General features: G+C 66.8%; 31 protein-coding genes, 3 tRNA genes, 3 rRNA genes and 4 pseudogenes (1 of these 41 cut by a window edge). 28 read left to right on the forward strand and 13 right to left on the reverse strand.

Annotated features, from left to right (window positions below; genetic code table 11):
• The 3 genes in view from ACO057_RS19515 to ACO057_RS19525 are tightly spaced (at most 30 nt apart) and all read right to left on the reverse strand, a layout consistent with a single transcriptional unit that may run on beyond the window.
• On the reverse strand, positions 1-179 hold the 5' end (the start) of the coding sequence (locus ACO057_RS19515; protein ID WP_421994567.1) for an error-prone DNA polymerase. 3,076 nt of this gene lie to the left of the window's left edge; 179 of the gene's 3,255 nt are visible here — the first part of the coding sequence; its start codon is at positions 177-179; its stop codon lies off the left edge, out of view.
• Positions 176-1,540, reverse strand: coding sequence for a hypothetical protein (locus ACO057_RS19520; protein ID WP_421994569.1), 1,365 nt, complete (start codon positions 1,538-1,540; stop codon positions 176-178). Before ACO057_RS19520 ends, ACO057_RS19515 begins: the two co-directional genes overlap by 4 nt.
• A gap of 30 nt (positions 1,541-1,570) precedes the next feature.
• Positions 1,571-2,095, reverse strand: a complete 525-nt coding sequence (locus tag ACO057_RS19525) for an ImuA family protein (protein ID WP_421994571.1) — start codon at positions 2,093-2,095, stop codon at positions 1,571-1,573.
• A 444-nt stretch (positions 2,096-2,539) separates the two neighbouring features.
• Between ACO057_RS19525 and ACO057_RS19530 the strand changes: the two genes are divergently transcribed.
• On the forward strand, positions 2,540-3,274 hold the full coding sequence (locus ACO057_RS19530) for a trypsin-like peptidase domain-containing protein (protein ID WP_421994573.1): 735 nt from the start codon (positions 2,540-2,542) through the stop codon (positions 3,272-3,274).
• Between the two features lie 19 nt (positions 3,275-3,293).
• On the opposite strand, the gene ACO057_RS19535 is transcribed toward ACO057_RS19530, so the two are convergent.
• On the reverse strand, positions 3,294-3,521 hold the full coding sequence (locus tag ACO057_RS19535) for a DUF1127 domain-containing protein (RefSeq protein WP_421994575.1): 228 nt from the start codon (positions 3,519-3,521) through the stop codon (positions 3,294-3,296).
• A gap of 122 nt (positions 3,522-3,643) precedes the next feature.
• Here ACO057_RS19535 and ACO057_RS19540 point away from each other — a divergent pair, with 122 nt between their 5' ends.
• The 10 genes from ACO057_RS19540 (at position 3,644) to ACO057_RS19585 (ending at position 12,830) form a co-directional block, all read left to right on the forward strand.
• The gene (locus tag ACO057_RS19540) at positions 3,644-4,504 is read left to right on the forward strand and encodes a LysR substrate-binding domain-containing protein (RefSeq protein WP_421994577.1); all 861 of its coding nucleotides are present in this window, start codon (positions 3,644-3,646) and stop codon (positions 4,502-4,504) included.
• Between the two features lie 67 nt (positions 4,505-4,571).
• Positions 4,572-5,537, forward strand: coding sequence for a Bug family tripartite tricarboxylate transporter substrate binding protein (locus ACO057_RS19545; protein WP_421994579.1), 966 nt, complete (start codon positions 4,572-4,574; stop codon positions 5,535-5,537).
• A 73-nt stretch (positions 5,538-5,610) separates the two neighbouring features.
• Positions 5,611-6,576, forward strand: coding sequence for a Bug family tripartite tricarboxylate transporter substrate binding protein (locus ACO057_RS19550; protein WP_421994581.1), 966 nt, complete (start codon positions 5,611-5,613; stop codon positions 6,574-6,576).
• 516 nt (positions 6,577-7,092) lie between these two features.
• Positions 7,093-8,579, forward strand: a 16S ribosomal RNA gene (locus ACO057_RS19555).
• A gap of 337 nt (positions 8,580-8,916) precedes the next feature.
• Positions 8,917-8,993, forward strand: a tRNA-Ile gene (locus ACO057_RS19560).
• Between the two features lie 40 nt (positions 8,994-9,033).
• A tRNA-Ala gene (locus tag ACO057_RS19565) sits at positions 9,034-9,105 on the forward strand.
• 330 nt (positions 9,106-9,435) lie between these two features.
• A 23S ribosomal RNA gene (locus tag ACO057_RS19570) occupies positions 9,436-12,172 on the forward strand.
• 116 nt (positions 12,173-12,288) lie between these two features.
• Positions 12,289-12,403: ribosomal RNA gene (gene rrf, locus ACO057_RS19575) — 5S ribosomal RNA — on the forward strand.
• Together the 16S, 23S and 5S rRNA genes with 3 tRNA genes alongside form the textbook arrangement of a ribosomal RNA operon.
• A gap of 61 nt (positions 12,404-12,464) precedes the next feature.
• Positions 12,465-12,538, forward strand: a tRNA-Met gene (locus tag ACO057_RS19580).
• A gap of 103 nt (positions 12,539-12,641) precedes the next feature.
• Complete coding sequence (locus ACO057_RS19585; RefSeq protein ID WP_421994583.1) at positions 12,642-12,830, forward strand: hypothetical protein; 189 nt, start codon at positions 12,642-12,644, stop codon at positions 12,828-12,830.
• A 270-nt stretch (positions 12,831-13,100) separates the two neighbouring features.
• On the opposite strand, the pseudogene ACO057_RS19590 reads toward ACO057_RS19585, so the two are convergent.
• The 5 genes and pseudogenes from ACO057_RS19590 to ACO057_RS19610 form a co-directional block, all read right to left on the reverse strand.
• Positions 13,101-14,231: pseudogene (locus ACO057_RS19590) on the reverse strand (recombinase family protein); the annotation flags it as partial.
• Positions 14,232-14,233: 2 nt separating this feature from the next.
• Entirely contained in the window at positions 14,234-15,334 is a 1,101-nt protein-coding gene (locus tag ACO057_RS19595; RefSeq protein ID WP_421994585.1) for a hypothetical protein, read from the reverse strand.
• Positions 15,318-17,489: a tyrosine-type recombinase/integrase gene (locus ACO057_RS19600; protein ID WP_421994587.1), complete on the reverse strand. Its 2,172-nt coding sequence runs from the start codon at positions 17,487-17,489 to the stop codon at positions 15,318-15,320. Before ACO057_RS19600 ends, ACO057_RS19595 begins: the two co-directional genes overlap by 17 nt.
• A 305-nt stretch (positions 17,490-17,794) precedes the next feature.
• On the reverse strand, positions 17,795-18,064 hold the full coding sequence (locus tag ACO057_RS19605) for a ribbon-helix-helix domain-containing protein (RefSeq protein ID WP_421994589.1): 270 nt from the start codon (positions 18,062-18,064) through the stop codon (positions 17,795-17,797).
• Between the two features lie 231 nt (positions 18,065-18,295).
• The gene (locus ACO057_RS19610) at positions 18,296-18,592 is read right to left on the reverse strand and encodes a hypothetical protein (protein WP_421994591.1); all 297 of its coding nucleotides are present in this window, start codon (positions 18,590-18,592) and stop codon (positions 18,296-18,298) included.
• Between the two features lie 345 nt (positions 18,593-18,937).
• Here ACO057_RS19610 and ACO057_RS19615 point away from each other — a divergent pair, with 345 nt between their 5' ends.
• The 6 genes from ACO057_RS19615 (at position 18,938) to ACO057_RS19640 (ending at position 26,760) form a co-directional block, all read left to right on the forward strand.
• On the forward strand, positions 18,938-20,278 hold the full coding sequence (locus ACO057_RS19615) for a hypothetical protein (RefSeq protein ID WP_421994593.1): 1,341 nt from the start codon (positions 18,938-18,940) through the stop codon (positions 20,276-20,278).
• A 149-nt stretch (positions 20,279-20,427) separates the two neighbouring features.
• Positions 20,428-23,157, forward strand: coding sequence for an AAA family ATPase (locus tag ACO057_RS19620; protein WP_421994595.1), 2,730 nt, complete (start codon positions 20,428-20,430; stop codon positions 23,155-23,157).
• Between the two features lie 419 nt (positions 23,158-23,576).
• Positions 23,577-24,161: a DUF1819 family protein gene (locus ACO057_RS19625; RefSeq protein ID WP_421994597.1), complete on the forward strand. Its 585-nt coding sequence runs from the start codon at positions 23,577-23,579 to the stop codon at positions 24,159-24,161.
• Between the two features lies 1 nt (position 24,162).
• On the forward strand, positions 24,163-24,765 hold the full coding sequence (locus ACO057_RS19630) for a DUF1788 domain-containing protein (RefSeq protein WP_421994599.1): 603 nt from the start codon (positions 24,163-24,165) through the stop codon (positions 24,763-24,765).
• A 4-nt stretch (positions 24,766-24,769) separates the two neighbouring features.
• The gene (gene brxC, locus ACO057_RS19635; RefSeq protein ID WP_421994601.1) at positions 24,770-26,065 is read left to right on the forward strand and encodes a BREX system P-loop protein BrxC; all 1,296 of its coding nucleotides are present in this window, start codon (positions 24,770-24,772) and stop codon (positions 26,063-26,065) included.
• Entirely contained in the window at positions 26,038-26,760 is a 723-nt protein-coding gene (locus tag ACO057_RS19640; RefSeq protein ID WP_421994603.1) for a hypothetical protein, read from the forward strand. Before brxC ends, ACO057_RS19640 begins: the two co-directional genes overlap by 28 nt.
• Here ACO057_RS19640 and ACO057_RS19645 read toward each other — a convergent pair.
• Positions 26,685-27,446: pseudogene (locus ACO057_RS19645) on the reverse strand (FAD binding domain-containing protein); the annotation flags it as partial. The gene ACO057_RS19640 and the pseudogene ACO057_RS19645 sit on opposite strands and share 76 nt — an antisense overlap.
• Before the next feature lie 81 nt (positions 27,447-27,527).
• Between ACO057_RS19645 and ACO057_RS19650 the strand changes: the two are divergent.
• The 3 genes and pseudogenes from ACO057_RS19650 (at position 27,528) to ACO057_RS19660 (ending at position 29,173) form a co-directional block, all read left to right on the forward strand.
• Positions 27,528-28,160, forward strand: coding sequence for a recombinase family protein (locus tag ACO057_RS19650; RefSeq protein ID WP_421994605.1), 633 nt, complete (start codon positions 27,528-27,530; stop codon positions 28,158-28,160).
• 179 nt (positions 28,161-28,339) lie between these two features.
• Positions 28,340-28,567 (forward strand): annotated as a pseudogene (locus ACO057_RS19655) (transposase); the annotation flags it as partial.
• Positions 28,568-28,711: 144 nt separating this feature from the next.
• Positions 28,712-29,173: a VOC family protein gene (locus ACO057_RS19660; RefSeq protein ID WP_421994607.1), complete on the forward strand. Its 462-nt coding sequence runs from the start codon at positions 28,712-28,714 to the stop codon at positions 29,171-29,173.
• 296 nt (positions 29,174-29,469) lie between these two features.
• Here ACO057_RS19660 and ACO057_RS19665 read toward each other — a convergent pair whose 3' ends face one another.
• Positions 29,470-30,393: a LysR family transcriptional regulator gene (locus ACO057_RS19665; RefSeq protein ID WP_421994609.1), complete on the reverse strand. Its 924-nt coding sequence runs from the start codon at positions 30,391-30,393 to the stop codon at positions 29,470-29,472.
• A gap of 83 nt (positions 30,394-30,476) precedes the next feature.
• Here ACO057_RS19665 and ACO057_RS19670 point away from each other — a divergent pair, with 83 nt between their 5' ends.
• From ACO057_RS19670 to ACO057_RS19685, 4 genes and pseudogenes are all read left to right on the forward strand, one after another.
• Positions 30,477-31,340, forward strand: a complete 864-nt coding sequence (locus ACO057_RS19670) for an SDR family oxidoreductase (protein ID WP_421994611.1) — start codon at positions 30,477-30,479, stop codon at positions 31,338-31,340.
• A gap of 1 nt (position 31,341) precedes the next feature.
• Positions 31,342-32,817, forward strand: a complete 1,476-nt coding sequence (locus tag ACO057_RS19675; RefSeq protein ID WP_421994613.1) for an AMP-binding protein — start codon at positions 31,342-31,344, stop codon at positions 32,815-32,817.
• Between the two features lie 21 nt (positions 32,818-32,838).
• Positions 32,839-33,804, forward strand: a complete 966-nt coding sequence (locus ACO057_RS19680; protein ID WP_421994615.1) for a Bug family tripartite tricarboxylate transporter substrate binding protein — start codon at positions 32,839-32,841, stop codon at positions 33,802-33,804.
• Positions 33,805-33,934: 130 nt separating this feature from the next.
• Positions 33,935-34,000, forward strand: a pseudogene (locus ACO057_RS19685) (XRE family transcriptional regulator); the annotation flags it as partial.
• Positions 34,001-34,210: 210 nt separating this feature from the next.
• On the opposite strand, the gene ACO057_RS19690 reads toward ACO057_RS19685, so the two are convergent.
• The gene (locus tag ACO057_RS19690; RefSeq protein ID WP_421994617.1) at positions 34,211-34,381 is read right to left on the reverse strand and encodes an aminotransferase class III-fold pyridoxal phosphate-dependent enzyme; all 171 of its coding nucleotides are present in this window, start codon (positions 34,379-34,381) and stop codon (positions 34,211-34,213) included.
• A complete protein-coding gene (locus tag ACO057_RS19695) occupies positions 34,378-34,632 on the reverse strand; it encodes an aminotransferase class III-fold pyridoxal phosphate-dependent enzyme (RefSeq protein WP_421994619.1) in 255 nt (84 codons plus the stop codon). Before ACO057_RS19695 ends, ACO057_RS19690 begins: the two co-directional genes overlap by 4 nt.
• 367 nt (positions 34,633-34,999) lie before the next feature.
• On the opposite strand from ACO057_RS19695, the gene ACO057_RS19700 reads away from it, so the two are divergent.
• From ACO057_RS19700 to ACO057_RS19715, 4 genes are all read left to right on the forward strand, one after another.
• Positions 35,000-35,239 (forward strand): hypothetical protein, encoded by a 240-nt coding sequence (locus ACO057_RS19700; RefSeq protein WP_421994621.1) that lies wholly within the window; start codon positions 35,000-35,002, stop codon positions 35,237-35,239.
• A gap of 360 nt (positions 35,240-35,599) precedes the next feature.
• The gene (locus ACO057_RS19705) at positions 35,600-35,800 is read left to right on the forward strand and encodes a hypothetical protein (RefSeq protein ID WP_421994623.1); all 201 of its coding nucleotides are present in this window, start codon (positions 35,600-35,602) and stop codon (positions 35,798-35,800) included.
• A 252-nt stretch (positions 35,801-36,052) separates the two neighbouring features.
• Positions 36,053-41,143, forward strand: coding sequence for a hypothetical protein (locus tag ACO057_RS19710; protein ID WP_421994625.1), 5,091 nt, complete (start codon positions 36,053-36,055; stop codon positions 41,141-41,143).
• A gap of 11 nt (positions 41,144-41,154) precedes the next feature.
• The coding region (locus tag ACO057_RS19715; RefSeq protein ID WP_421994627.1) for an MG2 domain-containing protein at positions 41,155-44,527 on the forward strand (3,373 nt) is incomplete at its 3' end.

Here is a 44,527-nt window from a genome sequence, read left to right on the forward strand (position 1 = left end):
CCGAGCACGCCATGCCCCAGCGCCTTGGCGGTCCGGGCGAGCTCGCTCGCATGCGAGGCGCCCTCCAGGAAGGTGAAGTTGGTCAGCGCCCCCAGCTCGCCGAAGCCCGTGCTGCGGATCGGAGGCGGCCTGGGGCCGGCCGGCCTGGGCGACGGGCCGGGCAGGATGATCGCGCTCACGCCAGATATCCGTGCACGAACCATTGCGCCCCGGGCCCGGCCTCGCCGCGCCGGCAGACCCACCAGCGCGCGCCCGAGGCGAGCTGGACGCGGTAATAGTCGCGCGGCGGGCGCTCCTGCGGAGGGCGCCACCATTCGGGCTCCAGCCGCTCGGGCCCCTCGGCGGAAACCACGCGCTCCACCCTGCGGCCGAGGGTCAACTGCAGGGGCGGGGCGTCGGGCAGCAGGGCCGTGGCCTTCACCGGCACGGGCCGGCGCAGCAGTCGCAGCGGCCGGGGCGCGGCCATGGTTTCCGCCACGGGGGCGAAGGCATCCGCCCGCCGCACCGCCCGCTCCGGCCAATGCGAGGCCCGCGGCGCCAGGCGCCAGATCGTCAGGCGCTGCTCCAGCCGGTCGAGCAGCTCCGACAGGGCCTCGGGCTCAGCCTCCTCGCCGGGCAGGCCGGACTGGCGGGCGTGCAGCGCCTCGGTCGTCTCGGCGGCGAGGCTCATCTTCTCGAAGCCGAGCTCGGGCTGGAGCTCCTCGATGCGGCGGTCCATCAGGCGGCGCAGATGGGCGGGGGCGCGGCTCGCCTGGCCGAGGCCCTGGCGCAGCTCCTGCCAGGAGCCGTCGCCGCGGAAGGCGAGCAGGCGCAGCGCGCGCACGCCCTCGCCGGATTCCAGCAGCCCGGCGCAAAGCCGCTCGATCAGCGCGCCGATCGCCCGCTCCAACCCCGGCGCGGTGCAGAGGGGCGAGAGATATTCGCGCGACTGAAGGTGGCGCGGCGGCGGGCGGACCGGGGTGAAGGGGACGAGCCGGCCCCGCAGCGCGGCCAGCTCCTCGGCGATGAGCTGGCCGAAGCGCCGGGCCAGCGGTCCGCGCGGCTGGGCCTCCAGCGCGGCGACGTCGCGCAGGCCGAGGCGATGCAACGCCGGGATCATCGCCTCGGGCAGAGCGAGGGCGGTGACGGGCAGGCGGGGCAGGGCGGCCGCCTCCTGGTCCGGGGCGAGGACCTGCGAGCGCAGGCCGGCGCGCAGCATCGCCGCGAGCGCGGCCGGCGCGCCGCCGAGCAGACCGCGCGCGGGCGCCCCGGCGGCCGCGAAGGCGCGGCGCACGCGGATCAGCAGTTCGGGCTCTGGATCGGGCAGGCCCGTGGTCTCGATGACCAGCCCTTCCTCGCGCCAGATCCCCACCAGCGGCGAGAAGCGCAGGGCCCAGACGGCGGGACGCTCGGCGGCCAGGCTTTCGCCGTGGAGCACGAGGAAGCGGCGCTCGCCCAAGGGCATGCCGGCCTGTGCGGGGGGCAAAGGGGGGGCGACGCAGGGCAGGCCCGTCTCGAAGAGGGGAAGGCTCGGGGTGCGGGCGAAGCGGCGGCTACCCATGGGCGGGGCCCGGCGGGGCGTCTTCCCTCTTCACGCCAGCCGCCGCTTGGTCGCCGGCGTTGCCTGCGCGGGGGCCAGCGTCCGCAGTTCCCCCCGCGCCGCATCCCATTCCCCGACCCAGGCGCCCGGCCGCCCGCCGCGGGCGCGCAGCAGCGCGATCTCCCATCCGGGCTCGCCCAGATGGTCCGGGCCGGCCTCGACCGAAAGCCGGGCGGAGAGCCGCCAGCGGGTGAGCGCGGCGGTGGGGCCGGGGGCCGCGTCGTCCGGGCGCAGCATCAGGCCGATCCCGCCCCCCGTCTCCGCCGCCAGCTGGAGGCGGCGGGCGGCGGTCAGGTCGGGGATCTCGCCGAAGGTCAGCACGGCGCCGATGGCCGGGCAGCGCAGTCCTTCCTCGGCGGCCCAGAGCGCGTCGGCCGGGCGCGGGGCACGGACCAGGATCAGGCTGGCCGCCGAGAGCCCGATGCGCGCGAGGCCGGGAGGATAGGCATCGGGTTCGGCGGCGATCCAGAGCACGGAGCGGCCGGGCAGGGCGGCCTGGGCGCGGGCCAGCAGCAAGCGCGCAGAAGCCGATCGCCGCTCCCGGCTCGGTCCGAGAGCACCTCGTGGAGCCCGGCCAGGGGCAGGCCGTTCCAGGGCAGATGCGCGTCGATCTCGGGCGAGAGGGGCAGGGCGGCGCGCCCCGTGCCAGGGCCCTCCAACCCCGGATCGAGCCGCGCGATCCGGGCCCGCAACCCGGCCAGAAGGGCTGCCCGGTCGGTGGGGGGCGGTTCGTCGGGATCGGGGGAAGGGGCTTGGGGGGGCATCTGGTTTGCCACAAATGTTCTTGATATGTTCTAGTCCTGGAACACGGGCCAGTCAAGGTTCGAGGCTTGCGGGAAGGCAGACGGGGCGCCTGCCGGAGTTCCGAAAAAACCCACAGCGAATCAGGTCGCAGAAAGGCTTTCTTCAGCTCTCGCCGTCAGCCTGCCCCTACCCCCCCCCGAGTGGAGGCACCCCTCGATGCGAAGATCCGCGCGGCTGGCGCCCCTGCTGGTCCTGTCTCTTGCTGTGGCCCTTCCCGTGGCCTGCACCCCTCTGCCGGCCCTCCAGGCCGAGGGCACGCCGGCCGGGCGCGTGGCGCGCGAGAGCTTCGCGAGTCTCCAGGCCGGCGGGGTCTCCGTCGGCGCCGGCATTGCCGTGGATGACCGCCATCTCCTCACCAATGCCCATGTGATGCGTCAGGCCGGGGGCCGGGTGACGCTGCGGCGGGCCGGTGGCGGCGGCGAGGCGACGGCGCATTTCGTGGGCGCTTCCCCGCGCATGGACCTCGCCGTGCTGCGCATGCCCGAGGGGTTCCTGCGCCCCGCCAGCCTGGCGCCCGAGATCCCGGTCGAGGGCGAGGCGGTTTGGGCGCTGGGGCCGGAGGGGCTGGGCCGATCGCTCGCGGCCGGCCGGGTGGAGCGGCCCTGGATACAGATGCGCGGCTTCGGCCCGGGCTTCACGGCCCGGCTCGGCGCGCTGATGGGATTTTCGGGCGGCCCGGTGGTGGACCGCGGCGGCCGGGTGATGGGCCTGACCACGGCGCTTCCCGAATCCGGTGGAGCCACGGTGCTCGGCATGATGACCGGCGTGGACCTGGCCGGCTTCGCGCAGGGCGATCGCCGCCAGGTCTTCATCCTCGACATCCACGAGGCGATGGAGGAGGCGCGGCGGATGGGGGCCTTGCCCGCCACCCGCCTGGCTCTCGCTGATTAAGGCGCGCTTGGCGCCCCGCTTAGATGCCCCGGATGTCCCAGGGTTGGCGCCGCGTCTCGATACAGGCGTCCATTCGCGTGATGCCGATATCGCGCAGCATATGCTCGTCCAGCGCCGCGAGATGCTGGCGCGTCTCATAGGCGCGCCAGAATCGCGTGACCTGCTCCAACCACTGGAAGCTGTCCTTCAGGCCCACCAACGCGGCATCGAGCCGGAACGCGGAGGGGGAGAGGAGCCGGGCGGACATGACATATTCCTTTTGGGTTCTGCGTCTCTGATCTGAGCCGCGAAGAAACAATCGCAGTCTTGGAAGCATCAATCCAACGACTTTTCTTGACGGGGACCATCAGTTTTTGTGATACTTTCCGAATGCTCCCCGCCGGCCTCGACCCCGAACTGCTCCGCAGCTTCGTCCTCATCGCCGAGGGACGCAGCGTCACCCGGGCGGCCGAGCGCGTCGGGCGGACCCAGTCCGCCGTCTCCATGCAGATGCGGCGCCTCGAGGAGGTCCTGGGCGAGGAACTGCTGCGCCGCGGCCCCAAGGGGATCGAGACCACCTCCAAGGGCGCTTGGCTGCTGGAGCGGGCCCGCACACTGCTTTCGCTCAACGAGGAGATCATCACCAACTTTCGCGCCCCGCCCATCACCGGCCAGGTGCGCCTCGGCAGTCCCGACGATTACGCGCTGCAATGGCTGCCCGGCATCCTCGCGCGCTTCGGCGAGGCCTATCCGGGCATCGAGGTGGACGTGCTCTGCATGAGCTCGGAGGAGCTGGCCCAGCGCCTGGCGCATGGCCATCTCGACATGGCCTTGCTGACCGAGGGCAATGGCACCGGCGGCGAGGAGGTCTGGCGCGGGCCGCTGCGCTGGGTCGGCCAGCAGGGCACTTCCCTGCACCGGCGCGATCCTCTGCCCCTGGCCGCCGCCCACCCCGGCTGCACCTGGCGCCGCGCCGCGCTGGAGGCCCTCGGCCGCGCGGGGCGGCGCGTGCGCGTCACCTATAACAGCTCCACCCAGTCGGGCTGCTTCGCGGTGGCCCTGGCGGGGCTGGCCATCACCATCTCGACGCCGACGCGCCTGCCGCCGGGCCTCACCTGGCTCGGCGAGGCCGAGGGACTGCCGCAGCTGGCCGAGATGGGCATCCTGCTCGCCACCGGCGAGGTGCCGCTCTCGCCGGGCGGCGTGGCATTGGCGGAAGCGATCCGGGACGGCTTCGTCCAGTTATCCTGAAACGGCTCTTGAGCGCCTGGCGGCGCGCGTGGTGAGGTGCTCCCAGAAAGTTGGGAGAGTTCGAGACATGCATCGCCGTACAGCCCTGGGGGCGCTGATCGCAGCGCCGGTCCTGGCCGCCCCAGCCTATGCCCAATCCTGGCCGGAGCGCCCCGTCCGCATCGTGGTGCCCTATCCGCCGGGGGGATCGAACGACACGGTCGCGCGGATCATCCAGCCGCGGCTGCAGGAGATCCTGGGCAAGCCCATCATCGTCGACAACCGCGCCGGCGCCTCCGGCTCGGTAGGCTCCACCGAGACGGCGCGCTCCCAGCCGGACGGCTACACTTGGCTGCTCGCCAACGACACGCTGGCGGCCAACGAGACGCTGATGAACCTGCCCTACCGGGTGATGGAGGGCTTCACCTTCAACTCGGTGCTGGGCACCTGCCCCTATGCGCTGACGGCCCATCCCTCCACGCCGCTGCGCAGCATCGAGCAGCTCATCGCGGCAGCGAAGGCGGCGCCCGAGACGCTCAGCTATGCCACGACGGGCGTGGGTTCGCTGGCGCATGTCTCGACGGTGCTGCTGCAGCAGCGCGGCGGCATCAAGCTGCTGCACGTGCCCTATCGCGGTGGCGGGCCGGCCCTGCAGGACGCGCTGGCGGGCCATGTTCCCCTCTTCATGTCGAACATCGTCATCATCCTGCAGCACATCCGCGAGGGGCGGCTGATGCCGCTCGGCATCTCGACGGCGGCGCCGAGCCGCTTCCTGCCCCAGGTGCCCACGATCGCGTCGCAAGGGTTCCCGGGCTTCGAGGCGCTGACCTATTGGGTGATGGTGGGCCCGGCCGGGATTCCGGATGCGATCAACACGCGCTTCAACACCGCGCTGAAGCAGGTGCTGTCCGAGCCGACGGTGCAGGCGCGCATGGCCGAGCAGGGGGCGGAGATCGTCGCGAGCGCGCCGGCCGAGGCCGAGGCCTTCATCCGCGGCGAGATCGCCAAATGGGGCGCGGTCATCACAGCCAACAACATTCGGGTGGACGGCTGAAACAGGCTTGTCATACCGGGTGGCCCTCGGCATGAGAATCCCCAGCGTTCAGGAAAAAGAAGGGAGTCCAGCCATGGACCGTCGTTTGTTTCTGGGGCTCGCGGGCGTCTCGCTCGCGGCTCCTTCCATCCTCCGCGCCCAGGGGCTGCCCGACCGGCCGCTTCGGCTGATCGTGCCCTGGGCCCCCGGTGGCTCCGTCGACACCATCGCCCGTCTCTTCCAGCCGCGTCTGGCCGAAGTGCTGGGGCGCGCCATCGTCATCGACAACCGCGGCGGCGCCTCGGGCGCCACGGGCGCGATGGAGGCGGCGCGGGCGCCGGCGGACGGCAGCACCTGGGTCTTCGTCTACGACACCCAGGCCACCAACGAGACGGTGATGCGCCTGCCGTTCAAGACCATGGAGGCCTTCGTGCCCGTCAGCCACGTGGCCTCGGGGCCGCTGGCGATGGTGGCGCACCACTCCTCGCCCTTCACGAATTTCCAGCAGGTGGTGGAGGCGGCCAAGCGCGCGCCGGACTCGCTGAACTACGCGACCTCCGGCGTGGGTGGGCTCGCGCATGTGTCCACGACGCTGCTGCAGCAGCAGGGCGGCTTCCGCATGACCCATGTGCCCTATCGCGGCGGCGGGCCCGCCGTGCAGGACGCGGTGGCCGGGCATATCCCGTTGTTCATGACGAATGTCGTGATCGTGAGCCAGCATATCCGCGCGGGCCTGCTGCGGCCCCTTGGCGTCACCACGAGCAGCCAGAGCCGCCACGTGCCGGGCTCGCCGACCTTCGCCTCGCAGGGCTTCGGCGGCTTCGAGGCGCCGACCTGGTGGGCGATGATGACGCGTGCGGGAACACCCGAGCCGATGGTGCGCCTGATGAACGAGGCGCTGGTGCAGGTGCTGAACGAGCCGGCCGTGAAGGCCAAGATCGAGGAGCAGGGCTGCGACATCGTGGCCAGCACCCCGCAGGAGTGCGGCCGGTTCATGGAGGCCGAGATCGCGAAATGGGGGCGGGTGATCACGGAGAACAACATTCGCGCCGATAGCTAGCTGCGGGTTGGGTTTCGTGATTCGCGCAAGCCTCGTGGCGCGCATGAGGCTTATGCGTCGAATTTCCGGAAGGGCGCTTTACAGATCCGCGTCATCCCCATAAAAGCCGTTTCACCGCAGGGGAATGCCACTGCGGAGCGGCTTTCGGGCCACGAAGGACTTGACTGCCCCGGCTAGCTTGGCTAGGGTTTGCGTCCTTCGCGGCAGAATCCGCGTCCCACTCGCAAGAGAGGGTCTACCCAATCCGGCCGGATCTCCGGCAGGACGGGCAAGTTGTTTTACATTCGAATCTGTTGATGCAGATGAGTATAGTGCGCGTTTATATTGATGCCATGGTTTGGTGTTGATGTTGAGCGGATTGGCTCTTGGATCTGGATGCGTGGTTGGCGCTGCTGGGCTTAGGTTTGGTTGGTGTTGGCTGCGGGTTTTTGGTTTGGGCTGATTTGGTGATGTCGATGCTGGGCGTGGAAGTAGGGTTTAGGATGGTGGGTTGGCCTGATCTTCGGATTGGGTGATGAACCTGAGAGTTTGATCCTGGCTCAGAGCGAACGCTGGCGGAATGCTTAACACATGCAAGTCGCACGGGCAGCAATGTCAGTGGCGGACGGGTGAGTAACGCGTAGGAATGTGTCCTAAGGTGGGGGATAACGTCGGGAAACTGGCGCTAATACCGCATATGTCCTGAGGGACAAAGCAGCGATGCGCCTTTGGAGCAGCCTGCGTCCGATTAGCTTGTTGGTGAGGTAAAGGCTTACCAAGGCGACGATCGGTAGCTGGTCTGAGAGGATGATCAGCCACACTGGAACTGAGACACGGTCCAGACTCCTACGGGAGGCAGCAGTGGGGAATATTGGACAATGGGCGCAAGCCTGATCCAGCAATTCCGCGTGGGTGAAGAAGGTCTTCGGATTGTAAAGCCCTTTCGACGGGGACGATGATGACGGTACCCGTAGAAGAAGCCCCGGCTAACTTCGTGCCAGCAGCCGCGGTAATACGAAGGGGGCTAGCGTTGCTCGGAATGACTGGGCGTAAAGGGCGCGTAGGCGGCACACACAGTCAGGCGTGAAATTCCTGGGCTTAACCTGGGGGCTGCGTTTGATACATGTGAGCTAGAGGATGGAAGAGGCTCGTGGAATTCCCAGTGTAGAGGTGAAATTCGTAGATATTGGGAAGAACACCGGTGGCGAAGGCGGCGAGCTGGTCCATTACTGACGCTGAGGCGCGAAAGCGTGGGGAGCAAACAGGATTAGATACCCTGGTAGTCCACGCTGTAAACGATGTGCGCTGGATGTTGGGTGACTTAGTCACTCAGTGTCGTAGCTAACGCGATAAGCGCACCGCCTGGGGAGTACGGCCGCAAGGTTGAAACTCAAAGGAATTGACGGGGGCCCGCACAAGCGGTGGAGCATGTGGTTTAATTCGACGCAACGCGCAGAACCTTACCAGCTCTTGACATCTGTCGGACTTCGCAGAGATGCGTTGGTGCCCGCAAGGGAACGGCAAGACAGGTGCTGCATGGCTGTCGTCAGCTCGTGTCGTGAGATGTTGGGTTAAGTCCCGCAACGAGCGCAACCCTCGCCTCTAGTTGCCAGCATGTTTGGGTGGGCACTCTAGAGGAACTGCCGGTGACAAGCCGGAGGAAGGTGGGGATGACGTCAAGTCCTCATGGCCCTTATGAGCTGGGCTACACACGTGCTACAATGGCGGTGACAATGGGAAGCCAGGTCGCGAGGCCGAGCGGATCCCAAAAAGCCGTCTCAGTTCGGATTGCACTCTGCAACTCGGGTGCATGAAGGTGGAATCGCTAGTAATCGCGGATCAGCATGCCGCGGTGAATACGTTCCCGGGCCTTGTACACACCGCCCGTCACACCATGGGAGTTGGTTTTACCTTAAGTGTCTAGGCTAACCGCAAGGAGGCCGGTCACCACGGTAGGGTCAGCGACTGGGGTGAAGTCGTAACAAGGTAGCCGTAGGGGAACCTGCGGCTGGATCACCTCCTTTCAAGGATACCTGACGATCGTGGATGGTTCGCTGTCCTGGTATTGTCGGGTTCCGACAAGACTAAAATGCTTGTTCATGCCTACCGGCAGGAGCCTGGTTGTCCCGGATGGGATGGCTTGGGTGAGAGCGAATGAACCCTATAGACGCGCTTTTGCTGATATTGCCGGGTCGATCTGACCGGGTCTGCGTGCGATGCCGCGGAGAGAGCAATCTTTCTGGGCGCTGACCGCGTATCCTGGTTTGGAGAGCTTGGTTTGACTGGCTGGGTTGACTAGCCTTGGGGCTCCGGTCTGTCTGAGAGGTCCTGGTTGGTTCTCTCGGCTGGGTCTTGGGCTTTGGGCCAGTAGCTCAGTTGGTTAGAGCACACGCTTGATAAGCGTGGGGTCGGAGGTTCAAGTCCTCCTTGGCCCACCAAAGCCTCGGAGGTCTTTTGCGGCGTATGCCGCGGGGTTTCGGGGGCGTAGCTCAGTGGTAGAGCACCTGCTTTGCAAGCAGGGGGCCGTCGGTTCGATACCGACCGTCTCCATACTGTGTGAACTGGTGTTCGGAAGTTTTGCCTCGAGGGTCGAGTGGCTTTGGTCATTCCCTGGAGGGCGCGCACGTGCCTCTGCACGACAGATTTCGCGATCCGGCGAAAGGCCCCAGAAGGGTCTGAGCCGGGGAGCGGTGTTGTTTGACAGGTGAATCGGAATGGTTGGTCACGACGTATCGTGGTCGCTGAGCTGCGCGAGCGGCTTGGGGATTGGGATGCGGCGTGAACAAGTGAAGTGAATAAATTGAGTAGTAGCTGAGCATTTAGTTTGGGCTGCACAGAACGTGCGTGGGGCTTGGTCCTGCGTGTGGGTATGTGTGGTTCTGATGAGCGCGATAAGAGCGTTCGGTGGATGCCTTGGCGCCAAGAGGCGATGAAGGACGTGGCACGCTGCGATAAGCTGCGGGGAGATGCGAGCAATCGTTGATCCGCGGATTTCCGAATGGGGAAACCCACTCGAAAGAGTATCCGCACCTGAATACATAGGGTGTGGAGGCGAACCCGGGGAACTGAAACATCTCAGTACCTGGAGGAAAAGACATCAACAGAGATTCCCCTAGTAGTGGCGAGCGAACGGGGACCAGGCCAGTGACTTTCGATCAATAAGCCGAGCAGTCCGGAAAGGCTGACCAAAGTGGGTGATAGTCCCGTAGGCATGATGTGGTCGAGAGTACTTGAGTAGGGCGGGGCACGAGAAACCCTGTCTGAACATAGGGGGACCACCCTCTAAGCCTAAATACTCCTTGGCGACCGATAGTGCACAAGTACCGTGAGGGAAAGGTGAAAAGCACCCCGACGAGGGGAGTGAAAGAGACCTGAAACCGGACGCTTACAAGCAGTCGGAGCACCCTTGAGGTGTGACGGCGTACCTTTTGTATAATGGGTCCGCGAGTTCGTGTTGGCAGCAAGCTTAAGCCGTTAGGCGTAGGCGAAGCGAAAGCGAGTCTGAATAGGGCGTTCAGTTGCCGGCATGAGACCCGAAACCGAGTGATCTAGCCATGGCCAGGCTGAAGGTGCGGTAACACGCACTGGAGGGCCGAACCCACGCCTGTTGAAAAAGTCGGGGATGAGCTGTGGCTAGGGGTGAAAGGCCAATCAAACTCGGAAATAGCTGGTTCTCCGCGAAATCTATTGAGGTAGATCCTCGTCTGAACACCACCGGAGGTAGAGCACCGGAAGGGCTAGGGGGGCCCAAAGCCCTACCAAACCCTACCGAACTCCGAATGCCGGTGAGTGATGGGCGGGAGACAGACTGTGGGTGCTAAGGTCCATAGTCGAGAGGGAAACAGCCCAGACCACCAGCTAAGGCCCCCAAATGATGGCTAAGTGGGAAAGCATGTGAGACGGCCAAAACAACCAGGAGGTTGGCTTAGAAGCAGCCATCCTTTAAAGAAAGCGTAATAGCTCACTGGTCTAATAGCTGTCTTGCGGCGAAAATGTAACGGGGCTCAAGCCATCTGCCGAAGCTGTGGATTACACGAAAGTGTAGTGGTAGCGGAGCGTTCCCTAGGCCTGTGAAGGTGAACCGTGAGGTTTGCTGGAGGTATGGGAAGTGCGAATGCGGACATGAGTAGCGATAAAGAGGGTGAGAAACCCTCTCGCCGAAAGTCCAAGGGTTCCTGCGCAAGGCTAATCCGCGCAGGGTGAGCCGGCCCCTAAGGCGAGGGCGACAGCCGTAGCCGATGGGAATCAGGTGAATATTCCTGAGCCCGCCAGAAGTGACGGCCATGAAGTTCTATCACCCCTTATTGGATTGGGGTGGTGGTTGGATTGGTCCGGGAAATAGCTCTGGCATCGGACCGTACCCTAAACCGACACAGGTGGACAGGTAGAGTATACCAAGGCGCTTGAGAGAACTATGCTGAAGGAACTAGGCAAATTGCTCGCGTAACTTCGGGATAAGCGAGACCCATGCTTGCGCAAGCAGGTGTGGGTGGCACAAAGCAGGGGGTGGCGACTGTTTAGTAAAAACACAGGGCTCTGCGAAATCGAGAGATGACGTATAGGGTCTGACGCCTGCCCGGTGCCGGAAGGTTAAAAGGAGATGTGCAAGCATCGAATTGAAGCCCCGGTAAACGGCGGCCGTAACTATAACGGTCCTAAGGTAGCGAAATTCCTTGTCGGGTAAGTTCCGACCTGCACGAATGGCGTAACGACCTCCCCACTGTCTCCAGCATAGACTCAGCGAAATTGAATTCCCCGTGAAGATGCGGGGTACCCGCAGTTAGACGGAAAGACCCTATGAACCTTTACTGCAACTTCGCAGTGGCGCCAGGAAGGGACTGTGTAGGATAGGTGGGAGGCTTTGAAGCATGGGCGCTAGCTTGTGTGGAGCCAACCTTGAAATACCACCCTGTGCCTTTTTGGCGTCTAACCGAGCCTGGTTATCCCGGGCCGGGACCCTGCGTGGTGGGCAGTTTGACTGGGGCGGTCGCCTCCTAAAGTGTAACGGAGGCGCGCGATGGTGGGCTCAAGCCGGTCGGACATCGGCTGTTGAGTGCAAAGGCATAAGCCCGCCTGACTGTGAGCGTGACAGCGCGAACAGAGACGAAAGTCGGCCTTAGTGATCCGGTGGTCCCTCGTGGACGGGCCATCGCTCAACGGATAAAAGGTACTCTAGGGATAACAGGCTGATCTCCCCCAAGAGTCCACATCGACGGGGAGGTTTGGCACCTCGATGTCGGCTCATCGCATCCCGGGGCTGGAGCAGGTCCCAAGGGTTCGGCTGTTCGCCGATTAAAGCGGTACGTGAGCTGGGTTTAGAACGTCGTGAGACAGTTCGGTCCCTATCTGCTGTGGGTGTTGGAGACTTGAGAGGATCTGTCCCTAGTACGAGAGGACCGGGATGGACATACCTCTGGTGCACCAGTTGTCACGCCAGTGGCACCGCTGGGTAGCTAAGTGTGGACGGGATAACCGCTGAAAGCATCTAAGCGGGAAACCCACCTCAAAACCAGGTCTCCCTGAGGGCCGTGATAGACCATCACGTTGATAGGCCGTCTGTGGAAGTGCAGTAATGCACGCAGCTAAGCGGTCCTAATCGCCCGATAGGCTCATCATTCTACACGTGCAGTCCTCGTAAGAGGACACCGCACGCAGCACCAAACCCCACTACCACTCAATCACATCACCAAAACCAACCATTCCAACACCACCTGAACCCTTTCGGTTCGGTGGCCTGGTGCCTATCGCGGAGTTGAAACACCCGATCCCATCCCGAACTCGGCCGTGAAACACTCCTGCGCCTATGGTACTGCCGCTCAAGCGGCGGGAGAGTCGGTCAGCGCCAGGCCACCCAACCGAAAGTCAAACATCCCACATCACGGGGACCCTTAACCCCGCACAGACACCCCCGCGGGGTGGAGCAGCCCGGTAGCTCGTCAGGCTCATAACCTGAAGGTCACAGGTTCAAATCCTGTCCCCGCATCACCCGATAGCGAACTAACCCCACCAGCACTGCTGGTGGGGTTTTTCGTGTTTATCGGCTCCGGAAGTCCCTCCACGCCGGCGGCGCGTAGCAGCGACGTCAGATGGCCGACCAGCTCGATCCGTGGCGCCTTGCCGCCGTCCATCGGCGGATGGATCTCGACAAGCTCGATCAGAGCCCGAGCGGCCTCCAGGACCTCACGGCCAGATCCACCTTCCAGGCGCTCCTGCAAATGCGCCACGCGCTGCCGGTACAGCGCCGACAGGTTCGGATGAAGCAGCGGAATCCGTGATTGCCCGGATGCGTTGGCCAGCTCGGCCTCCAACTCCTTCTGGCGCCGGGTGAGCTCGTCCAGTCGCCCCTGAAGACCAGGCGCCCGGACGCCCTCCGCGATAGCATCGACGAGGTTGTCGAGCTTGCGGGTGATCCCCTCCAGCTCGCGTCGGCGCGCCGTCTCATCCACAGCGCGCCCGGCTGCCAGGCGGTTCCATTCGACGGTAAACTCCCTCACGAAGAGCGCCACCGCGTCGGGGCACATGAGATTGTTGCCGAGCGCGTCGAGCACCTGTCCCTCCAGGCGGGTTCGCCGAGTCCGGACCGTGTTCGAGCAAGTGCCCTGCTTGATGGCCGCCTTGCAGGCCATATAGTCCTTGCCGCTCGTGATGTAGGGCGATCCGCAGGCACCGCAGGCCACCTTGCCGCTCAGCAGGTTCGGCGCCCGGCGATGCTGCCAGAGATGATCGGTGTGGTCCGTCGAGGTTCGCGCAACGCGGACCTGGGGCCGAGCTGCCTGTTCGAGGCGGTGTTGGGCGCGGTCCCAGAGGTCCTGCTCCAGGATGCGGAGCTCGGGGACCTGCTCCACGACGAAGGAATCCTGGTCGTTGTGCCGCGCGACGCGCTGGCCGGTCGCCGGATCCTTGAGCCATCGCCGGCGATTCCAGACCAGCTCGCCGATATAGAGACGGTTCCGCAGCAGCCCAGTCCCGGCCTTGGCGTGCCCACGCAGCGCGCCGTCAATCCATGCGCCGCCCCGCGGGCTGGGGACGCCCTCGGCGTTCAGGCGCTTGGCGATGGCGATCGGGCCGTCGCCGGCGACGAACTCCTCGAAGACCCGGCGTACGATCATAGCCTCGGCGGGCTCGATCGCTCGAAGCCCGCGCTCCAGCTCACCGTCCCGGCCCATAGGGCCACGGATGACCCGGTAGCCGAAGCAGAGACCGCCGCCGCTGCGGCCCTCGCGGACCCGGCCCTCAAGTCCACGGCGGGTCTTGTCCGCGAGGTCCTTGAGGAAGAGCGCGCCCATCGTGCCCTTGAGGCCGACGTGGAGCTCGCTGATCTCCCCCTCGGCCAAGGTCACGATTCGGACCCGCGCGAAGGACGCCTGCTTGTGAAAGCCCGCGACATGCTCCTGATCCCGGCTGAGGCGGTCCAGGCTTTCGGACAGCACCAAATCGATCTGCCCTGAGCGCATCGCGGAGAGGAGACCCTGATAGCCGGGGCGCATCGTCGTCGAACCGGAGATCGCGTGGTCGGTGAAGTTGCCGATCACCTCCCAGCCCTCCCGCGACGCGCGCGCGTGGCAGATCCGGAGTTGGTCCTCGATCGACGCATCTCGCTGGTTCTCCGAAGAGTACCGGGCGTAGACCGCCACACGGACGGACTGCGCTGCGAACGGGCGCTTGGTGTTATTCATGATCAGCGCTCCAGCCAACGGTCTACCCGATCCCGAACAAGTCGCTCTCGACGTGAACCGATCTGGGCTCGACGCTCCTCCGTCTGGTCACCGTAGCGTAGGGCAGCATGGAGGCCGGAAGCTTCGGTATAGGCGTCAAGAGCCGTTTGGACCGTGTGCCCCATCACAACAGCGGTATCGATCGCCAGCTCCGGGGAGACGCGCGCCGCGGCAGCGCGCAGCCACTTTCGGCAGATGTGGGGACCATGGGCCTCGCCGAACCACTCCGACGTCCGACGGCGCATGATCCGCTGGAGGCCCTGCTTGGTCAGCGGACCCTTCATCCCCATCCACAAATGATCCGACCGTCCCGCAGAAGGAAAGCTGGACCTGGCCTCGACGAGATAATCGTTCAACATGGCCGAAACCTCGCCATCGAGCGGGTAGCTCAGGCTGTGGTGGTTCTTGGTGTGCTGGGGCGGAAAGCGGACGGACCAGGAGCCGCCCTCTCCAGGCAAAATGTGCCACGTCATGTCCATGTGGACGATGCTGCCGACGCGAGGCGCCCGCGTCAGGAGCATTCCTATGAGCGCCGCGTCCCGAAGATCGCGACGGCGCTCTGGGCCATCCGCCCCGATGAGCGCGTCGCGATGGAGCTTGCGGACCAGCCTGAGAACCTCGGAGACGTCCCGGATGCGGAACTCGCGAGGTCGGCCAGGAATGGCGCGCTTGAGCGGAACACCGTTAGGACGGGTGATGAAGCCCCAGTCGCGGCCTGGCACCAGGTGCCGCAGCATCGCTCGCAGATGGATCAGCATCTGACGTCGCGTGGTAGGCTCCAAGCCGCGGGCCTTGTTGTCCCGGCGGAAGGCCGCGAGGCGCGCCATGGTCGGTCGGTCCCCTGGCTGCTCGTTCGGATCGAGCTCCTCGATGCGAAGCAGGAAGGCGAGCCACTGACCGTAGCCTTGGATCAGAGCGACGAGCGTATCAGGCCGCAGCTCTGCGGCGGAACCGCCGTCGCCCAGCAGGTCGTCATCCGGTGCCACGGCAAGATCGAGTGCGGCCTGATCGGGCGGGGGCCACTCCGCGCGGGGGAGGCTGAGGCGTTCAGCGACCGCCGACATGGGAGCCTCCGTTGCCGCGCCGCACAGCCTGCCGCCGCCGGGCCAAGCCCTCGCTGATCCGTTCGGCCGCCCCCGCCCGGTTGTTGCGGCGGTAGTGCCGGTCGATCATCTCGAAGGACGAGTGTCCCAGTAATGCGCGCACATCCTCGAGGGCATTCGAATTCTCCTCTAGGATGCAGGTAGCGGCGAAGGCGCGGAATGCGTGGACGTTGACGCGCACGCCTGTGTGCTCGGCGATGGTGTCGGCGATGGCCTCCCCGAAGCCGCCTTTTGAGCGAGGCGCATCGGCGCGGTCCCGGTTGGGGAAGACCCAGGGCGTTGAAGGGTTCGGGCCCAACGGGCGGAACTTCTCCAGATACTCTGTGACGACTCCGGCCGCCTCGCCGCGGAGGGTCGTCTCCACGATGCGGTCGTTCTTGCTGGCCACCACCCGAAGCCGGATTTCCTGAGGCTTGCCACGTCCAACGTCGATGAACTGCAGTTGGGCGTCGAGACGCAGGCGACTCAGATCATGGATGCGGAGCGGCAGCGCGAGCTCGATCTCGATCGCGGCCGCCAGCGCGGCCAGCCAGCACGCCTCGGCAGGCTTGGGCGCATGATTCACGCCGCGCGAGCTCGTCCACCCCCTCGCCAGATGCCGGGCCTTCTCCATCAGCGTTTCCGGCAGCGTGATGAGATCCTCCTCGACCTCCGGCTGCTTGAGGCGCGTGAGGAGCATATCAAGCTTGTCGGTGATCTCGACCTGCTTCTTGGGGCGCACGCCACGAAGGATGCGCCGGAGCTTGTCCAGAGGCTCGCCTTTGAGGCCGACGTAGGCTGCAATCATCTGCACGGTGTCGCCCAGGAGGGCGGTTCCCGACGTGGCCTTGCCGTTCCCCAGACGCTTGCGATGCCAGATCAGGGTCTGGCGGGCGACCTGCAGCTCAGCGAGCTCGCCGAGCTGGTGGATCGATTCCGGCGATCGTCCCGTCTCAACGAGGCCCCAGAGGAGCAGCCGAACACCCTTCTTGCGGCTCTTGGCGGTTTCGGGGCTGAGCGCCTCTCGACCGATGTCCTCTCCATCGAGCTCGTCCTCGGGGCTGCGGACGATCCAGTCCAGGAAGTCGTCGATCTCCGCCTGCAGCGACGCGGGGTAATCCTCAAGCGGGAGGGCTCTCACCAGGTCGGCCGGAGGCGCAAGCGCGAGTTCGATCTCCGGCCAGCCGGGGATGGCCTCCCGCATCTTGTTCCACTGGCGCGCTACCTCGCGGACGTTGGCCCGCACGTTCGGGCCGCCCCGTGTGGCCTGGAGTTGCTCAAGGTACTTCGAGAGCGTCTGGTTGGAGACGCCTGCGGGCGCGACCCCGAGCGAGGCGCTGAACTCCATGAAGGCGCGCAGGCGGTGCGGGTGGAAGCGGGCGGGGAGGGCGGCGATCAGGCCGGCCCACGCCGCGTTGGTCACGGGGATGCGGCGACGTACTGGGGCGAGGATCTCGAGGCGCCGAAGGATCGCGCGAAGATCGTTCCGGCGATTGGCGTGGGACTTGGGGGTGATGCCCAGCGCGTCCGGGCTGGCCGTGTCGATGAGCGGCAGGCAGGAGGCTGGGTCGAGCCGCACGGTCGCCGGCGGGCGCCTGGTGCCGACGCGGCACAGAGTCTGCACCGCGGTCACGAGGTTGCGCCGACGCTGGACTGGGAGATCGTCCCAGAGGTTGATCTGCTCGATGACCTGTGCGGCGGTCGGGAAGCTATGATTTGGAGTCGATGTGCTCATTTCTCTTATCCTGGGGCCGAAGCCGGAAAATGGGGAAGAAGGAATCTGAGTAAACCCCGTCTTTACTTTGGTATCTCTAGAATTATGGATCGATAACTGCTTGATAATACTGCCGGTCCGCGGGTTCACCCCGGGCGTGCCATTCGCGATGGCCAGCAACACTTCTGACAACCGGTAGTAGCGGCGGCCACGACGGATCACGGGGTGGGTGGCGCCTACCTTGTCCCAGTCGGCCAGGGTCCGAAGACACCGCCCGCACAGCCTCGCCAGCTGCGCCGCGGAGACTAGGTCAGCGTCGTCATGCGCGCCGACTGATGGGGCGTTCGCGGTGTGGCCGTCGAGGTCGACAAGACCATCGAGCGCGACCGGTGCCGCCGAGGTCTCTTGATCGACGTCGGGCATCGGGGAGAATCTCAATTCTCGAGCTCCCCCATCGCACCCTGCTCGGTTGCGCCAACGATCGTCGCCGCCGCGAACATCTCCCGAGCGGCTTGACGAGCCAAAGCGCGCACCAAGACAGCGAAACTCGATGATGCTTGCGAAGGAGCGTGGTGTGATATCAAACGAGATGCAGGCGACACCGGGGGGAGCTCCGCGATTCGGCGTGAGGAACTCACCTACATAGGCTGATATCAAGATCAGGCGCTATACCGACCACCACGCAAAAAAGGCCCCACTTTTCGGTGGGGCCTTTCTCATTTTGCGCCTCAAGCGATGCGAGGCAGATCGTACTTTTCAAAGAGATCGTTGATCGCGTCGACCATCAGATCGTGTGTGTTCACGCGCTGCTTGATGGCCATCACCTTGAGCTGCTCCCAGGCATCTGGGTTCAGCCTTAAGGTCTGCCCAATGCGGCCGTCCTTAGACGTGCCGCGGCGGTGACGCGTGTTGGAACCCATCTGGGCCTTCTGTGGCTCGACAGGCACGGCGACCTGCATGGGCGCCGGTTCGGGGGCGGGTTTGCGCTTGGCCATCATCGTGAGAAATCGCTCGGTGAGAAAGATCGACCCGCTAATTGCTCACGTTGCACTAAGACGCACAACCGCATCCTACCAGCCATCGCTGCTGGACTGCTCATTTGATAGCTCCATGTTGGAAAGGTTGTCCAATTCAGGACGACTAATAATAGCACAATACTCAAGATATATTCAAATATATATTCATGTATTGATAATATTTGCGGAAATATATAATAATGAATCCGGCAACTACTCTCGCAATCCGACAATTGAGAGAAGACAATGAACGAAGGCAAACCTGCCGTCGCAACTGCGCGTGCTCGTCCCGAGAACGTACGAGCCGACTAGGAGGAGTTCAGGATCCTCGTCGAACGCCTCCGCGGCATCATCGACCACCGAAACCGGGAATTCGAGCGGCTGATTCATCAGACTCGTCCTTCGGAACAGGAGATCGCCCTGCTCTGGCGCGTCGGGCACGATCTCACCGAGCGATGTCTCGATGAACTCAACGCCGTACGACAGCATATGACGGGTGCTGCCTCTCATGCTCCAGAACCATGAGGTGACACGGCGGAAGCTAACGCTGGACCTGGACCACCAAACCCGAGCGCCTCAAGCCGACCATGCATTAAGTTTCACCCCGGACCACCTCATGGGGGCAGGCCAGGATCACCGGCCTGAAGGAACGTACGGCCCGCGAGCTCCTGGGCATTCTGGTGGACGATGGAATCCTCGGGTCAGACACGCCCAAAGGTCCGGTTTCGCTGCGCTTCCCGGCCTTTGAGGGCTACTTAGATGCCCGACGAAGGAGCGTCTCGAAATTGGAATAGAGATGACGTAGAAGATCCACTCAAGCGACCGCTTTGGGGAAAAAGCGAAGGATAATTCGCAGTGAAGAAGATCAAAGTTTCTAGCATCAACGAACTGAAGGAATGCATTGCCGAGTATGGGAGCGACGTTCTGTTTCGCGGGCAGCTCCGACACTACGGGACGGCAGATCATCCCTCGGCAGTAACCTCATTCGACCGGCTTGGGTGCATACCACCCGAGATGCTGCGTTGGTTTCGTTATGCGGACGGGGTGCTTACCGCCTTCACAGGCGAGAGCCCTGACATGACGCTGAAACAAGCGATCCTCCAGCACTATGGCTTCCGATCGTTCTATCTGGATTGCTCTGCTTCCGCGGCCGTCTCTGCATGGTTTGCCAGCCACCGCTATTCGGAGCGGATGACGGTCGAACTCTGCGAGGACTGTCATGAGGATCCGCTTCTTCTCCGCAAGAAGATGGCCCACTACGATCCAGCCGACGGTCAGGGCCAGCTCTATGTGCTAGACCGGGCGGCGTGCGAGGCGGTCGGCCTCACGGATTTGACTGCGATTTCTGTCGCCGGGACCAGGACGCGACCAAGTGTGCAGCGCGCGCATCTACTTGGGCCATTACAAAATCAGCCATTGCCGGCGGATTGTTTCCTCGCCCACATCGAGGCCGACTGTGCCGTCCTTCGCGAGCTGGCGAACGAAGCAGGTTTTTTCACGACGAATGACATGTTTCCCTCAGCGACCGATGATCCGATCCTAAACACCTTGCTTGGTTTGCCTTGGAACCCAATTGCTGGGGTGCCGAATAATGATAAAGAAATCCCAGCTTTTCGGCGCGCCATCGAACTTCCGGAATATGATGATAGTTTTGTGAAAATCGCCTCACCAACAATGGCTTTTTATCAGGGAGGCAACATCGCCGATTTTCTAGATATTGACGCCAAACTTGATGCAGGGGCTGTCATTCATATATCTGACGTTATAATTTTTGGATCTACTCAAATTAAAGACGCCCCTGTGTTCTCATATACTAAATCTTTACTCGACCAACACGGCTCATTGATATTTGAAGCGCCGGCATTGATTAAAATTCCGAGCCAGGAAAAAGACGTTTTCTACGAAAAAGGATTGACGCTCGATCTCGTGGAACCTGACCTTGTCCACCTAGGCCCCCTCCTGGTGCGCCATCCCGGACTGCAGATTGACGCGGCGGGATTTGGAATTGGTTGGTACTACCGCATCGACGGGAGCGGCGTATGGCGGCACGAAGTACGTGAGGACGAATGCCCATGCGGCAGCGATCGACCGCACCTGCGCCATCTCGCAGCTCTTCACATCGTAGAGGACCTCCTAACAACGCCGACGGGTTCTTCCGAAGACGATGACAGCTCGCCAACGCTAGGCTCCGAGTGACGCGATCAGCGCCTCAACCATCTGGCATATTAGGCTACGTCATTAAATGAACTGAGCAGCATTGGCCGACGACATTTTCGGTAAAAGAAAATCAGTCGCATTCCTTTGATCGAGGACGTAAGAATTCGGTCAAGGGAGTCGACGTAACGATGCCAAGCAGAACGGTTTTTCATTTTTCCGATACCGGCAGCGTTGCCGACAATGTCGCGGCCTTTATCACCCATATGAAGCTGGGCGATGCGGCGTTGGGTGCCGTTCTCGAGAGCCGGATTGTACCGCTTCCACATGCGCCGCTCGCGACTGGTGACATCCTCAATGCGATGGTTGCCGCGCTGAACGCGCCACCGGCTCAGGCCGCGGCAATCCCGGTCGCGCCGGCGGCCGCTCCCACGCCTCCCGGTCCAGTTGCGGCGGCTCCGATCGGCTGGTTGCTGCAAGAGCTCGAGGTGGAGGGATTTCGGGGCATCAACAACGAAGGATCGCCACTCGTCCTCAAGCTGAAGACTGACGCGGTCAACTCGATCTCGGCGCCGAACGGCGTTGGAAAGAGCTCGATCTACGATGCGCTGACCTACGCGCTGAAGCGATGCATCCCGAAGCTGGACCGGCTGCAGGCAGCGGAGCGGGCCAGCGAGTATTACGTGAATCGGTTCCATCCCTCGGCGACCGGCCGCATCCGCCTGACCCTTGTACCGGAAGGGGGAGGCGCGGACGTCGTGATCACGATCACGCATTCCGCGGCCACCGGCCGGGTCGTCACGGGCCCACCCGGTATCGACGCGGAAGCGCTTCTGGAAACGCTTGATCGCGATTTCGTCCTGCTCGATGGCCCCACCTTTCTGACGTTCATCGATGCGCCGGCGCTGGAGCGCGGACGCGGATTTGCCGGGCTTCTTGGGCTCGAGCGTTATTCCTGGCTGCGTCAGGAGCTTCAGCGGCTCAGCAACACCCGATCGTTCAATGGTCATTTCGATGTGACGGGGCATGCCGCGACCAAGAAAGCGGCCGACCGAGACGTCGCTACTGCCAAGGCGGCCATCGCCAAGGCATATCAGGAGCTGATCAAAACACCCCTCGACGCGACGTTGAGCGCCTCCGACTCGCAGGCTCAATGCCATGCGGCCCTGAATGGGATCCCCCTCCTCGCCGGCATCTGTGCCGGGAAAGCCTTTGGCGAGATCGACATCGAAGCGTGTCTGGCGGCGGTACAGACGGCCGAGGGCGGCCCGCTACGTTCGCGGCTCGCCGAGCTGATCCGACTGCAGGAGCAATGGTCGAAAGCGAAAGAGGTAGGCCCGTCTGACGCTGATGCTGGCATCCTGCTTAGCGGCGCCAAAGAACGGGAGGCGGCTCTGGCTACGACCGCCGGCCCTCTGTTGCAGACCCTTTATCGGGCCAGCGATGCGGTGCTTCGCAGCGAGGGATGGTCCAGCCCGACTTTATGCCCGACCTGTGAACGCGATGATGGCTCGTCCGTCCTGGATCACGTCGAGGCAAGGCTCGCTCAGTACGAGGCGGTCGCAGCTGCGACTGCCGCGCAAGCCGCCGAATGGAAGGCCAAGAGCTGGAGTGCTCTCACGGTACTCGAAGATCTTGTGGTTCGTGCAGCTAGCCCAAAGCGCGTGCATGAATCCGCAACAGCTGGTGCGGCCGGCCAGCTATCGACAGGGCAGGTGGCTGATTTGGGGGTCTACATCACTGAGCTGCGGGCCGCTGCGCAAGAGATGCTCGGAAGGCTTAAGGCCAAACAGGATACCATCGAGAAGGAGCTGCCGCCGTCGCTGGTCGCTGTGACCACTGCGATTGAAGCGGCACGACGGCTGCAGACGGCCTGGAATGAACTCGCGGCCGCGCTGGCAATTGCGCAGAGCGTACAGGACCGCCTCACCCGCGTGACCCGGATCAAGACGTTTGTGGATACGGCCAGCAACGTGTTCGCTGAAGCCGAAACTCATATCGGGGTCGCCCGCCTGGCGCAGGTGGAACCGCTCGCCCAGGACTTTTTCAAGAGCATCATGTTCAGTCCCGTGGTGCCGAAGTTGGCACGGCCCGCGGGCCGAGAGGATCTCGACATCGGCTTGTCGGAGTTCTGGTCGCTGCGCAACGTCTCGGCGACCGCGCTCCTTTCCGAGAGCTACCGCAATGCCTTTGCGATCTCTGTCTACTTGGCGGCAGCGTCCCTGTATGGCGGCGGTGCGCGTTTTGTCGTCCTCGACGACGTAACCTCCAGCTTTGATGCCGGGCACCAGCACCACCTGATGGAACTCATTCGCACCCGCTTTGCTCGCCCGATCGTCCCCAATGGCCTTCAGCTGATCCTGCTGAGCCATGACACGCTACTGGAGAAGCTGTTCAACCGACACGGCGCCTCGCCGGATTGGCTCCATCAGCGATTGGAGGGCAACTCCCGCACGGCGGTACTGCCGCAGGCCGGCATCGTGAACAAAGTCCGCGACACCACCCTTGCCCTATTGAATCAAGGGCGAATCGAAGAAGCAGCCCCGCGCATTCGCCAGTATTTGGAATTCATCCTTCATCGCATCATCGATCGCTGCCGGATTCCCGTTCCGATGGATCTGGCATTCGGCGACGATAAGCGGACCCCCGGCGAGTACATGAATGCGATCGACGCATATGTGAAATTGTTAATCGCTGCCAACACGTTAGTGCTCACACCAGCTCAGCAGACCAACATGACAGTGCACTCCGCATCGATTGTCGGGAACTTCCTGTCGCATTGGTCTTCGGGACAAACCCAAGCCTTCTCCGCGCCGGCGTTGCTCGGCGTAATGCAGGCGATTGAGGAGTTGCAGGAATGCTTCGGAACCAGGCCAGCGCCAACAGGGGACGTTCGGTTCTACCGCTCGCTGTCGCGCTAAGCCGCGTCCAGCGCAGCTGGCTATCTACCGCGTTGCCCAAGCCTTCCTTATCCCGCACTATGGAGCAAACTGATAGCGTCTTAAACTATCTGACACAGAACGACCGTTAGCCTCAGTGGCCTGCCCCCATTAGGTGGTCCGTGGTGAAACCTAATGCATGGTCGGCTGAGGCGCTTGGGTTTGGTGGTCCAGGTCCAGCGTTAGCTTCCGCCGTGTCACCTCACAAAGCAGGCCTCTTCCACTCGATCCTTGAATGGGCCACCATGATTAATGCGATTCAATCTGCGGGGTGATGCGGGACGGGCTGGGTTGCGCAACGGTTGGAAGCTTACCGTGCTCCATACCGCCAAGGGCGCTCCCACAACCGGTGGCCACTTGGTGAGACTTTGCCGGTGAACGCCAAGTGCCAAGCGTACAAGATGTCCTTCGCGACCGGCAGCCTCCTGATCAACGAGAGCGTCGAGGTCGCACGGCTCCATGCACCGGGCGAGGCGTGGGAGGACACAATCTGCCGTGCCCTCGCCGAGGGGGTGACGTCGCTCCCTAAGGCAGCGTCACGTCGGCGCACCCTGCGCGAGATCGTCAACCGGCTGTCGTGCCTGAATGAAGAGGAGCGTCAGTTCCTCGTGGAGCGTGCTGATCGCGACGAGCACGCAGCGCTTCTGTGGGTGGCAACCTGCCGAGCCTATCGGTTCGTCCGCGAGTACGCGCGCGAGGTCGTGTGCGAGCGGCATCTCTCCCACCGGCTCGACCTGCCGCTGGAAACTTTCGGCCATCTTTTGGAGGCGAAGGCTGAATGGGATGCCGGACTCGCTGCGATCGCGCCCGCGACAGCACACAAGCTGCGCCAGATCCTCTTTCGGATGATGCGCGAGGCCAGCGTTATCGATGAGGATAAGCGGATCCTCACCGCAAACCTGTCCGGCTCCTTGCGCGCCTTGCTGCGTCGAACGGCGCCTGCCGATCTGGCCGTGTTCCCCGGCGTAGGGCTGGAACCGATCTGACATGACAGCCATGATGACCCCGCAGGGGCGCTTCGATCATCTTTGCCGGGTCGTAACCAGTACGCGCTTCCTCACGCGGCAGGGCCTCGGCAACGAGGTGCCGTTCTTTATCTGCTCCTATCCCCCCGTGCAGGTCGCCGAAATGGAAGACGCGCGCCGCCAGCTCCTGCGCCATGTCACCAACCGGAACGTCCGAGTTCTAGACATCAACCTGTTCGACATGACAATCGAGATGCTCGAAGAGCGCGGCATCCTCGACGAGGTCCTCGAGATTGAAGTCGAGACCGGGAAGGACGAGCTGCGCGAGTTGCTGCAGGGGGTGCTGGATCCGCGCCAGCACCTGGTACCGCGGATCGCCGCGCGGATGGAGGCGCAGCCGCATGACGTCATGTTCCTCTCCGGCGTCGGCGAGGTTTATCCCTTCGTGCGCGCGAGCCTAGTGCTGGAGAACCTGCAGAGCACGGTGAAGGAGAGCCCGCTGCTGATGTTCTTCCCGGGCGAGTATGTCGCCCATCTCGGCCGGATGCTTGCGCTGCATCTCTTCGGCAAGGTGCCCCCCGAGCGTTATTACCGCGCTTTCGATGTGTTCAATTACGAGGCCTGACCTGATGACGATGCTGCGCGACATCTTCGCCAAACCCATCAATCGCGCCATCGACGGTGTGATCAAGGCCGATGACGACGCCAGCCTTAAGCTGGAGCTCGACGAGTACGTTATCACTGGCGAAATCGCGCAGCGCCTCGAGCAGTTCCTCGAGGCCTACAACAACTACGAAACGGCGAACGGCGTCTGGATCTCTGGCTTCTTCGGCTCGGGGAAGTCGCATCTGCTGAAGATGCTCGCCGTCCTGCTGGAAAGCCGTGTGGTCGAGGGCGAGAGTGCGCTCGACGTCTTTCTGCGCAAGCCGGAGGTGGTGGCAAACCCAATGCTGGCCGGGGCGCTGCGGAAGGCGGTGTCGATTCCCTCGCGCAGCATCTTGTTCAACATCGACCAGAAGGCCGAGGTGATCAGCCGGAGTGACGTCGACGCCCTGTTGTCGGTGTTCCAGAAGGTCTTCGACGAGATGTGCGGCTACTACGGCAAGCAGCCCCACATCGCGCAGTTTGAGCGCGACCTCGACAGCCGTGGCCAGCTGCAGGCCTTCCGCGCGGCCTTCGCCGATCTCTCTGGCAAGCCGTGGGAGCGGGGACGCGAGCAGGCGCTCCTCGAGAAGGCGAACACGGCGGCGGCCTTTGCCCGGGCGACCGGCGACCGGCCCGAGGACGCTGCCGACATCCTGAGCCAGTACCGCAAGGACACGCGCGTCTCGATCGAGGATTTCGCGGTCATGGTGAAGGCCTGGATCGATGGCCAGCCGCGGGGCTACCGGCTCAACTTCTTCGTTGACGAGGTTGGCCAATACATCGCCGACAACGTCAAACTGATGACGAACCTCCAGACCATCGCCGAGACGCTCAATACCCGCTGTCGGGGACAGGCCTGGTTGATCGTGACGTCGCAGGAGGACATGGCGTCGGTCATTGGCGAGCTGAACGCGCGGCAGGAGAATGATTTCTCAAAGATCATGGCGCGGTTCCGGCCCGCGTCGCTCAAGTCGGTTGATGTGGCCGAGGTCATTCAGCGGCGCCTGCTGGACAAGACCGAGGCTGGCAAGGTTCAGCTCGGGCATCTGCATGATCGCGAAGAGAATAACCTGCGGACGCTGTTCGACTTCGCCGATGGCTCGCAAAGCCTGAAGAACTTCCGGGATCGCGACCACTTCATCGCGAGCTATCCGTTCCCCCCCTATCAGTACACTCTGTTCCAGCTGGCGATCACCAGCCTCTCGCAGCACAACGCTTTCGAGGGCAAGCACAGCTCAGTGAGGCGTTGCGCATGCAGAGTCTATCGCGCGAGGAACTGATCGTCGTCCTGCCGGCCGATGCACGCTTCCTCATGGATCTCAGCCTCTACAAAAAAACCGACCGCTACATTCGGCAGGCGCATGCCGGCACCTTGCAGCCCGGCCGGGAGCGCATCATCGCTGACAAGCGTGAGCAAAACGGCCGGCGCCACAAGAACCTCGAGCTGCGCCTCCGCGGCATGATGGCCGCGGCGCCCATGTTGGTGCGCGCGAGCGAACTGGACATCGCTGGCGAGGATGTGCAGGAGCGCATCGTCAAAGCCTTCCAGGTTCTGGTCGACAAGGTCTATGTCTCCCTGCCCATGCTGCAGGGGCTGAGCTACAGCGAGGCCGACATCTCCAAGGCCGCCACCGCGGATACCTCCCTGTTCGCGGCCGGGGATAGCGGCCTCGTCGAAGCCGAGCAGGAGCTGCTCAACCATGTTCAGGCGCAGGCCCGCAATGGGGTGAAGGTCAGCGTCAAGGGCCTGGTCGAGCGCTTCGGCTCCAAGCCCTATGGCTGGCCCACCACTGCGGTCCTGTGCCTCGCTGCGAGTCTGTGTGCCAAGGGCCGGATCGAGGGCCGCTCGGATGGGACGCCGCTCGAAGGTGCAGCCCTCGGTCGCGCGCTCCAGAACAGTCACCTCCTCGGCAACATCCTTCTCAGCACCGCGGCGAGCGTGCGCTCGGCCAGCGGTAGCTTGAACGCGTTGTGATGGGTGGTCCGCGAGCCCGCGAGCAGCCGCAAGGCGACGGCACGGGCGCCGCGCGGCAGCTCGACCTCGGCCGCCTCCACGCGCCAGGGCTTAGGCGCCACGCCGCCGAGCGCGACGCGTCCGGTCCCGTCGCGCTGAACGATGGCCGCCACCGAGACGAGGGCGAAGGCATAGGAGGCGCGGTCGCGTACCTTACGGTAGATTTGCGTGCCGCCGATCGGCGCGGGCAGCGTGACGGCGGTGATGAGTTCGCCGGCTTCGAGGCTGTTTTCCACATTCGGCGTGTCGCCGGGCAGGCGGTGGAAGTCGGCGATGGGGATCTGCCGCGCCGCGCCGTCGGGCTTCACCGTCTCCACCGTCGCATCCAGCGCGCGCATGGCGACAGCCATGTCGCTTGGGTGGTTGGCGATGCAGGAATCGCTCACGCCGAGGATGGCGTTGTGCCGGCTGATCCCCTCGATCGCCGAGCAACCGCTGCCGGGCTGGCGTTTGTTGCAGGGCTGGTTGGTGTCGTAGAAATAGGGGCAGCGCGTCCGCTGCAGCAGGTTGCCGGCGGTCGTCGCCTTGTTGCGGAGCTGCCCCGAGGCACCGGCCAGCAGCGCGCGCGACAGAACGCCGTAGTCGCGGCGCACGCGCTCATCGGAGGCGAGGTCGGTATTGCGCACCAGCGCGCCGATCCGCAGCCCGCCCTCCGGCGTCGGCTCGACGCGGTCATCCGGGACAAATTCGCGGCCTCACGGGCGCGCGGTATGTGGATGGGTGGGAAGGTGCCGCTCGGTTACGACGTGAAAGACCGCAAGCTGGTCCCGAACGAGGACGAGGCGCCCCGGGTCCGCCGGGTCTTCGAGCTGTTCGTGGAGACGCAGTCCGGAACCGGCACCGCCAGGCAGCTTCAGGCGGAAGGAACCACAAGCCGTTCGGGCCGTCTCCTCGACAAGGGCGACGTGTACAAGCTTCTGAACCTGCGAACCTACGTGGGTGAGGTGACGCACAAGGGGCAAGTGTTTCCCGGCGAGCATCCGGGCATCGTGTCACGGGAGCTTTGGGACCAGGCACACGCCATTCTGCAGACGAGCCCGCGGGTTCGGACGCAGCCCCGGCAGCATGCGCCGGCGCTGCTGAAGGGCCTGATCTTTGGAACCGACGGTCGGGCGCTGTCGCCGACGCACGCTGTGCGGCGCGGGCGGCTGTATCGCTATTACGTTGCGCAGCGTGTGCTGAGGCAATTCTGCGCGGCCGGAATGAAGGCGGGGTCGCCCTTTCGGAACTGCTCGAGCCCTTTTCGGGCGACTGGAGGCGTCAGCAGGATCATCTGCTGGCTCCTTAAGACCACGAGGCTGAGTCCGCATTGCGCCGATGCTGTTGAAAAAGTCGGGCTTGCGCTGGCGGTGGGCTCCTGATTCAGCATTTCCGGGAGCAGGAGATGCCAGATGATGGGCGAGCGGACGGTGGCGCAGGAAGCGCTGTTCTACGAGTTCAGCCTGGAGCGGCATGTGCCCGCGGATCACCTGCTGCGATCGATCGATCGGTTCGTCGACCTGTCGGGGCTGCGTGAGGAATTGCGGCCCCGTTACAGCGAGAAGGGGCGGCCCGCTGCCTCTCCGAGGAGGAGGAGTGGCTCGCCTCGCGCCGCGAACGCAAGAAGGTCGAGGTGCTCTTCGCCCATCTCAAGCGCATCATGCGCCTCGACCGTCTCCGACTACGCGGTCCCTGCGGCGCCCGCGACGAGTTCCACCTCGCAGCTGCTGCCCAGAACCTCCGCAAGCTCGCCAAGCTGATCCCGACGCCCAACTTGGCCATGGCCTGAGGCCCAGCCCATTCGCGCGTCCCGGCTCAGCGGCAGTGTCCGTTTCCGTCAAACACCGACTTTTTCAACAGCATCCGCCCGAAGCAGACGCCCGGCTCGTTTGCCGGTAGAACGGCCCGCATGATGGGACACGGAAACATCCAGGTGCAACGCGCCGACCATGTCGGCTTCGCGGTTGCGTCTCTTGATGAGAGCCTTCGGTTCTGGGTTGATGGGCTCGGCGCGCGGCTCGTGCGGACGGGTGAGATGGGGGGCGAGTTTCTCGGCCAAGTGACGGGGGCACATGGGGCACGGGTGCGCCTGGCGATAGTGTCCTTAGCGGATCAGACGATCGAACTCTTGGAATATCACGGCTTAGATCGGCCGAGCGCGCCGGCGAAGCCGTTCGACCCGGGCTTCGCGCATCTCGCTTTTGTGGTCGATGATATCGACGCGCTCCTCTCGCGGATCGCTGCCTACGGCTGGAAGGCACAGGGCACACCTCAGCCAATCGCGAGCGGCGCGCGGGCCGGAACGCAGGTGATCTACGCCGTTGGTCCTGACGGCGCGACGATCGAGTTCATGCAGCCGCCTCTGGTGATAGCGGCTACTGATCCCACCAATTAAGGGCCGCTTTCCACCAACCTGCGCCGGAACGGTTGAACGGGCCTCGGCCCTCGCCGCTTCAGCTCCCGCTATCGATATTGTCGGCAAAGGAAGGTCCAGGCCCTCAAACACCCCGGCGGGAAACTCAGTTTCCTGGATCTTCGATCAGTAAAAGGGTCCAAGGCATAAGGCCCTGGCGGGGAGCGCGAGGGGGCGGTCTTTCCTTCGTCGCGCTTAACGCAATCTGTAAGCGTCCCGCCTATCAGCCGATCAAGCGGTCAACTGTCTCGGCCGTACACGTCGATGAGAAACGAGACCTAGGTGGCCGGAGCCAGGCGCAGCGCAAGAGCGGCAGCCACCCAGTCCAGCAAAGCCTGCGCCACCGCCGGGCGGTACCGATTGGGCGTCGTCAACGCGAAGATCCGTTCCGGCAGGTTGCGTAGCGCGTATCCCGGCAGCAGTTCGACGAGCTGGCCGTCGCGCAGCGCGTCCGCGACGACATAGTGCGGCAAGGCGCCGAAGCCCGCGCCGGCCCGTAGCGCGGACAGCAGGAAGCCGAATTCCTCCGAAGCGATCCGCGGCACCAGCGTCACCGCCCGCGGCGGCTCGGCGCCCCGCGCCAGGGTCACCGTGGAGCGACGGCCCTCGACGGGCGGCGGCGCGACCAGGTCTAGCGTTGAGAGGTCGGCGGGCACCGAGATCGACCGGCCTTCCAGATAGCCGGGCGCGGCACAGAGCCGCCACGGCACATGGCCCAGCAGCCGCGCCACATGGTCCGCCGGCGGGTCGGCGACCAGGCGGATGGCAATGTCGATTTGCGCCCCAAGTAGGTCGGCAACCCGGTTGTTGAAGGCGACGCGCAACGTCACCTGCGGATGTGCCCTGGCGAAATCCAGCAGAGCGGGGCCCAGCAACATGCGGCCTAGCCCCGTCGGCACGCTGACCCGGAGATGGCCGCGCAGGACCTGGCCCAGCCCCTCGACGGAGGCGCGTGCGGCCTCGGCCTCCCGCAGCATGGCCAGGGCGTGCTCGTGGAAGACTTGGCCCGCCGCGGTGAGCTCCAGCCGCCGCGTGGTCCGACGCAGGAGCTGGGTGCCGAGCGAGCGCTCCAGCTGCTGCATGCCGCGGCTCACCGCCGAACGGGAGGTGCCGAGCCGGCGCGCCGTCAGCGCGAAGCCCTGGGCCTCCACGATATCGGCGAAGAGGCGGATCAGGTTGAGGTCCATGATTGTCGCACTCATCGCGACATAATGTCGCAAGGACGATGGATTGTCAATCTGACGGCACGCATGCAGGCTTGCCGCAACAAATCAGGAAGCGTCCCATGTTCCAAAGCGACCTCTTCGCAGGGCAGCACGTGCTGGTCACCGGCGGTGGCACCGGCCTCGGCCGCGCCATGGCCGAGCGACTCCTCGCCCTCGGCGCCACCGTCGAGATCTGGGGGCGGCGCGCGCCCGTGCTGGAGCAGGCGGCCGCCGAGTTGGGCCCCGCCTGCCACTGGCGCGCGGTCGACATCCGCGACCCCGAAGCGATCGAGGCCGCCGTGGCGGCGAGTTGGGACGCCGGGCGCCCCTACACGCGCCTCGTCAACAACGCCGCCGGCAACTTCATCAGCCGCACCGAGGACCTCTCCCACCGCGCCTTCCGCGCCATCGCCGACATCGTCTTCCACGGGACCTTCCAGGTGACGACCGCCGTCGGGAAGCGCTGGATCGCGGAGAAGACGGGCGGCGCGGTGCTGTCCATCGTCGTCACCTGGGTCTGGACAGGATCGCCCTTCGTGGTGCCCTCGGCCATGTCCAAGGCCGGCGTGGACGCCATGACCAAGTCGCTCGCCGTGGAATGGGGTCGCTACGGCATCCGGCTGAACGGTATCGCGCCCGGCGTGATCCCGACCGAGGGCGCCAGCTCACGCCTGCGCCCTGGCGACAACCGCCACAGCGAGCCCGCGCAGCGCAACCCGCTCGGCCGGGTGGGCCAGCTGGGCGAGATCGGCGACCTCGCGGCCTTCCTGCTGGCGCCGCAGACGGGGTGGGTCAACGGCCAGACCATCGCGCTCGACGGCGGCGACTGGCTCGCCAACGGCGCCTATTTCACGGACTACCTGCACTGGGGCGACGAGGAATGGACGGCCGCCCGCGAGCGGATCCGCGCGCGCGACGCCTCCGACCGCGCGCAGCGGGGCTGAGGTGACGGCACGGATCATCGCCGGCGCCGTCGAGCGCGACGGCGCCGAGCTGGACACCCGCGGCGCCCGTCTGGCCGGCGGCCTGCGGCGGCTCGGGCTGCGCGAGGGCGACGTGCTGGCGGTGCTGCTGCGCAACGACGCCGCCTATGCCGACGTGGTCCTCGCCAGCCGCGTCGGCGGCACCTTCTATTGCCCGCTCAACTGGCATTTCACCGTCGAGGAAGCGGCCTTCATCCTCCGCGACAGCGGCGCCAGGGCCATTCTGGCCGAGCCCGCCATGCTGGAGCCGCTCCGTGCGGCGCTGCCAGCTGATATCGCCGTGCTCAGCCTCGGCGAAGAGTACGAATCCTGGCTCGCCGCGCAGCCCGCCTATGACGGTCCGCCCGTCCAGCCCCGCGCGCACATGGGCTATACCTCCGGCACCACGGGCCGACCCAAGGGAGTGCGCCGACTGCCCGTGCCGCCGGAGCGCCAGGCGGCCCAGCGCGCGGCCATGGCCGAGGTCGTCTCCGCCACCTTCGGCACGGAGCCCGGCTGCCGGGCCCTGGTCTCGGCGCCGCTCTATCACAGCGCGCCCAGCGTCTTCGTGCAGAATGCCCTGGCGGCGGGGGAGCTGCTCGTCGTCGAGCCGCGCTTCGACGCGGAGCAGACCCTGGCCCTGATCGAGCGCCACCGCATCGAGGTCGTCTACCTCGTGCCGGTCATGTACGTCCGGCTGCTGCGACTGCCCGAGGAGGTCCGCCGCCGCTACGACATCTCCTCGCTGCGCTTCGTCTGCTCCACGGGGGCGCCCTGCGCGCCGGAGGTGAAGCGGGCCATGATCGACTGGTTCGGGCCGATCATCACCGAGACCTATGCCTCGACCGAGAGCGGCATGATCACCGTCGCCACCAGCGCCGATGCCCTGGCCCGCCCGGGCACCGCCGGCCGGGCCGTTGGTGGCGCGGAGCTCCGCATCCTGGACCAGGCGGACCGGCCGCTGCCGATCGGCGAGATCGGCCGCGTCTTCGTGCAGCAGCCGGCCTATCCCGACTTCACCTATCACGGCCGCGAGGAGGAACGCCGCGCCATCGAGCGCGACGGCTGCATCTCGCTCGGCGATATGGGCTATCTCGACGCGGAAGGCTTTCTCTTCCTCTGCGACCGCGCCTCGGACATGGTCATCTCCGGCGGCGTGAACATCTACCCCGCCGAGATCGAGCACGCGCTGCTGCGCCTGCCGGGCGTGCTGGACTGTGCCGTCTTCGGCATCCCCGACGCGGAATTCGGCGAGCGGCTTCATGCCATCGTCCAGCCCGCCTTGGAGGCGGCGCCCAATTCGGACGACATCGCCGCAGGGCTGCGCGCCCTGATCGCGGGCTACAAGGTGCCGCGCGGCATCGAGATCACCGCCGAACTGCCGCGCGATCCCAATGGAAAGATCGCCAAGCGCAAGCTGCGGGAGCCCTATTGGGCTGGCCGCGAGCGGCGCATCTGACGACAGGAGGAAACAACAAGTATGATCGCCCGCCGCACTTTGCTCACCCTCCCCGCCACGATGGCCGCCCCCGCGCTTCACGCGCAGGACACCTGGCCCAGCCGGACGCTCCGCCTCGTCGTGCCCTATGCGCCGGGGGGCGTGACCGACCAGCTCGGCCGCTCCATCGCCGAGCGCCTGTCCCGCGAGCTCGGCCAGACCGTCGTCGTCGAGAACCGCGCCGGCGCCAACACGATCATCGGCACCCAGGCCGTCGCGCAGGCCGCGGGCGACGGCTACACGCTGCTGATGGCTTCGGGCGCCAGCATGGTGCTGAACCCCATGCTCTACCGGCGGCTGCCCTATGATGCCGGCCGCGAGCTGACGCTGCTCGCCTCCATGGTCGAAACGCCGCTGCTGATGGTCGTGCCGCCCTCGCTGTCGGCGGCCAATGTCCAGGAATTCGTCGCGCTGGCACGCCAGCGGGAGATGAACGTGGCGACGGTGGGGATCGGCAATCCCATCCACCTTGCGGCCGAGCTATTCCGCATCTCCGCCGGGATCGACCTGCAGAACGTTGTCTTTCCCGGCAGCGCGCCCGCGCTCACCTCGCTGCTGGCCGGCGACGTGCAGGTGATGTTCGACGTGATCCTGACCTCGCTGCCCTTCGTGCAGACCGGCCGGTTGCGGGCGCTGGGCGTGACCACCCGCCAGCGCGTGCCGGTGCTGCCCGATGTCCCCGCCATCGCCGAGCTGGGCTTCCCCGAATACGAGGCGACGACCTGGTTCGGCGTCGCGGCGCCCAGCACGGTGCCCGACCCGATCAAGGCGCGCCTGCGCGGCGCTCTGGCGGCCGTGCAGGCCGATCCCGCCTTCCGCGAGCGCTTCGCCAGCCTCGGCCTGCTCATCCAGCCCGCCCGCGACGAGGCAGGTCTCGCCGCCATGCTGGAGGCGGAGCGCCGGCGCTGGTCCGGCGTCATCCAGGCCCGGGGGATCGTTCTCGACTGAGCGGGCGGGCCCCGTTTCGCCCCGCCCGGAATTGTAGAGTATTCTCACCGGCAAGGAGGTCTGCAAATGGCGCGACATGCCGCTGATGGGTGCCAAACTGCGTGAATTGCGCCAGCGCCGCGGCCTCGGCATGCGGGAGCTGGCGCTTCGGTCGGGCATCTCGCACTCGGCCATCTCGCTCATCGAGCGCGACCGGATGAGCCCCTCGGTCGATACGCTCGGCGCCATCCTCGCCTCCCTGGGCTCGACGCTGTCCGCCTTCTTCGAGGACTTGGATTCCACTCTGCCCCGCCGCCCCCTTCTACCCGGCCGAGACACTGACCGAGATCGGCCGGGCCGACCGGGTCTCCTATCGGCTGGTGGGCATGGACTATCCCAGTCGGCGCATGCTGCTCCTCTCCGAGCGCTACGCCCCGAGCAGCGCCATCGTCGAGGTGACGGCGGCGCAGGCCACGGGATTGCCGCTGTAGGTCTCGGCGCGGGTGCCGCGTCCGTCGACGAAGGCCCGCATGATCTCGGGTCGGCCGGCCACAGCGGCGACCGCGATGCCGCTGCCGATCGCCTTGCCCAAGGTCACCAGATCCGGATCGAGGCCCCAAAGCTGCGAGGAGGTCCGGCCTGGAGCCGGAAGCCCATCAGCACCTCGTCCATGATCAGCAGCGCGCCATGCTGCCGCGCCAGGCGCTGCAGGGTTTCCAGATAGCCGGGATCCGGCACCAGGCAGCCGGCATTGGCCAGCATGGGCTCGACCAGGATGGCGGCGATGTCGCCTTGCTCGGCGAAGAGGCGTTCGGCAGCCGCATCGCAGGCAGTTCGTGCCGTCGTCATTCGGGTCGAATGGATCAGCAGCGATGGGCGACGCTTCGCTGGGAATTTTGCGCGGGCGGCCACGACGCTTCGGTTCGGCGTGCGGGGCAGAGGAGCGAAGGGCAACCAACGCCGTCTCGTTCACAACTTTTCGCGGCCGGCCTCGGCGTTTCGGTTCGGCCTGCGTCGGCTCGGGATCAACACGTGACGATTCCCACATCGGCATGACGTGAACGGCGGGCTGCTGGGGCTCGCGGGGAGCAGACAACTCGACTGGGGCTAGATTGGGCGCTGGTTTGGTCGGAAAGCCCTCGGCCCAAGTGGCGGCGCGGACGCCCGATTCGCGCGGACGCTGTTCCTGACTTCTGGAAGACGGTGATGATCGAACATGCACCACTTCGACGGAGCGGCTGCCGCTAGACGGCCCACGACGAGGAATGCTCAGCAACTCTCGCTGCTGGTGTGGGGCGGCGTGATCGTCGTGAAAGCGGGCAAAGACATGATCAATGTCGGCCATGAAAATCCTGGCGTGCTGAAAAATGGAAGCACCCTGACAACGTTGGCGGGCGCTGCATGGAACTCGCGCGATGCACTCTGGTTTTTCCAGTCGATCGCTAGGCGATCTTAGCCTCAAACAAAAATGAGTAGGCCGCGAAAAATGATCAACGAGATCAGCGACTAAAGCTTGAGGGTAAAATCGGGCTACCCTCAAGGTTCAGAGAGTCTCTGCGCTCCGGAGAGGGAAATCACCTCTCGTTCCGGCATCGAACCATCAAGGTTTTCTCGTGAACCTCGGGCAAACCCGCGCCTTAGCGCGACGCCAACCGATGAGAGAAAGTTTCTTCGGGGAAAAACTGGAGCGGGTCAAGGGATTCGAAACCTCGACCCCAAGCTAGGAAGGTCGGCGATTCGGCCGAGTTGTATTCGACATAAGCCGAACCCTGTCCCCGCATCCCACTTCACCCGATCACAGAACGCCCCGACAGAAATGTCGGGGCGTTCTGTGTTCTGGGGCCCTCTCCGCCAGACGGAGGATCGCGCCCAACTCGCCGCGAACCTCGATCCGGAGAACGCCACCCTCCGGGATCAGGCGGACCTCCTCGACCAGGCTGCGAACCAGCTCACGCGCATCGGCGGCATCGTCGGAGGCCAGCGCCTCCGCGAGCTCGGCGATCCGCCGGCGGTATAGCTCCGCCAGGTTCGGATGATTGAATCGATCACATGGCTCACGTCTCACCCGTTTAACTTCATGCTTCTGCATGTAGGATGGGCGGAATAGATATCGCGGCAGGGGAGCGCGTCGGCAGATGGCAGAAATGCAGGAATTCCTCGCGCTTTTTCCCTGCCCTATGATGAAATTTCTGGTTATTGGCAGCACCGTGGATCTTCGCTCGTCGGAGAACCGGGTTACCGGGGCCGGATTCGGGCAGGGCATGACCTCTTGAAAACCGCCCGTCTGATTTTTCTGGGCCTGCCGGCCCTTTGTGCCCCCCTGACGGCCCAGGCCGTCGAATCGAGGGCCTCCGCGCCCGTCCTCCTCGCGCAGTCCGCGCCGTCGAACGGCACCGTCCCGGCTGCGAGCGCCGCCGCCGCCAGCCTCTCCCTCGCGCGTTTCCCCAGTGCCGGCGCCACCGACGTGCTGCTTACCGTCACGCACCCCGGCCGCTTCACGCTCCGCGCCGAGAGCCCCACCGGCACGGCCCTGCAGCTCGTGGACATGCTCGCGGGGCCCATGGATTGGGTCGGCGAGCCCGGCGCGGCCGATGGTCGTCTCGACGCCCTTCTGGATGTCGGCACCTACAAGCTCCGGGCCCGCGGCGCGGATGGCGCGTCGGGCGAGACGGCTCTCTACGTCACGCCTTTCCGCGAGCCGGCCCCCCCGGCGATCCTGCGCTCCGGCGCCACCGTCAGTGCTACGCTGGCCGATGGGGAGCAGCGCAGCTTCTGGATTGTCGTCGAGGCGCGCCGCCTGGTGCGGATCGAGGCGGCCGGCCGCGCTCTGGCCGATCTCCGCCTCTGGCGCGATGGGCGCGACATGATGCCGCTGTCGACGCTCGCGACCAGCATCGAGCCCCGGCCTGGTCATGCCCTGATGGACCTCCTCGCCACGCCCATGCTGGAGCCGGGCAGCTATCTCGTCACCGCCTATGGCGGACCGGCCCGCGCCTGGGCGGATGGCGATGCGACGCAGCCCTTCCATCTTCGGCTGGATGCGGGCCCGGGCTTCGCGGAGGGCTGGCTGGCCGGGCGGATCGGCCCCTTCGGCAGCGAGGTGCTGGCCGTTCCCGGTCAGGCCCGGCAGTTCCGGCTCGATCTGCCGCAGCCGGCCGTGGCTGAGCTGGACGTCACCACCGATGGCCGGACCTTGCGCGCCGCCATCGCCGCCAACAGCCGCCAGCCCGTCGCCTGGCTGCGCACGAGCCCGCGCGGCGACGCGCCGCGCACCCTCACCGTCACCGGCCAGGAGGGGCAGGCCTTCACGCTGCGCTCCTTCGGCGAGGGCGGTGCCCAGGCGCAGGGCCCCGGCAGCTTCCTGGTGCTGGGCGAGGCGCCCGGACGCGGCGGCGACGAAGCGCCGCCCAGCGCCCTGCTGCTGCGCACGGCCGGCCGCACATCGGCGCTGCTGGAGGGCGTCGGCCCCCGCATCGGTCCAGGCCAGGCCTGGCGCGGGCGCTTCAATCTCTCCCAACGGTTGCGGCTCGCGCTGGAAGTCGCCGCCTCGGGTCCGGTGACGCTCGCCACCAGCGGCGTCGCCGTCACCCCCACCTTGCTGGCCGTTGCCGGCGAGCGCCCCACGCCCCGCGCGGACGGGCAGGCCGCCACGACCTGGGATCTGCAGGCAGGGTGGTATCTGCTGGACTTGGTGCCGCCCGCGAATGCCTCGGGCGTGCTGGACATCGTGTTGGGCCCGCCTGGCCTGGTTCCGGCGGCGCCTTCGGCCACGCTGCCGGCCGATCCCGTCCTGCTGATGGGCCAACCGACGCTCACGGCCGAGCAGCGCTTGCGTCTGGTCGCTGACGGCGTGGCGCTGCTCGCCCGTCCCCTGCCGCTCGACCTGGGCGCCGCGCCGCTGACCGTCACGCTGCTGCCGGGGCAGGGGCTCGAGGTGCCGGTCGCGACGCCCGAGACCGGCGAGCTGCGCGCGGTGGCGCTGGAGGGCGGCGCGGTGACGGCTCGCCTCCTGGCAGGCCCGCCGCGCCGGTTGCACATCGCGCCATCGCCGGTGGCGCGCACCCTGGTGATCTCCTGGCGTGCGCCCGAGCCGCCGGCACCGCTGCCCCGACCGGCGGCCCCGGAGGCCCTGCCGCGGCTGAATGCCGGCGCGCCCTACCGGCTGGATCTCGTCCGCGACGAGCAGCGCAGCCTGGCGCTCCATGTCGCCGAGGGCGGCCTCTACCGGTTGGAGACCACGGGCCGCCTGCGGACGGCCGGGCGGCTCGGCACCAGCCTTCTTCCCGAGCTGGATGTCGCGGCGGGGAACGGCGTCGGCCAGAACATGCTGATCCAGCGCTATCTGCGGGCCGGCGAGTACCGCTTGGCCGTCACGGCCCAGCGCTCCTCGGGGCGGCTCGGGGTGGTGGCGCGGCCCGCGCCGCTGCTGCAGGCCGCGCCCCTGGTGCCCGGCGGCACCGCGCGCGTGGCCTTGTCCGCCGGCCAGGGCCTGGCTCTGCCGCTGACCATCGCCACGGCGGGGCGCTACCGCCTCGATCTCCGCAGCCTGGGCCGGACCGTGCGGGGTCGCTTCGAGGATGCCGAAGGCTGGCCGCTGCTGCCGGCCGGCGAGCTTGGCGTGCTGGAGCAGGAGCTGCGCCCCGGCGCCTACCGGCTGGTGGTCGAGCCCGCCGATGTCGAATCCCGGCTGATCGCCCGGCTGACGGAACTGACCGCCCCGGCGGCCCTGGCCGGCCATGGGCCGCACGCGCTGGGCTTCGGGCAGACGGCCCGCCTGGAATGGCGCGAGCCCGCCGCCGGGGCGGCCCGCGAACCCGATCGCTGGCATTTCCAGTTGGAGGGGCCGGCGACGGTGCGGCTCGCCATTGGTGACGACATGACCGCCACGCTGAGCCGGCGGGACGGCGCCCGGCTCGGCGTCTTCGCCGGCGGCGCGCCCTATGAGGGGAAGCTGGAGGCGGGCGCCTATGAGGTCGAGGCGCGCGCCCTCGGCCGCAACGACCGGCTGGCCTACACGCTGTCCCTGGACAGCGACGAGCTCCAGCCGGAGGCGCCGCTCGCGATCACGCTGCCGGCGACCATTGCCTTCGCCCTTGCCGAGGACCGGGTCGTCAGCCTCTCGACCTTCGGAGGCGCCGAGCTGCGGGCGGTGCTCAGCGATGCGGACGGGCGGGAGATCGCGCGCGACGAGGGCGGTGCGACCGATTGGAACCTCGCCTTGTCGCGCCCGCTGCCGGCGGGCAGCTACAGCCTGTCGCTGCGCGGCCTCGATCCCCTGGCGCCGGCCGCGATCCCGACGGATTCCGAGGACGACGCTGCGAGAGAGGAAGCGCCGGAGGAGGACGGCCCGGAGCAGAGCCAGCGCCCGGCGGAGGACAGCGTCGAGCTGCGATTGGCCTTACCGCAGGCTCTCGCGGAACGCGGCCTCCCGCTGACCGGCGAGACGCTGCTGTCGGAGGCCGGCGTCCATCGGCTGCTGCTGCCCCAGGTCGCGCCCGAGGCGCTGCTGCTGGCACGCGCCGCCGCGGATCGCGCCATGGTGCTCAGCCTCGAGAAGCGCGCCGGCGACGGCATCTGGCGCGTCGTCGCCACCGGGCGCGGGCAGGCGCCGATGCTCGCGGTTGCCGCCGAGGCGGGCGCGAGCTGGCGGCTTTCCGCCTGGGCCGAGGAAGGCGAGGCGACCCCGATCCGCGTGACGGCGCGGGCCCTGCGCCCCGATGCGCAAACCGCGAGCCCGGCGATCCCCGCGGCCGTCGAGGGTTTTCCCGGCACCTATCTCGCTGTGGCCGCCCTGGACGCCGAGACGGCGATGACGACCGGGGCCGGCATTCTCACCGGCACCGCGCCGGGCCAGCCCCTGGCCGCGTCCGGGACCGTGCTGCCGCAGTCCCGACGGCTTTGGCTCCTGGCGCGAAACGCCCAACCGATCGCCCTTTCGCCGGTTTCCGCCGGACCGGAGGCGCCGCTGGTGCTGACCCTGCCGCCGGGCGAGGTCGCCACGCTTCCCGCCGCCGCCGCACCCCGGCTGTGGATCACCTCGACCGGCGGCGCCCCGGTCTGGATGCAGGCCGGGCGCGGCATGGATGTCGGCGCGGGCTCCGCTTTGGCCCTGGCGGGCAGCGAGCCCCTGCGCCTGCGGGGCGAGGGGAGCGCGCCCGTGCGCGTCAGCCTCCGCGCCGTCGACCCGACCTTGTCGCCAGTGCGGGCGATGGAGGGGGGCGGGCTGAATGCGACCCTGCCGGCCGGCACCGCGCAACCCGTCACCCTGCCGGCCGGGCCGCATGAGGCGCGGTTGGATCTGGCTCCCGGCACGGCGGCCATCCTGGGCTGGCGCGGGCCTGCCCCGGTCACGGTCTGGGCCGGCGAGGCGGCCGTGAGCCGGCTGGCCGCGACCCAGGGGGAGGAAATGTTGTTCGTGAACACGGGCGCCGTGCCGGCACCGGTGAGCCTCAGCCTCAGCCTCTCGCCGCTTGCCGGCGCGCTGGCCCTGGCGCCCGGCCGGGCGCTGCGCCGCTTCCCCGGCGCCGCCGGCTCGCTGGTCCTCCCGGTCGAGGCGCGGCCCGGTCAGCGCCTGTTCTGGGCCGGCGCGCTGGCAGGCCGGTTCACGGGCGCGGACGGGCTGACGGCCGTTCAATCCGGCGCGCGCGTGACGGGGCCGGGGCAACTCGTCCTCACCCATCCGGCCGGCCCCTTGCTCGCCTGGCTGGAAGGCGAGGGGAGCTCGCCCTTCCCGGCGGCCACCCCGCAGGCCGCGGCGCTGCCGTCGCGCGTGGCGCTGGGCGGCGAGGCCATGGCCCTCGCCCTCGAGCCGGGCGGGCCGGTGCTGCTGCACGCCCGGACGACCGCGCCCGTGGTGCTGGCGCTCGGTGACGCGCCGCCGGAGCTTTTCGCGGCCGGGGCCGAGTTCCACCGCTACCTGCCCGGCGCCACCACCCTGCGCCTGCTCTCGCCGCAGGAGGGGCCGCTGACCGGCACGCTGGCCCTTACCGCGACGCCCGTCCTCCCGGCCGCCGAAGGCCTGGGCGAAGCGGTGATCGTGGCGCCCGGCGGCACCGCGCTCTTCGGCTTCACCCTGGCGCGGCAGGCCCGGATCGGCCTCGGCCTGCGCGCCATGCCCGATCGCGTGGCCATCCGCCTGCTGGATGCGGCCGGCCGGCCGTTGGGGGAGGGCGTCGCCCAGCTGCGCGACCTGCCGCCCGGGACCTATCTGATCGAGGCCCGGATTCCGCCCGATTCCGTCGCCACCGCCCTCCGACCCGCCCTTCTCGGGCTGGCGCCCCGCCCCGACGGGCCGCCCGCCGAGATTCTTCGCGACTATCAGGCCCGGAGCGGCGTCACGCCCGCCGCCGGGCCGCGTTGAGGACCTCCCGGATGCATCGCTCCCTGCTCGGTCTTCTCGCGCTCCTGATGGTGCCCATGGCCCTGGCCCAGGTGCCTGGGAACCAGACGCCTGCGAACCAGGTGCCCGTGCTGGATCGCGCCGCGCGCGCCGATGGCGCCACCGTGATCCCCGATCGTTTCCTCCGCCGTTGGGATCCCGTGACGGTGCTCTTCGACCGCGATCGCGGCCCCGCCGCCGGCGGCCCGGAGGACGCGCCGGAGCGGCTGGTCGCCCTGGAGCCGCCGATCCCCGGCGAATGGCTGTGGCTCGGCCCCCGCGCCTTGCAGTTCCGTCCCACCGAGCCCTGGCAGCCGCTGCGCCGCGTGTCCCTGACGGTGGAGGGACGGACCACCCGGCTGGTCCCGCTGCTGCCCGCCCCGGTCCAGACCCAGCCCGGCCCGGACGAGGAGGGGATCGCCGGCCTCGACACCATCGTCCTGACCTTCCCCGATCCGGTGGACCCTGCCGCTCTGGCACGTCTACTCACGATCGAGCTGCGGCCGCTGCCCGGAACCGCGACGCCGGCGGCCGAGCGCCTCGCCGCCGGGGATTTCCGCATCCGGCCGGTGGAGCGCGCCGGGCGCGACGCGCCGGCCAGCTATCGCGTGGTGCTGAACCGTCCGATCCCCGATGGGCGGATCGCGCTGCTGCGCCTGGCGCTGGCGGACGAGCCCGGCCTCGACGCGCAGAGCTTCGAGCTGCGCCTGCGCAGCGCGGCGCCCTTCACCCTGACCGACCTGTCCTGCGGCCGCGGCCTTTCGCGCGAGACGGAGGACGGGCTGATGCGCTGCGTGCCGGAAGGCGAGGGCGCGCGGCGCGGCCTGGTGCTGCGCTTCTCGGCCGAGGCGGCGGCGCCGGACATCCTCATCGCCCGCCAGGCGCTGCGGATCACGCCGCCGGTCGATGACCTGCAGGTGACGGCGGAAGGACGCCGCTGGCGCGTGACGGCCCGCTTCGAGGCCGACACGGCCTATACCCTCGCGCTCCAGCCCGGCGCGGTGACCGACACGCGCGGCCGGGCGCTGGAGGTGCCGCCGGCGCCCACCCGTTTCGCCTTCGAGGCGGATCAGCCCGCTTTGGGCTGGGACGCACCGCAGGGCCTCGTGGAACGCGAGGGGCCGCAGATGGTGCCGTTGCGCGGCCATGGCTACGACCGGGCCGATCTGCGCATCCACGCCATCGACCCGCTGGCCCGCGACTTCTGGCCCTTCCCGAACCCTGGCCTGCAGACCAATGACGACAACGCGCCCCCGCTCGCCGGCAATGCGCCCTCGCCCTGGACCGGCGCGGGGAGCCTGCAGCGCAGCGCGATGGCCGCCCGGCTGCGCGCGCTGGGTTCGCCCGCCGTGTCGGAACTGGTGACGCTGCCGTTGCGGCGAGGCAGCGCCGAGGCCCGCTTCGGCTTGGACGTGGCGCCGCTGCTGGCGCGCATCGCCGGCCCGCGCCAGCCCGGCACCTATCTTTTCGGCCTGCGCGCGGTCGACGGAGGGACGCGGCGCTGGATGCGGGTGCAGGTGACCGACCTGGTGCTGACCACGGTGGAGGAGCCCGAGCGCGTCCGCTTCGCTGTCACCTCGCTTGCCACCGCGCGGCCGGTGGAGGGCGCGGAGATCCGGCTCGAGGGCCTTTCCGGGGAAAACTTCACCACGCTGCTGCGCGGCGTCACCCGCGCGGACGGCAGCTTCGACTGGACCGCGCCGCCCGGCACCACGCCGCAGCGTCTGCGGCGGGAACTGCGGCGCATCGTCGTGGTGAAGGGCAACGACACGCTGGTGCTCGATCCCGACCGCAATCCGCGCTCCTACGGCCCGCGCGGCTGGGCGCGGGACGGCGAACCCTGGCTCGGCTGGACGCAGCAGGCGGACATCGCCGACCGGCGCGAGACGCCGCGGCTGCTGTGCCACATCTTCACCGAGCGGCCGATCTACCGGCCGGAGGACCCCGTCCACATCCAGGGCTTCGTGCGGCGCTATGCCGGCGGCGATCTGGCCTTCGCGCGCGAGGCGGGGCGGATCTCCATCGACGGGCCCGGCGACCAGCGCTGGGACATCGACCTCACGCCCGATGCGAACGGCGGCTTCCACCACCTGTGGAACGACGCGACCGACGCCACGGGCGAATACACCCTTCGCTTCTCCTCGGGCGACGAGAGCTGCGGCGAGATGCGCTTCCGCAAGGAGGCCTATCGCCTCCCGACCTTCGAGGTGCTGCTCAACACGCCGCAATCGGCGCAGGCCCGCGTGCCGCTGGACGCGCCCTTCTCGGTCGAGCTGCTGGCGCGCTATTTCGCCGGCGGGCTGGCGGCGGGCCGGCCCGTCACCTGGCGCGTGCGGCAATTCCCCGAGCCCTGGTCGCCGCCCGGGCGCGAGGGCTTCCGCTTCTCGACCGACAGCCGCTATTCCGGCCAGAGCGAGTTCCGCTCCTCGCCCGTGCTGAACCGCGAGACGCGCACCGATGACGGCGGCGCCGCGCGCCTGGACCTCGACCCCAGCATCGAGCCCACCGCGCAACCGCGCCGCTACGTGGTCGAGGCCACGGTGACCGGCGATGACGACCTCCAGGTCCGCAGCGTGCAGAACGTGGTGGCGCTGCCGCCCTTCGTGCTCGGCCTCAAGCTGCCGCGCTACATCGCCGAGCCTGGCGCCATCGCGGGCGAGGCGCTGGTGGCCGATGCCGAGGGGCGGCCCGTGGCTGGCATCGCCTATACCGCCACGCTGATCCGCCGCCATTGGAACTCGGTGCTGCAGGCGAGCGACTTCAGCCAGGGCGCCGCGCGCTACACCACGCAGGTGGTGGACGAGGTGGTGGAACAGCGCAGCCTGACCAGCGCCGCCGAGGTCGCCGCGCTGAACTTTGCCGCCGCCGAGGCGGGGGTCTATCTCGTCGAGCTCGCCGCCGAGGACCGGCTGGGCCGGCGGCAGGCCGTGCGCGTGGACCTGTTCATGGCCGGCGGCACGCCGGTCACCTGGTCGCGCCCACCGGCCGAGACGGTGACGCTCTCCGCCGACAAGGACGCCTATGAGCCGGGCGAGACGGCGACGCTGCTGATCCAGAGCCCGTTCCAGACCGCCCGCGCTTTGGTCGTGACCGAGCAGCCCGACGGCCGCTTCCGCTACGACTGGACGGAGATCGCCAACGGTTTCGGCCGCGTGGCCGTGCCGATCCGGCGCGAGCAGATGCCGCGCCTCGCGGTTCATGTCCTGCTGATGCGCGGCCGGCTGCCGGGCCCCGGCCCCACCTCGGCGGCGCCCTTCGACCAGGGCCGGCCCGTTACCCTGGCCGCCACGCGCTGGCTGACCGTGACGCCCGCGCAGCACCGCGTGAACGTGGCGCTCTCGGCACCGGCCACGGCCCGGCCGGGCG

It is taken from the genome of Roseococcus sp. (genome assembly GCF_965227005.1).
In the GTDB taxonomy this organism is placed as follows: Bacteria; Pseudomonadota; Alphaproteobacteria; order Acetobacterales; family Acetobacteraceae; genus Roseococcus.

Excerpts from the sequence above, each read along its gene's own strand:
- ACO057_RS19520 (WP_421994569.1), bottom strand. The coding sequence starts at position 1,540 with ATGGGTAGCCGCCGCTTCGCCCGCACCCCGAGCCTTCCCCTCTTCGAG.
- ACO057_RS19530 (WP_421994573.1), top strand. The coding sequence starts at position 2,540 with ATGCGAAGATCCGCGCGGCTGGCGCCCCTGCTGGTCCTGTCTCTTGCT.
- ACO057_RS19535 (WP_421994575.1), bottom strand. The coding sequence starts at position 3,521 with ATGTCCGCCCGGCTCCTCTCCCCCTCCGCGTTCCGGCTCGATGCCGCG.
- ACO057_RS19540 (WP_421994577.1), top strand. The coding sequence starts at position 3,644 with ATGCTCCCCGCCGGCCTCGACCCCGAACTGCTCCGCAGCTTCGTCCTC.
- ACO057_RS19545 (WP_421994579.1), top strand. The coding sequence starts at position 4,572 with ATGCATCGCCGTACAGCCCTGGGGGCGCTGATCGCAGCGCCGGTCCTG.
- ACO057_RS19550 (WP_421994581.1), top strand. The coding sequence starts at position 5,611 with ATGGACCGTCGTTTGTTTCTGGGGCTCGCGGGCGTCTCGCTCGCGGCT.
- ACO057_RS19585 (WP_421994583.1), top strand. The coding sequence starts at position 12,642 with ATGGCCGACCAGCTCGATCCGTGGCGCCTTGCCGCCGTCCATCGGCGG.
- ACO057_RS19595 (WP_421994585.1), bottom strand. The coding sequence starts at position 15,334 with ATGTCGGCGGTCGCTGAACGCCTCAGCCTCCCCCGCGCGGAGTGGCCC.
- ACO057_RS19600 (WP_421994587.1), bottom strand. The coding sequence starts at position 17,489 with ATGCCCGACGTCGATCAAGAGACCTCGGCGGCACCGGTCGCGCTCGAT.
- ACO057_RS19605 (WP_421994589.1), bottom strand. The coding sequence starts at position 18,064 with ATGATGGCCAAGCGCAAACCCGCCCCCGAACCGGCGCCCATGCAGGTC.
- ACO057_RS19610 (WP_421994591.1), bottom strand. The coding sequence starts at position 18,592 with ATGAGAGGCAGCACCCGTCATATGCTGTCGTACGGCGTTGAGTTCATC.
- ACO057_RS19620 (WP_421994595.1), top strand. The coding sequence starts at position 20,428 with ATGCCAAGCAGAACGGTTTTTCATTTTTCCGATACCGGCAGCGTTGCC.
- ACO057_RS19625 (WP_421994597.1), top strand. The coding sequence starts at position 23,577 with ATGTCCTTCGCGACCGGCAGCCTCCTGATCAACGAGAGCGTCGAGGTC.
- ACO057_RS19630 (WP_421994599.1), top strand. The coding sequence starts at position 24,163 with ATGACAGCCATGATGACCCCGCAGGGGCGCTTCGATCATCTTTGCCGG.
- brxC (WP_421994601.1), top strand. The coding sequence starts at position 24,770 with ATGACGATGCTGCGCGACATCTTCGCCAAACCCATCAATCGCGCCATC.
- ACO057_RS19640 (WP_421994603.1), top strand. The coding sequence starts at position 26,038 with ATGCAGAGTCTATCGCGCGAGGAACTGATCGTCGTCCTGCCGGCCGAT.
- ACO057_RS19665 (WP_421994609.1), bottom strand. The coding sequence starts at position 30,393 with ATGAGTGCGACAATCATGGACCTCAACCTGATCCGCCTCTTCGCCGAT.
- ACO057_RS19670 (WP_421994611.1), top strand. The coding sequence starts at position 30,477 with ATGTTCCAAAGCGACCTCTTCGCAGGGCAGCACGTGCTGGTCACCGGC.
- ACO057_RS19680 (WP_421994615.1), top strand. The coding sequence starts at position 32,839 with ATGATCGCCCGCCGCACTTTGCTCACCCTCCCCGCCACGATGGCCGCC.
- ACO057_RS19695 (WP_421994619.1), bottom strand. The coding sequence starts at position 34,632 with ATGACGACGGCACGAACTGCCTGCGATGCGGCTGCCGAACGCCTCTTC.
- ACO057_RS19700 (WP_421994621.1), top strand. The coding sequence starts at position 35,000 with ATGCACCACTTCGACGGAGCGGCTGCCGCTAGACGGCCCACGACGAGG.
- ACO057_RS19705 (WP_421994623.1), top strand. The coding sequence starts at position 35,600 with ATGTCGGGGCGTTCTGTGTTCTGGGGCCCTCTCCGCCAGACGGAGGAT.